This is a genomic window from Janthinobacterium sp. P210005 (assembly GCF_036231865.1).
Taxonomy (GTDB): domain Bacteria; phylum Pseudomonadota; class Gammaproteobacteria; order Burkholderiales; family Burkholderiaceae_D; genus Janthinobacterium; species Janthinobacterium kumbetense.
This window is the reverse complement of sequence record NZ_JAZARC010000001.1, coordinates 343,363-401,033: the sequence shown is the minus strand read 5'-3', so window position 1 is coordinate 401,033 and position 57,671 is coordinate 343,363. Positions and strand designations below refer to the sequence as shown.

At 64.8% G+C, this 57,671-nt stretch carries 46 protein-coding genes (2 of these 46 only partly in view); 15 read left to right on the top strand and 31 right to left on the bottom strand.

The window, feature by feature from the left end:
* The 9 genes in view from mdcH to mdcA are tightly spaced (at most 54 nt apart) and all read right to left on the bottom strand, a layout consistent with a single transcriptional unit that may run on beyond the window.
* Nucleotides 1-376, bottom strand: partial view of a malonate decarboxylase subunit epsilon gene (gene mdcH / locus VPH40_RS01650; RefSeq protein ID WP_328572446.1) — the start only. The gene continues 563 nt to the left of window position 1, outside the view; only the first 376 of its 939 coding nucleotides appear in the window; the start codon lies at nucleotides 374-376; the stop codon falls past the left edge of the window.
* A complete protein-coding gene (locus tag VPH40_RS01645) occupies nucleotides 373-990 on the bottom strand; it encodes a malonate decarboxylase holo-ACP synthase (protein WP_328572445.1) in 618 nt (205 codons plus the stop codon). The genes mdcH and VPH40_RS01645 overlap by 4 nt, the downstream gene beginning before the upstream one ends.
* Nucleotides 990-1,754 carry a malonate transporter subunit MadM gene (gene madM, locus VPH40_RS01640; RefSeq protein ID WP_251348949.1) on the bottom strand — a complete coding sequence of 255 codons (765 nt, stop codon included), beginning with the start codon at nucleotides 1,752-1,754 and terminating at the stop codon, nucleotides 990-992. The genes VPH40_RS01645 and madM overlap by 1 nt, the downstream gene beginning before the upstream one ends.
* Nucleotides 1,747-2,175 (bottom strand): malonate transporter subunit MadL, encoded by a 429-nt coding sequence (madL, locus tag VPH40_RS01635; RefSeq protein WP_070288196.1) that lies wholly within the window; start codon nucleotides 2,173-2,175, stop codon nucleotides 1,747-1,749. The genes madM and madL overlap by 8 nt, the downstream gene beginning before the upstream one ends.
* Before the next feature lie 54 nt (nucleotides 2,176-2,229).
* On the bottom strand, nucleotides 2,230-3,042 hold the full coding sequence (mdcE, locus tag VPH40_RS01630) for a biotin-independent malonate decarboxylase subunit gamma (protein ID WP_328572444.1): 813 nt from the start codon (nucleotides 3,040-3,042) through the stop codon (nucleotides 2,230-2,232).
* Entirely contained in the window at nucleotides 3,039-3,893 is an 855-nt protein-coding gene (locus tag VPH40_RS01625; protein ID WP_305051787.1) for a biotin-independent malonate decarboxylase subunit beta, read from the bottom strand. Before VPH40_RS01625 ends, mdcE begins: the two co-directional genes overlap by 4 nt.
* Nucleotides 3,890-4,198, bottom strand: coding sequence for a malonate decarboxylase subunit delta (locus VPH40_RS01620; RefSeq protein ID WP_305051786.1), 309 nt, complete (start codon nucleotides 4,196-4,198; stop codon nucleotides 3,890-3,892). Before VPH40_RS01620 ends, VPH40_RS01625 begins: the two co-directional genes overlap by 4 nt.
* A complete protein-coding gene (locus VPH40_RS01615; protein WP_442906584.1) occupies nucleotides 4,185-5,066 on the bottom strand; it encodes a triphosphoribosyl-dephospho-CoA synthase in 882 nt (293 codons plus the stop codon). Before VPH40_RS01615 ends, VPH40_RS01620 begins: the two co-directional genes overlap by 14 nt.
* Nucleotides 5,067-5,074: 8 nt before the next feature.
* Nucleotides 5,075-6,748 (bottom strand): malonate decarboxylase subunit alpha, encoded by a 1,674-nt coding sequence (mdcA, locus tag VPH40_RS01610; protein ID WP_099664183.1) that lies wholly within the window; start codon nucleotides 6,746-6,748, stop codon nucleotides 5,075-5,077.
* A 119-nt stretch (nucleotides 6,749-6,867) separates the two neighbouring features.
* Between mdcA and VPH40_RS01605 the strand changes: the two genes are divergently transcribed.
* A complete protein-coding gene (locus VPH40_RS01605) occupies nucleotides 6,868-7,785 on the top strand; it encodes a LysR family transcriptional regulator (protein ID WP_328572443.1) in 918 nt (305 codons plus the stop codon).
* 367 nt (nucleotides 7,786-8,152) lie between these two features.
* On the opposite strand, the gene VPH40_RS01600 is transcribed toward VPH40_RS01605, so the two are convergent.
* The 5 genes from VPH40_RS01600 to VPH40_RS01580 form a co-directional block, all read right to left on the bottom strand.
* Entirely contained in the window at nucleotides 8,153-8,890 is a 738-nt protein-coding gene (locus tag VPH40_RS01600) for an HNH endonuclease (protein ID WP_328572442.1), read from the bottom strand.
* 7 nt (nucleotides 8,891-8,897) lie between these two features.
* Nucleotides 8,898-10,154, bottom strand: a complete 1,257-nt coding sequence (locus tag VPH40_RS01595) for an ATP-binding protein (RefSeq protein WP_328572441.1) — start codon at nucleotides 10,152-10,154, stop codon at nucleotides 8,898-8,900.
* A gap of 552 nt (nucleotides 10,155-10,706) precedes the next feature.
* Nucleotides 10,707-12,536 (bottom strand): glycoside hydrolase family 15 protein, encoded by a 1,830-nt coding sequence (locus VPH40_RS01590; protein ID WP_328572440.1) that lies wholly within the window; start codon nucleotides 12,534-12,536, stop codon nucleotides 10,707-10,709.
* A gap of 3 nt (nucleotides 12,537-12,539) precedes the next feature.
* Entirely contained in the window at nucleotides 12,540-13,301 is a 762-nt protein-coding gene (gene otsB / locus VPH40_RS01585; protein WP_328572439.1) for a trehalose-phosphatase, read from the bottom strand.
* Complete coding sequence (locus VPH40_RS01580; RefSeq protein WP_328572438.1) at nucleotides 13,301-15,568, bottom strand: alpha,alpha-trehalose-phosphate synthase (UDP-forming); 2,268 nt, start codon at nucleotides 15,566-15,568, stop codon at nucleotides 13,301-13,303. The genes otsB and VPH40_RS01580 overlap by 1 nt, the downstream gene beginning before the upstream one ends.
* A 258-nt stretch (nucleotides 15,569-15,826) precedes the next feature.
* On the opposite strand from VPH40_RS01580, the gene VPH40_RS01575 reads away from it, so the two are divergent.
* From VPH40_RS01575 to VPH40_RS01565, 3 genes are all read left to right on the top strand, one after another.
* The gene (locus VPH40_RS01575; protein ID WP_099664189.1) at nucleotides 15,827-16,954 is read left to right on the top strand and encodes a mechanosensitive ion channel family protein; all 1,128 of its coding nucleotides are present in this window, start codon (nucleotides 15,827-15,829) and stop codon (nucleotides 16,952-16,954) included.
* 50 nt (nucleotides 16,955-17,004) lie between these two features.
* Nucleotides 17,005-18,300, top strand: coding sequence for a cation:proton antiporter (locus VPH40_RS01570; protein ID WP_328572437.1), 1,296 nt, complete (start codon nucleotides 17,005-17,007; stop codon nucleotides 18,298-18,300).
* A 109-nt stretch (nucleotides 18,301-18,409) separates the two neighbouring features.
* Nucleotides 18,410-19,600 carry a serine hydrolase domain-containing protein gene (locus VPH40_RS01565; protein WP_305051777.1) on the top strand — a complete coding sequence of 397 codons (1,191 nt, stop codon included), beginning with the start codon at nucleotides 18,410-18,412 and terminating at the stop codon, nucleotides 19,598-19,600.
* Here the strand turns inward: VPH40_RS01565 and VPH40_RS01560 are convergent.
* The gene (locus VPH40_RS01560) at nucleotides 19,597-19,980 is read right to left on the bottom strand and encodes a YkvA family protein (RefSeq protein ID WP_328572436.1); all 384 of its coding nucleotides are present in this window, start codon (nucleotides 19,978-19,980) and stop codon (nucleotides 19,597-19,599) included. The genes VPH40_RS01565 and VPH40_RS01560 overlap by 4 nt on opposite strands.
* 92 nt (nucleotides 19,981-20,072) lie before the next feature.
* On the opposite strand from VPH40_RS01560, the gene VPH40_RS01555 reads away from it, so the two are divergent.
* Nucleotides 20,073-21,122, top strand: a complete 1,050-nt coding sequence (locus tag VPH40_RS01555; protein WP_328572435.1) for a DNA topoisomerase IB — start codon at nucleotides 20,073-20,075, stop codon at nucleotides 21,120-21,122.
* Between the two features lie 5 nt (nucleotides 21,123-21,127).
* Here VPH40_RS01555 and VPH40_RS01550 read toward each other — a convergent pair whose 3' ends face one another.
* A complete protein-coding gene (locus VPH40_RS01550; RefSeq protein WP_305051774.1) occupies nucleotides 21,128-21,358 on the bottom strand; it encodes a hypothetical protein in 231 nt (76 codons plus the stop codon).
* Between the two features lie 264 nt (nucleotides 21,359-21,622).
* On the opposite strand from VPH40_RS01550, the gene VPH40_RS01545 reads away from it, so the two are divergent.
* Nucleotides 21,623-25,045 carry a hypothetical protein gene (locus VPH40_RS01545; protein ID WP_328572434.1) on the top strand — a complete coding sequence of 1,141 codons (3,423 nt, stop codon included), beginning with the start codon at nucleotides 21,623-21,625 and terminating at the stop codon, nucleotides 25,043-25,045.
* Between the two features lie 26 nt (nucleotides 25,046-25,071).
* Here the strand turns inward: VPH40_RS01545 and VPH40_RS01540 are convergent, their stop codons facing one another.
* The 10 genes from VPH40_RS01540 to VPH40_RS01495 form a co-directional block, all read right to left on the bottom strand.
* Complete coding sequence (locus VPH40_RS01540; protein WP_305051772.1) at nucleotides 25,072-25,884, bottom strand: ferritin-like domain-containing protein; 813 nt, start codon at nucleotides 25,882-25,884, stop codon at nucleotides 25,072-25,074.
* 43 nt (nucleotides 25,885-25,927) lie between these two features.
* Nucleotides 25,928-26,863, bottom strand: coding sequence for a DNA-binding transcriptional regulator DsdC (dsdC, locus tag VPH40_RS01535; RefSeq protein ID WP_328572433.1), 936 nt, complete (start codon nucleotides 26,861-26,863; stop codon nucleotides 25,928-25,930).
* Nucleotides 26,863-28,182, bottom strand: a complete 1,320-nt coding sequence (locus VPH40_RS01530; RefSeq protein ID WP_328572432.1) for a D-serine ammonia-lyase — start codon at nucleotides 28,180-28,182, stop codon at nucleotides 26,863-26,865. Before VPH40_RS01530 ends, dsdC begins: the two co-directional genes overlap by 1 nt.
* A 119-nt stretch (nucleotides 28,183-28,301) precedes the next feature.
* Entirely contained in the window at nucleotides 28,302-28,733 is a 432-nt protein-coding gene (locus VPH40_RS01525) for a hypothetical protein (protein ID WP_289909669.1), read from the bottom strand.
* Nucleotides 28,734-29,017: 284 nt separating this feature from the next.
* On the bottom strand, nucleotides 29,018-31,105 hold the full coding sequence (locus VPH40_RS01520; RefSeq protein ID WP_328572431.1) for a TonB-dependent receptor: 2,088 nt from the start codon (nucleotides 31,103-31,105) through the stop codon (nucleotides 29,018-29,020).
* Nucleotides 31,106-31,193: 88 nt separating this feature from the next.
* The gene (locus VPH40_RS01515) at nucleotides 31,194-31,589 is read right to left on the bottom strand and encodes a DUF2946 domain-containing protein (RefSeq protein ID WP_328572430.1); all 396 of its coding nucleotides are present in this window, start codon (nucleotides 31,587-31,589) and stop codon (nucleotides 31,194-31,196) included.
* Nucleotides 31,590-31,644: 55 nt separating this feature from the next.
* Entirely contained in the window at nucleotides 31,645-32,652 is a 1,008-nt protein-coding gene (locus VPH40_RS01510) for a PstS family phosphate ABC transporter substrate-binding protein (RefSeq protein WP_328572429.1), read from the bottom strand.
* Nucleotides 32,649-33,674, bottom strand: a complete 1,026-nt coding sequence (locus tag VPH40_RS01505) for a PstS family phosphate ABC transporter substrate-binding protein (protein WP_328572428.1) — start codon at nucleotides 33,672-33,674, stop codon at nucleotides 32,649-32,651. The genes VPH40_RS01510 and VPH40_RS01505 overlap by 4 nt, the downstream gene beginning before the upstream one ends.
* Nucleotides 33,664-34,359, bottom strand: coding sequence for a hypothetical protein (locus VPH40_RS01500; RefSeq protein ID WP_328572427.1), 696 nt, complete (start codon nucleotides 34,357-34,359; stop codon nucleotides 33,664-33,666). Before VPH40_RS01500 ends, VPH40_RS01505 begins: the two co-directional genes overlap by 11 nt.
* On the bottom strand, nucleotides 34,359-36,503 hold the full coding sequence (locus tag VPH40_RS01495) for a TonB-dependent siderophore receptor (RefSeq protein ID WP_442906582.1): 2,145 nt from the start codon (nucleotides 36,501-36,503) through the stop codon (nucleotides 34,359-34,361). Before VPH40_RS01495 ends, VPH40_RS01500 begins: the two co-directional genes overlap by 1 nt.
* A 255-nt stretch (nucleotides 36,504-36,758) precedes the next feature.
* On the opposite strand from VPH40_RS01495, the gene VPH40_RS01490 reads away from it, so the two are divergent.
* Nucleotides 36,759-40,211: a DUF748 domain-containing protein gene (locus tag VPH40_RS01490; RefSeq protein ID WP_328572425.1), complete on the top strand. Its 3,453-nt coding sequence runs from the start codon at nucleotides 36,759-36,761 to the stop codon at nucleotides 40,209-40,211.
* Nucleotides 40,212-40,232: 21 nt separating this feature from the next.
* Nucleotides 40,233-41,324 carry a hypothetical protein gene (locus VPH40_RS01485; protein ID WP_328572424.1) on the top strand — a complete coding sequence of 364 codons (1,092 nt, stop codon included), beginning with the start codon at nucleotides 40,233-40,235 and terminating at the stop codon, nucleotides 41,322-41,324.
* A gap of 64 nt (nucleotides 41,325-41,388) precedes the next feature.
* On the opposite strand, the gene VPH40_RS01480 is transcribed toward VPH40_RS01485, so the two are convergent.
* Nucleotides 41,389-43,839, bottom strand: coding sequence for a membrane-bound PQQ-dependent dehydrogenase, glucose/quinate/shikimate family (locus VPH40_RS01480; protein WP_328572423.1), 2,451 nt, complete (start codon nucleotides 43,837-43,839; stop codon nucleotides 41,389-41,391).
* A gap of 312 nt (nucleotides 43,840-44,151) precedes the next feature.
* Between VPH40_RS01480 and VPH40_RS01475 the strand changes: the two genes are divergently transcribed.
* The 7 genes from VPH40_RS01475 (at nucleotide 44,152) to VPH40_RS01445 (ending at nucleotide 52,847) form a co-directional block, all read left to right on the top strand.
* The gene (locus tag VPH40_RS01475; protein ID WP_328572422.1) at nucleotides 44,152-45,831 is read left to right on the top strand and encodes a methyl-accepting chemotaxis protein; all 1,680 of its coding nucleotides are present in this window, start codon (nucleotides 44,152-44,154) and stop codon (nucleotides 45,829-45,831) included.
* Nucleotides 45,832-45,879: 48 nt separating this feature from the next.
* A complete protein-coding gene (locus VPH40_RS01470) occupies nucleotides 45,880-46,524 on the top strand; it encodes a hypothetical protein (RefSeq protein ID WP_328572421.1) in 645 nt (214 codons plus the stop codon).
* Nucleotides 46,525-46,663: 139 nt separating this feature from the next.
* Nucleotides 46,664-47,290: a response regulator gene (locus tag VPH40_RS01465; RefSeq protein WP_099664209.1), complete on the top strand. Its 627-nt coding sequence runs from the start codon at nucleotides 46,664-46,666 to the stop codon at nucleotides 47,288-47,290.
* A gap of 34 nt (nucleotides 47,291-47,324) precedes the next feature.
* A complete protein-coding gene (locus tag VPH40_RS01460; RefSeq protein WP_328572420.1) occupies nucleotides 47,325-47,687 on the top strand; it encodes an Hpt domain-containing protein in 363 nt (120 codons plus the stop codon).
* A complete protein-coding gene (locus tag VPH40_RS01455) occupies nucleotides 47,684-49,147 on the top strand; it encodes a response regulator (protein ID WP_328572419.1) in 1,464 nt (487 codons plus the stop codon). The genes VPH40_RS01460 and VPH40_RS01455 overlap by 4 nt, the downstream gene beginning before the upstream one ends.
* 97 nt (nucleotides 49,148-49,244) lie before the next feature.
* A complete protein-coding gene (locus VPH40_RS01450; RefSeq protein WP_328572418.1) occupies nucleotides 49,245-52,688 on the top strand; it encodes a response regulator in 3,444 nt (1,147 codons plus the stop codon).
* 33 nt (nucleotides 52,689-52,721) lie between these two features.
* A complete protein-coding gene (locus tag VPH40_RS01445; protein ID WP_257218626.1) occupies nucleotides 52,722-52,847 on the top strand; it encodes a hypothetical protein in 126 nt (41 codons plus the stop codon).
* Nucleotides 52,848-52,850: 3 nt separating this feature from the next.
* On the opposite strand, the gene VPH40_RS01440 is transcribed toward VPH40_RS01445, so the two are convergent.
* The 4 genes from VPH40_RS01440 to moaA form a co-directional block, all read right to left on the bottom strand.
* Nucleotides 52,851-54,062, bottom strand: coding sequence for an NnrS family protein (locus VPH40_RS01440; RefSeq protein WP_328572417.1), 1,212 nt, complete (start codon nucleotides 54,060-54,062; stop codon nucleotides 52,851-52,853).
* A gap of 110 nt (nucleotides 54,063-54,172) precedes the next feature.
* Nucleotides 54,173-54,835 carry a response regulator gene (locus tag VPH40_RS01435; protein WP_034781594.1) on the bottom strand — a complete coding sequence of 221 codons (663 nt, stop codon included), beginning with the start codon at nucleotides 54,833-54,835 and terminating at the stop codon, nucleotides 54,173-54,175.
* Between the two features lie 24 nt (nucleotides 54,836-54,859).
* Nucleotides 54,860-56,761, bottom strand: coding sequence for a type IV pili methyl-accepting chemotaxis transducer N-terminal domain-containing protein (locus VPH40_RS01430; protein ID WP_328572416.1), 1,902 nt, complete (start codon nucleotides 56,759-56,761; stop codon nucleotides 54,860-54,862).
* Between the two features lie 26 nt (nucleotides 56,762-56,787).
* Nucleotides 56,788-57,671: the 3' portion of a GTP 3',8-cyclase MoaA gene (gene moaA / locus VPH40_RS01425; protein WP_328572415.1), read on the bottom strand. It continues 103 nt past the right edge of the window; only the last 884 of its 987 coding nucleotides appear in the window; its start codon lies beyond the right edge, outside the window; it ends in the stop codon at nucleotides 56,788-56,790.

Genomic DNA, 57,671 nt, shown 5'->3' with positions numbered 1-57,671 from the left:
CCATGCCGTAGCCGGCCGGATACGCCTGTTCCATCAACTCTCCGCGCCGCGCCACCAGGCGCACGGCATCCGCAAAATCGAGCGCGCCGGCGACGACGGCCGCCGCATACTCGCCGATGGAAAAGCCGGCCACCATGTCGGGCAGCGCGCCGCGCGCCGCCAGCGAACGCGCCATCGCCACGCCCGCGATCAGCAAGCACAGTTGCACGGCCCGCGTCGACGCCAGCGCTTCGGCCGTGTCCAGCGCCAGGGAATCTTGGCCCAGCACGTCAGCCGCTTCGGCCAGGGCCGCCGCCACGGCCGCATCGTCGGGCAGCGCATGCAGCATGCCGGGATATTGGGCGCCCTGGCCCGGAAAGGTAAACAATACGCTCATGCCTGCTCCCAGGGCGTGGCCGTCAGCACGGGACCGTGGTCCGTTTTCAGCAAGACCCTGCCCCGCCCCGCCGCCCATTCCGCATACGCAAAGCCGCCATGGCCCGTGTCGATTTGCAGATCCAGCCGGCACGCCGTGACCGTGGCGGCGATGGCGCGCAGGGCCTCGGCTTGCGCGGCGTCCGGCGGCGCGGCGATGCGCAGCAGCAGATCGAGGTCGCTGTCGGCGCGCAGCACGGGCAAGCCGCTGGCCAGGGCGAAGCCCACGCCGCCCGTCGGGCCCCAGGCCCAGCCCGTGGCGTCGAGCAGGGGCGCCACCAGCCGCAGCGCATCGAGCGCAGTACAGTCAAAACCGGACGGCGGGGTGTGCGCCAGCCGCGCCAGCATTTCCGGCGTCACGCGGCGCAGCACGGCGGAAGACTCCACTTCGCACGCATGCCGTTCGCTGCGCAGCCGGCCGCGCAAGCCCACGGGGATGCGTCCGGGCGCCGTGCTGGCGCGCCGCACCACCAGCGGCGCCGCCTGCAGCCAGGCCGCGTCGGCCCAGGCGGGCAAGCATGCACCGTCCGGCAAGCCGGACGCCCATAGCAAATCATGCGCGCGCCAGGCGTCCATCAAGCCACCACCGCCTTGACGGCGAAGAACAGCAGCGATGGCCCCAGCAAGCAGCCCAGGCCCGTATGAAACGTGGCCACCAGCGCGCCATACGGCACCAGCTTGCGGTCGGTGGCGGCCAGGCCGGCCGACACGCCGCTGACGGTGCCGGCCAGGCCGCCAAAGACCATCGCCGAACGGGGCGTCTTCAGGCGCAAAAAGCGCGCCGCCGCGGGCGTGCCCACCATCACCAGGATGGCCTTGATGAGGCCTGCCGCGATGCTCAGGGCCATGACGTCCGAGCTGGCGCCGATGGCCGCGCCCGTGACGGGACCGACGATGTACGTGACGGCGCCGGCGCCGATGGTGGTCATGCTGACGGCGTCCGAATAGCCAAACGCGTAGGCGACGCCGGCGCCGACGAGGAACGGCAGCACCACGCCCAGCATCAGCGCCACGACGCCGATCAGGCCCGCCTTGCGCGCTTCCGTCGCCTGCACCTCGAAGGCCGTGGCGACGATGGCGAAGTCGCGCAGCATGGCGCCGCCCATCAGGCCGATGCCGCCGAACAGCGACAAATCGGCCAGGCCCTTGTGGCCGCCGCTATGCACGCCGCCCCAGTACGCGAGGCCCAGGCCGATGACGATGGCGATGGCCGAGCCGTGCACGCGGCCCAGAGTCAGATATTTCGACAGCGTCACCGAGACAAGCATGATCAGGCCGACGAAGGCGAAGGCCGTCACCAGGCCATTGTGGATGGCGGCTTTTTCAAAGATTTCAAGCATGACGGTGTTCCTTCATCAGCATCGAGTCGGCTTGCACGCGGTCGGCTTCAGCGGCAGCGATGGCGGCAGGGCTTTCCGACCGGTTAATCAACGAAATCACGGCGCCGCAAACGAGCACGGAACCGATGGCGGCCAGCACGGCCACCGGGCCGCCGCGCAGCGCCGCCACCACGTCCTGCTGCGCCGCCATCGCCACCACCACGGGAATATACATGGCGCCCCAGTATTCGACGCCCCGCTCCGTCATCTGCGGCAGCCAGGCGCGGCGCTGCATGTAGAGCCGGGCGCAGATCAAGAGCAGCATGGCGATGCCCACGCCGCCCACGTTGGTCTTGACGCCCATCAGCTGCCCGAGCAGGTCGCCCAGGAAGATGCCGAGCAAATGGCACAGTGCCAGCAATGCGGTTCCGTAAATGATCATGATTGTCTCCGTTATAGGAATAGGAATGACTTGATGTCTTCTCTGTTGTTGCCCCTACCACTGCTGCCCCAGCACCTCCCTGACTCTTGCCGACGCCTGGCGGTGCGGCGCGCCCAGGCGGCTGGCCAGTCCCCGTTCCGGATCGGCGCGGATATCGGCCAGCGCCGCCTGCAGGCTGGCGCGCACTTGCGCCAGATCAAGCTCCGACGGCGCGTCCGGCTGCGCCACCTGCAAGGTTTGCCACAACAGTCCCAGGGTGGCGTAGTTCCTGATGTCGTAGGCCATGGGCGCGATGGTCGCGGCCAGCGCTTCGAGCGCTTCCACCGTGCGCAGGGTGATGCGCGCGGCCGACGCCTTGCCCATGGCATGCACCATCACTTGCGGATCGTCGAGCGCGATCAGCCGGTTGGCCTGGTAGCCGTGGGCGAGGAAGGCGCCCGACATGGCCTTGCCGACGATCAGGCCGATCACGGGATGGCCCGCCAGGCGCGCCTCGGCATAGGCGCCCGCCGCGCCGGCCAGCGCCTGGTGGATGCCATACGCTTCTTCGCGCCGGCCATAGGCCTGGCTGGCCACGTCGATGACGGCCACGATGGGCCGCTTCACCGCCAGGTCGCGGTCCTCGGCAAGCACCTGCTGCACGGCGCGCGCCAGCTGCCACGCCTCGACCAGGCCGATTTCCCCCGTGCGGGCGCGCGTAAAACGGTTGCCAGGGTCGGGCAGCACGGCGAGGTAGCGCGCCGCTTCGCCCGCCAGCGGCGCGTCGACCACTCGCACCGAGGGCGGATAGCCGTCCAGCGGCGCAGCGTTGTTCGTGAGTGCCGCCAGCCAGACGGCGCCGCGGCTCGTGTCGGTAATGGCGTTCATGCTGCTGCTCCTTTGCTGTAGATCAAACGTACGGCTTCCGGCGTGGCTTGCGGGCCGGCGTCGACTTGCGCCAGGCGGGCCAGGTAGCCTTCCGCCTGGTCGCTGCGGTGCTGCGCCGGCACGCCGCGCGCGAACAATGCAGCCACGGTGGCGCGCATCTGCGCCGTGTCGTCTTCCACATAGGCGTCGGCCAGGCCGCTCTTAAAACGCTGCTCGCCGCCCGTCAGGCTCCAGATGAAGGGCTTGTTGCGCGAGTCGAATTCGTCCACGCCCGCCTCCTGCTCGATCACGGCCGGGCCGTTGAGACCCAGGCGCGCCTCGCGCGTGACGACCAGGTAGCTGCACAGGCCCGCCGCGATCGACATGCCGCCGTAGCAGCCCACGGTGCCGGCCGTGATGCCGATCACGGGCTGGTAGCGGCGCAAGTCGACGATGGCCGCATGGATGTCGGCAATCGCTGCCAGACCCAGGTTGGCTTCCTGCAGGCGCACGCCGCCCGTTTCGAACAGGATCACGGCCCGCGTCGGCACGCCGTTGCGGTTGTCGCGCGCCGCCAGTTCCAGCGCGCCGGCGATCTTCGCGCCGCCCACTTCGCCCATGCTGCCGCCCTGGTAGGCGCCTTCGATGGCCAGCACCACGGCCGGCTGGCCGTCGAACAAGCCCTTGGCCACCACCACGCCGTCATCCGCCTGCGCCGTCACGCCTTGTTTCGGCAGCCAGGGCGAAGCGATGCCGCAGAACGGATCGAGCAGTTCGCGCATGCTGCCAGAGTCCAGCAAGGCCTTGGCCCGGCTGCGCGCGCCCCGCTCGATGAAGCTGTCGCGCTCCAGCAATTGTTGCAATGTGCTCATGCCGCCCTCCCCGCTTGCAATTCTTCGTACGCTTGCTCGATGCGCATGCGCACCACGCCCGGCGTGGCGCCGCAATCGTTGATGACGATGGCCGCCGCCGGCAGCGGCTCGCCGCCGAAGACGCGCTGCAACAGCGCATCCCACACGGCGCCCTTGCCATCGACGGAGGTGTTGACGACGATGCGGGTCACGCCATCGTCGCCCGGCTGCAGCAGCACTTCCAGGTCGCCCGAACCGACGACGCCGGCCAGGGCGCGCCCCGCTACCGCTGGCCCGGCCGGGAATGTATAGTCACGCGTTTCCATGCGCTTCTCCTTCTGTCAATCGATCGAGGAACAGGGTGGCCGCCAGCAAGTCCGCCGCGCCGCCCGGCGACACGCCGCGATCCAGCGCCACCGCTTCCAGCGCCAGCAGCGCCTCGGTGCCGGCAGCCGTGGCCGCGCCGCCGGCGGCCAGCACCCGCGCCGCACCCGTTTGCAGTGCCAGCAAGGCCTCCTCGCCGCCGCGCGACAGCACGCAGGTGTCGTCCAGGCAGCGGAGAATGGCCAGCAAGGCGTTCAGGCGCGCCGTCGTCTCGCTGTCGCCGCGCGCCCGCGAGGCGTGCAAAGCGGGCAGTCCCGCACCCGTCACCAGGGGGAAACCGGCGCGGGCCTGGCCCCGTGCACCATCGACCTGATACTGGCGGCACGCCAGCTCGCCCTTGTTGCCGGTGGCGCCAGGCGCGCCACGGTCGTGCAAGCGGGCCAGCGCGCCGGCCCGCGCCGCCACGACGTGCGGCGCCAGCGACGCGCCGCGCGCGCCCTGCTGCGCCGCCGCCGTCACCAGCAGGCCCAGCGCCCAGATGGCGCCCCGGTGCGTGTTCACGCCGCCCGTGGCTGCCAGCATCAGCGCTTCGCCGTCGCGGCCGATGGCGCCGATGCGCTGGCGCAGGTCGTCGTCATCGTCACTTTCCCAGCCTGCCTGCGCCATGGCGGCAAACACGGGCTGCAGCACGCAGGCCGAGTGGCACATCAGGGCCCAGTTCAAGTCGGCGTGGGCGCCACGGCTGCGCAAATCGACGAGGCCCGGTTTCGGCGTCAGGGTCACTTCATCGAGCAGCGCCTGCAGCACTTGGCGCGCCAGGGCCGCAGGGCGTACCTGCACCGGCACTGTCGTCATCATTGTGGTCATCATTGTCATCATTACCAGCTCCTGAATTTGGCGGGTGGTTGATACAGGCCGTCGGACCATTCGACCAGGTCGGCGATGCTTTTCGCAGCCAGCAGCGAGCGGTTCGCGGCGCCGCGCTGCACGCCGATATCCTCGGGCAGCGCGATCAAGCCGTCGGCGCGCAGTTTCGCCGTCGTCTTCGGGTCGTGGCGCAGGCCGATGGGCGTCACGCCAGCCACCGCCGCCAGCATGGCCTTGCGTTCGTCGAGCGAGCGAGCCTTGTACAGGTAGGCGATGCCCTCCTCCGTCAGTACGTGGGTGACGTCGTCGCCATAGATCATCACGGGCGCCAGCGGCATGCCGCTGGCCTGGCCCACGGCCACGGCGTCGAGCGATTCGACGATGGTCGGCTGGCCGCCGTCCTGGAAGGTCTCGACCATCTGCACCACCAGCTTCTTCCCGCGCGCGAGCGGGTCGTCCGTCTCGATCAGGTCCAGCCAGGCGGGCGTCGGATGGCGACGGCCGTGCGGATCGTGGCCCATGTTGGGCGCGCCGCCGAAACCGGCCAGGCGGCCGTTGGTGACGGTGGACGAATTGCCCAGGCCATCCATCTGCAGGGTGGCGCCGATGAACAGGTCGACCGCATACTGGCCCGCCAGCTGGCACAGGGCGCGGTTCGAGCGCATGGAACCGTCGCGGCCCGTGAAGAACACGTCGGGCCGGGCGGCCGCATAGCCTTCCATGCCCAGCTCCGCGCCGAAGCAGTGCACGCTCTCGACCCAGCCCGTCTCGATCGCGGGAATCAGGGTCGGATGGGGGTTGAGCACCCAGTTGCGGCAAATCTTGCCCTTCAAGCCCAGCTGCTCGCCGTAGGTGGGCAAAATCAGTTCGATGGCGGCCGTATTGAAGCCGATGCCGTGATTGAGCGACTGCACCTGGTGTTTTTCATACACGCCGCGGATCGCCATCATGGCCATCAGCACGTGCACGGGCTTGATCACGCGCGGGTCGCGGGTAAACAAGGGCTCGATGAAGAACGGTTTGTCGGACTGCACGACGAAATCGATCCACGAGCCAGGCACGTCGACCCGCGGCAAGTCGCTGACGTCGTCGACGATCTGGTTCACCTGGGCGATGACGATGCCGTCGCGGAAGGCGGCCGATTCCACCAGCGTGGGCGTGTCCTCGGTGCTGGGGCCCGTGTACAGATTGCCCTGGCGGTCGGCCATGTAGCCGGCCACCATGACGACGTTGGGCGTGAGGTCGACGAACAGGCGCGCATACAGCTCGATATACGTGTGGATGGCGCCCACTTCCAGCAAGCCATCCTGCAGGAATTGCGCGATGCGCAGGCTTTGCGTGCCGGCAAACGAGAAATCGAGCTTGCGGGCGATGCCCCGCTCGAACAAGTCGAGGTGCTCGGGCAGGCTGACGCTGGGCATGATCAGGTGCAGATGGTGGATCTTGTCGGGGTTGACCTGGGTCAACATGCGGGCGAGGAAGTCGGCCTGCTTCTGGTTATTGCCTTCAAGAACGACGCGGTCGCCCGGCGCAAGCAGCGCTTCGAGCACGGCGACCATGTCGCCCTGTTGCAGCACGGGGCCGCTCGCGTACTGGCGCACGGCTTCCAGGCGGCGGCGCTTCTCCGTGCGCCGCGTGTCCCATTGTTTTTGCCGCTGCGCTGGCGCTGCTGTGGCGGTTGACATCATGCCTCCGGAATGAGCTATCGAACCCCGACGATAGAACGAAAGCGTCACCGCGACAATCAACCTGCTACCATGTTCATTACCTTGAAGTTAATGAACTGCCATAAAAGAGGCTAGCCATGGCCATCAATGAAGAAATCACCTTGAAAAAGCTGGAAGTGTTTCTCAGCTTTATGGAATTGAACAACCTGGCGCGGGTGGCCGATGCGCTGGGCCAGAGCACCGTCAGCGTGCACCGCGCCCTGCATTCGCTGGAAGACGGCTTGCGCTGCCCCCTGTTCAAGCGAGAGGGCCGCAGCCTGATCCCCCTGCATGCGGCCTACACCTTTGCCGAATCGGCGCGGCGCGCGCTGGCCGAGTGCGAGGAAGGCGTGCGCAAGGTACGGGAAATGTCGGGCATCAACCCCGTGCGCCTGAAGATCGGCTCGCTGTATTCCTTGACCCTGCACTGCATCCCGCAACTGGTGATCGCCCTGAAACTGCGCCGGCCGGGCCTGGACATCGACCTGACTCTGGGCTCGAACCGCGAACTGCTGCAAAGCCTGGCCGACGGCAGGCTGGACGCCATCATCGTCGGCGTGCAGGAAGACGAACACCATGCGGGCCTGGTGGCCGTGCCCCTGTTCCAGGACGACATCTTCCTGGCCGCGCCGCTGGCTTCGCCCTATGCGGGGGCCGCTTCCGTAGACTTGCAGGCGCTGCGCGACGACAAATTCGTCACGCTCAACGAGGGATTCGTCACCTCGCAAAGCTTCAACCACGCATTCGAGCTGGCGGGATTTGTGCCCGACACGGCCATGCGCGTGGGCGACATCTTCTCCCTGATCAACCTGGTGAGCGGCGGCATCGGCTACAGCCTGCTGCCCGGCAGAGTGCGCGCCTTCAGCTCGCGCATCGAACTGCTGCCCCTGGACGCCCGCTACGGCTCGCACCAGCAAATCACCCTGCTGATGCTGAGTAGCCGCGAGCGCGATCCGAATTTGCTGGCACTGGCGGCGGAGTGCAGGTTGTATGGGCGCAGGGAGCCAGCCAAGTAAGTTGCTTAGCTAGGTCAAATCGCTGGTGAAGGGTTTTGGAACGGCATTCACAATAATTTCATCTGAATACTTAGGCGCGCACCTTAGCCCCCAAGCGAAGCAAGCATGGCAGTTGCCGTCCACCCCGAAGCCGGGAGGATCGCGCAGTGAATGAGCAACTTATTCGGTATAGTTACAGCCGAGGTCGTGTCAGAATACCGGAGCTGACGCTGTCGCCAATAGCATTCGCCCCTCCTTATGCGCTATTGTTGCAAGACACACCCTCTATGCAACACCTGTCCGCATGGTTGCTCGACCTCTAAAACGAATCTATTTAACATCACATAAAATTAGTTAAAATTTCAAAAAATAACTTAAAATTTACCAATTACGGTCGACTGTAAATGGCAGACTTAATCTCACCTAGTAGATTTAAGAAATTTTTAGCATCTTTAGCTGCAAGCCCAATGGACATCGCACGTGTCAACCTTTCATGAAGTGCCGATGTTATGGGATCAAGTCTATCTATCGCGTGCGCCATTTCAATTTCTGAAAAACTTAAATTTTTATACGTCGCCATTCCCTCAGCGGATCCAGGATTGGGGATATATTTTGCAAAACTAATATCTTCCGTACCTATTTGAAGGTAACGAAGATGACTGGAATATTTAAATCCAGAATCTAACGGATTTATGATTGATAACTTCTTATTTTTTACATACTTATCAACCCTTACTCCTTTCCATCTATTGCAATCGACACATGCCGGTATAAGATTAGCGAGTTTAAAAGTAAGAGATGGATAAATACTTTTAGGCAATACGTGTTCAATATGCCAGCTGTAGCCATAGTGCCCAACAGGACGTCGGCAGTAAGAACATATTCGCCCATATTTTTCATAGATCTTCTTCTGCGCAACTTCGCGAATGAAATCATATGTTTTTCTTTCTGCCAAGGAAAACTTAAATGTTTGCGATGTACCATCACGCAGCTTCAATATTTTAGAGTTTTCCGGTGATGAGAAGGCCGACCATGCTTGGGTACCATTTATTGAACCCGATCGAATAAGCATCACCAACTTAGCGAGATGTCCAAGTTGGATCGAATCCACACATAAAGATTTCATATTTATCTTAACCTTTTAGAGACATCATAAGTCCATGCTCAATAAGTTCTAATGCCATATCTATTTGCTTTTTGACTTGATCGGATAGACCAACTGCCTCTCGAAGGTCGAGTAAAATTTTCTTGGCTTTTCGCTCATTTCCACCTCCAAAATCTTCTGTGGCGCTAAGAACGGCGTCGGCAATTTCCAAGCTGACCTCGCGTGCGTGATATGGAGCTGTCTGAAAGTAACGAAGTACAAGTTGATCATGACTGGCAACCTCAGCGAATGTATGGAATTCACATGTCACAGGAGCTGCACCAGGGCCTTCTTCACCAGGGACTTTGCCTTCAGCCCTTATATGACGCATGACAGCAACTTTATTAAGCTGACTTTGAGGATCATACCTAGCAGCCTCACTTATTACGATCGGCGCATGTGTTGCAATCACTGCGTGAAAACGTTTAAGTCCGGAAAGCAACGACATCAAAGTGCCGTGAAATCCCATCTGCCAATGAAGATGCAGGCTAATCTCTGGTTCATCGATGAGAAAAACTACACCTTCTTCCATCACGCTTAATATTTTTGCGAATAACAATGTTCGGTTCTGTTCTCCTGTACTGAGAAATCCAAAGAGAAGCAGTTGTTCACTTGGTAGTCGAACATAGAGATCAAAATCAATATTTAGTTCCAGATACCGTAAAAATACTCTTATTTGAGGAACCGTCAGGTGTTCGAATCGCCCCCCACCCTTGGAAATTCGATCAAGCATAGATAAGGATGTGGATGTTAGTAAGTCTGCACGTGCCTTGCCACGCGTAGTTTTTACATCAATACGCTCCTCAACTTCTCTTTTTAAATCTTTCCCAAGCGAGAAGGAGAAATCCATTTTTACAGTATCAGACAGTTTCTTAAGAAGGTTTCGATCACGCAACATAGCCTGAAGAATTAATCGACTTAATTGTCGATCAATCGCAGAATGAAATACTGCATTGGGTGCATTTTTCGCCCCCAGATAACGGACGTTACCAACATTTACAGTTCTGAATTTAAATTTATCATAAATGGAATTAGCGATGCAAGCCACCGGACGTAGAGGACGTGTGTGTTCAAGTTGCTCTGCCAATTTACCTAAGATGCTGCTTTTTCCAGTTCCATTATTACCGATTAGATAAGTTACTTTACCTTCGCGCATATACTTAGTTGCCAATTGAATCCGGCCCAATAAGTCTTGAACTAACTTGTCCGATGCCTCCGTTGCATCCGTCTCGATTTTTCTGGCCATCTTGCTCTCCCTATTTAGCATATTAGTTTTAAATACTATATTTGCTAGATAAGAAATTTGCAATGATTAGTTGAACAAGATAAGATTGATAGCACGAATTGGACACTTTCATAGCAATGGCCTGTTGGACATGTTCATGTCGCTCGGTTAATGTGTAGTGCCAAGACTCGGTCAGAGTAACGCTGCGGCATGGCCTTATAGTTCGATCTCAACTTCGTAATTTAGGTAGTGTGGGAAGGTCTATTGTAATCCTTGTTCGATCAACTGCTTTGGTACAATGCATTTGTTTTTCAATAGTAGCGACATACAGCGCGACGACACGCACCTGTGTAAAACACGACCTTGGCACGGATCTGGGGGACGAGTGGAATCCTTGATGAAAGGATTCGAAACTGCATTCACAACTAATTTCGTCAGACTAGCTAGCAGGCTCTTTTAAATGGAACTTCCTAAAAAAATGCCGTGCAGGCTCACCTGAACGGCACTATCCTTCGGAGGGCTTTCCGTGTTAAGCCGATAAAGAAAACTCTCTCGCTGACATCAGTCACACGATCACACCGCACTATCCCAAGGCGCCGACAACCTCACCGCGCAGTTGATCAAGCCCACCATCGAATACGTCTGCGGGAAATTCCCCCACATCTCCCCCGTCACGGGATGCGTGTCTTCCGACAGCAAGCCCAGGTGGTTGCGCGCCAGCAGCATGGTCTCGAAAATCTTGCGTGCTTCGTCTTTCCTGCCGATGCGCGCCAGGGCGTCGATGCGCCAGAAGGTGCAGATATTGAAGGCTGTTTCCGGTTTGCCGAAGTCGTCGGGCGCTTCGTAGCGGCGCATGTAGGGGCCGTCGCACAAGGATGCCTCCAGCGCGTCGACTGTCGCGATGAAACGCGGGTCCATGGGGTCGATGAAGTTGACTTCCGCCATCAAGAGCACGGAGGCGTCCAGGTCGCGTCCGCCCAGGCTTTCCGCGAAGGCTTGCCGCTCTTCGCTCCACGCTTCGCGCAGTAATCTCTCGCGGATCAGCACGGCGCGGCTGTTCCAGTGATCGGCCCGGTCGTCCAAGCCCAGCTTGTGCGCGACCTTGGCCAGGCGGTCGCAGGCGGCCCAGCTCATCAGCATCGACGAGGTGTGGACCCTCGCCCGCGTGCGCAGCTCCCACATGCCCGCGTCCGGCTCCGCGTGCAGGCGGAAGGCCTGGTCGCCCACGGCTTCCAGCGCGGCAAACTCGGCTTTTCCCGCCCGGTGGAACAATCGGTGGTCGAGGAAGGCCTGCGCCGCGCCTAATACAATGTTGCCGTAGACATCGTGCTGGAAGTGTTCCTGCGCCTGGTTGCCGACGCGCACGGGGCCGTTGCCCCGGTAGCCGGGCAAGTGGTCGAGCATGGATTCGGGCAACTGCTCTTCCAGGCCGATGCCGTACAGGGGCTGGATGTGGCCGCCCTTCGAGCGGGCGACGATATTCGTCAGCCAGCGCAGATATTCCTCCATGGTGCCCACTTCCGACAGGCTGTTCAATGCCCGCACGACAAAGAAGGCGTCGCGCAGCCAGCAATAGCGGTAATCCCAGTTGCGGCTGCTGCCGGGCGCTTCCGGGATGCTGGTGGTCATGGCGGCGATGATGGCGCCCGTGTCTTCATATAAAGACAGTTTTAATGTGATGGCGGCGCGGATCACCACGTCCTGCCATTCCAGGGGCACGGCCAGGCGCCGCGTGTAGGTGCGCCAATAATTGATGGTTTCCTTTTCGAAGATGCGCGCCGTCTCGTCGATGCCGCCGGCCAGGGTTTCATCGGGACCGAGAAGGAAGTTGGCAGTGCCGCCCAGCACGAAATACGTTTCGCTCAGTACATAGTTGAGCGATACATCGGTGTTCAGGCGCAAGGTCTGTTCCGGTCCCACGTAGCGGATGTGGTGGCTGCCCTGCGTGATCTGCGGCGCCAGTTTGCCCCAGTCGTAGCGGGGGCGCAGGCGCACGCGGATGCGCACGGCGTGGTCGAGCGGACGGACCCGGCGTATCAGCATCAGCGGGCGGAACATGCGGTCGCGGCTGAGGAATCGGGGGGCAAAATCCGTGATTTCCACGCCGCGCCCCTGCGTATCGTACAGCCGCGTGCGCAGCACGGCCGTGTTCGGCTCGTAGACTTGCTCGCTGCGCGCGAAGTTTTCGATGTCGATGGCCCACACGCTGCCGTTTTCAGTGTCGTCCAGCAAGCGGTTGAAGACGGGATCGCCGTCGAAACGGGGCAGGCACGACCAGACGACCTGCCCCGCCTGGTCGATCAGGGCGCTGAAGGCGCAATTGCCCACCACGCCGCAGTTGAGGGACGCTTGCGCGGGCGCGCCGCCGGGGGTGTCATCAGCTTGTTCATTGGATATGGTCATCGGCTACTCCTTGAAAGGGGATACGGACGCGGCCAGCAGCGCGGCGCGCAAGGCGCGCGGGCTGGCCAGGCGCAGGGTGGCGGCGCTGGGGCCGCTGCCCACTTTCACGCCCTGCCCGCCTGCTTGTTGAACAAAGACAAAGCCCGCCTCGTCGGTGGTGTCGTCGCCCGCGAACACGGGCCGGCGGCCGGCGAACGGGGTTTCCTGCATGAAGGCGGCGATGGCGCCGCCCTTGTCCGTGGCGGACGGCTTGGCTTCCAGAACCATTTTGCCATGCAATAGCAATACCCCTGGGCACGCTTGCACGACCGCCGTCATTTCTTGCATGCATAATTGTTCGAGTTCGGGCGCCAGCCGGTAATGCAGGGCCACGGCGCCCCGCTTGCGCTCCACCAGCAAGCCGGGGTGCATCGCCGCCAGCGCCTGCGCGCGCGCCAGCACGGGCGACACGTCGGGCGTGGCCGCCACGCTGAACGTGCCATCGGCGCCGCGCCGCTCCACGCCATGCACGCCCGCCACCGGCAACACCAGGGGCGCCAGCATGGCGTCGATCTGCGTCACGGGACGCCCGGAAATGACGGCCAGCGCGCCCCCATGGCGTTCGGCCAGCAGCGCCAGCGCCTCAATGACGCCCGCTTCCAGGCGCACGCCGTCGGGCGTGGGCGCCAGGTCGACCAGGGTGCCGTCGAAGTCGAGGAAAACGGCTGTGCCGGGCGTACCCAGCAACTGCAGCAAGGCCGCGCTATCGTCAGGGGTCTCGACCATCAGATCATCCCCTTGCGCCGCTTGATGCGGCTGTGGGCGTCGATCTTGGTCATGACCTTGTCGCGCTGGCGCAAACGGGCCGCGTCCAGCAGCATGCGCCCGGCCCAGCGGTACACATTGAAATGTTTCACGCGGGCCCGCATGCTCTTCATGCGCTCGCGCTGTTCCACCGGCGGCATCACGAGGGCGCGGTACAGGGCGTCCGCGCCCTGCTCGATGTGATACGGGTTGATGATCAGCGCTTCGTGCAGCTCGCGCGCGGCGCCCGTGAATTGACTTAAAACAAGTACGCCCAGCTCGTCGTCGCGCGCGGCGATGAATTCCTTGGCCACCAGATTCATGCCGTCATGCAAGCTTGTCACCATGCACACTTCCGAGGCGCGGAAATAGCGCTGCAAGTCGTCCTGGCCGTGGTGCTCCGCTTTCAGCAGGATGGGCACGTAATCTCCGCTGCCGAAACGGCGGTTGATGCGCTCGACCATCTTGCGCACCCTGGCGTCAAAACTTTGATATTCATCAAGCGAAGCGCGGCTGGGAGCGGCGATTTGCACAAAGGTAAAATTGCCCACCATGCCAGGCTGCTGTTCCAGCATGCGCTCGACGGCCTGGAAGCGCTCGACGATACCTTTCGTGTAATCGAGGCGATCCACGCCAATGCCCAGCAAGTGGTCTTGGGCCACGCCCAGCTCGCTGCGGATCTGTGCGCGGCAGGTGGCCACGTCGGGCTGCGCCGGGTCGTCCTCGGGCCAGGCGATGGAAATCGGGTAATCCTCGACCTGCGTCATCTCGCCGCCGTAGGAAATGGTCGACGCTTCCGGCTCGATGCGGGTTTCCAGGTAGCGGTCCACCGTTTCGAGGAAATTCTTGCGGTGGAATGGCGTGTGGAAGCCGAGGATGGTGCTGCCCAGCAAGCCATCGAGGATTTCTTCGCGCCATGGGCAAATGCCGAACGATTCGGAATTCGGCCAGGGGATATGCCAGAACGTGATGATCGTCGCCTTCGGCAAGGCTTCGCGCACCATGCGCGGCAGCAAGGCGAAGTGGTAATCCTGCACCAGCACGACGGGGTTGTCCGTCTTCGCTTCGGCGATCACAGCGTCGGCGAAGCGGCGGTTGACCTTCACGTATTGCTCCCAGTCGGACGAGCGGAACACGGGGCGCACGTGGGCAATATGGCACAGCGGCCACATGCCCTCATTGGCGAAACCATAATAATAGCCCTGCTCTTCCTCTTCCGTCAGCCATACGCGGCGCAAGGTATAGCTGGGATTGTCGGGCGGCACGGGAACATGGTCGAGCTTATCCACCGTCTCGCGGTCGGCGGAACCGGCGCCATGCGCGATCCACGTGCCGGAACAGGCGCGCATCACGGCTTCCACGGCCGTCACCAGGCCGCTGGCGGGACGTTGGACGGCGATGCCGGTATCTGTTTTCGTGTGGATGTACGGTTCGCGGTTCGACACCACCAGCACTTGATCTCCCGCAAGATCCGCTTCCAGCAAGCCGCGCAGCTTGTCCGGCGTCCAGTCGGACGACCAGCCGTTATCGCCCTGGCGTTCCAGATGGTATTCCTGCAGCAATTCGCGCAGATCGCCGATCAGCGGCTGCATTTCCGGCGGCGGCGCGGGCGCGGCGGCGGGTGCGGCGGCGGCCACGGCTCCATTACTTTTCGGCAACAACTCGCCCCGCAGAATATCTTTCACGGCCGACAGCCAGCCGCGCCAGCTCAGGTGGGCCACGAACACGGTCATCAGGGAAATCAGCACGGCCAACACGGCCAGGAAGGCAAAGATGAAACGCTTGGTATCCGTATTGCGGCGCTCGACAAAGCTCATGTCCTGCACCAGCACCAGCCGTCCCAGCTGGGACGCATCCTGCATCACGGGCGTTTCGCTGAGGTGGACCTGGCCTTGCGGCAATTGCGCCAGGGATTTGTACAGGCCGCCCGTGGGAGGCGTGCTCCAGCAGCCGATGGAAGTTGGGTATTGCGCGGACTGGTACAGCAAGTGGCCGGCGTTGTCGCAAAAGCCGATGGCGATCAGGCGTTCGTCGCGCGTGGCGCCCTGGAACAGTTCTTTGACGCGCGTGGCGTCCTGCGCGGGCAGGTATTCGGTGAGCGAGGGCCGGAGGGTTCCAGCGAGCAATTCTGCCCGGCTGTCGAGGTCGCGCACGTACCAGCGCAGGGTGATATTGTCGAGCAGGGGTACCACGATATAAGCAAACAATCCCAGCACCAGGGCCAGTGGCAGGATGAAGCGCAAGGACATTCGGAGTGATCGTACTATCATCGTTTTCCTTTGCAAAAACAAAAAGCATGGCAAGTATGACTATGTTTCCACTGCAGCGACGCCCGTTTGCTTTCCGTAGCGAAACGTCAACGTGGCATGGCGCAGCGCAGCAATTTCTTCCAGTATCCACCTTGACGCAGGTCTTATCCGTACGGCAACGCACGCCCCCGTTACGCCATCTGCCCGTAAAATACCGCTTCCGACATCCATTTCACTAAGAACAAGGAGTTTTCGCCTATGGATCTCAGCACGTTCCACTCGCTGATGGGAGGCCCGCTGCGCTCGGCGCTGACCGTGCTCGTTTCCGCCCTGCTCGTCACGGTGGTCGCCATCGGCGTGCACCGGGCCGGCATTGGTTTACTGAAAAGGCTGGCCAATGGCCGCCCGTTCACCACCAACGCCACGCGCGTGGCCTTCCGCGCCAGCCAGCTGTGCGTGATCGTCTTCGGCCTGCGCATGGTGCTGGCCGGCGCGCCCGACGACACGCCGGGCTTGCTGGCCATGTCGCATCTCGCCAGCGTGGCGCTGATCATCGCGCTGACCTGGCTGGCCATGCAATGCATCCAGGCCCTGTCCATCACGATTTCCGAAGTCAACCCCGTCGACGTGGCCGACAACCTGCGCGCGCGCCGCCTGATCACGCAAGCCCGCGTGCTCACGCGCAGCGCGCACGCCATCGTCGTCATCCTGGGCCTGGCCTTCGTGCTGCTGACCTTGCCAGGCGCGCGGCAGATCGGCGCCAGCCTGCTCGCGTCGGCCGGCGTGGCGGGCCTGGTGGCCGGTATCGCCGCCCGTCCCGTGCTGGGCAATTTCATTGCTGGGTTGCAAATTGCGTTTTCGCAACCCATCCGCATCGACGACGTGCTGATCGTCAATGGCGAATGGGGCAAGGTCGAGGAAATCAAGGGCACGTATGTGGTCGTGCGCGTGTGGGACGAGCGCCGCCTGATCGTGCCGCTGCAATGGTTCATTGAGAATCCGTTCGAGAACTGGACGCACAGCTCGTCCACCCTGCTGGGCACGGTATTCCTGTGGCTCGATTTCAGCATCCCGCTCGACCCGCTGCGCGCGGAACTGACGCGCATCTGCGAAGGAGCCGCGCAATGGGATGGCCGCGTCTGCACGGTGCAGGCGACGGATTCGAACGAGCGGGCCGTGCGCGTGCGCTTCCTCGTCAGTGCGGCAGATTCGGGCCTCGCTTTCGAGCTGCGCTGCATCGTGCGCGAGCAGATGCTGGCCTTTATCACGGCTAATTATCCGGACGGCTTGCCCCGCTTGCGCTCCACGCACGACCCCATCGAGCTGCACGCCATGCAGGCGCAGAACGACAGCGTGTCGCTGTACAAGGCGCAGCACAAGGCTTGACCAAACCTGCGGCGCGCTGCCCTCGCCCGCGCGCCGCTAGAATAAGGCGCATGAGCACCACTGCCTGGTTCATCCTGATCGGCTGCCTGATGCTGGCGCGTGGCCTGGGCGCCGACGGCATCGCGCGCCTGCCCTTGACCTCGGCCATGGCTTACCTGGGCGTGGGTCTGCTGCTGGGCCCCATGTTCCTCGGCCTGTTTGCCTTCGACCTGGTGCGGCAGGCGCCCCTGCTGGAAACCCTGACGGAAATCGCCGTCCTCATCTCCCTGTTTTCCGCCGGCGTGAAGATGCCCGTGCCCTTCAGCCTGGCGCGCTGGCTGCCGTCGCTGCGCCTGGCGTGGCTGTCGATGGCCCTGTCCGTGGCCCTGGTGGCGGCCTTCTCCTGCCTGGTGCTGGGCCTGCCCCTGGGCGCGGGCGTGCTGCTGGGCGCCATCCTCGCGCCCACCGATCCCGTGCTGGCCACGGACGTGCAACTGCGCCATGCGGGCGACAGCGAGCAATTGCGCTTCATCCTGACCAGCGAAGCGGGCATGAACGATGGCAGCGGCTTTCCTTTCGTCATGCTGGGCCTCGGATTGCTGGGCTTGCATGAGCTGGGTCCCCATGGCGCCACCTGGCTGTGGCGCGATCTGGTCTGGGCCAGCGCGGGCGCCATCGCCCTGGGCGCGGCCGGCGGCGCGCTGCTGGCGTGGCTGGCCTGGCAGGTGCGCGCCAAGGAACCGAAACACGCGATGCTGGACGACCTGGCGGCCCTGGGCTTGATCGCCTGCGTGTACGGCGTGGCGACCTGGCTGCACGCGTGGGGCTTTTTGGCCGTGTTCTTTGCCGGCGTGGCCCTGCGCCAGACGGAACTGCGGCTGGCCGGCGCGCCGAAAGACCGGCAAGGCTTGCTGCAAGCGGGGGAAACCCACGCCGCGTCCGCCGCCAGACCGCACGACGGCGAGGTGACGCTGACCGTCAGCGGCGAATCGCTCGTCTTCAAGGAACACCTGGAACGCCTGTCCGAACTGACCCTGGTACTGCTGCTGGGCGGCGCCGTCACGGCCGCCGCCTGGCGCTGGCAGGCGTGGAGCGTGGCGCTGTTCCTGCTGCTCGTGGCGCGCCCGGCCAGCGTGATGCTCGGCTTGCTCGCTTCGGGTACCAGCGTGCGCCTGCGCGGGCTGGCCGCCTGGTTCGGCGTGCGCGGCATCGGCTCGCTGTACTACCTCAGCTATGCCATCGCGCATGGCTTGCCGCGCGGGCTGGCGCGCGACCTGGCCGACATCACCCTGGTCGTCGTCATCCTGTCCATCGTCGCGCACGGCTTGACGGTCAAGCCCCTGCTGGAACGCTATTGGCGCAAATAGGCACCAGTCGGCCCACTTTGTCATTGGTTCAAAGCAATGTTTTGTCAATCGCCCCTATGTCGGGCGGAAATGTTGTTAAGATAATTAAAAATGGCAAAAGAGAGAATCAATGAAACGACGAAGCGTGCTGGGACTGGGCGTCTCACTGGCCCTGCTGCAAACGGGCTGCGCCACCGATCCGGCCAGGCTGGCGTGGGAAACGGAATTTGACGGCTTCATGCGCGATGGACTGGCCCGCACGGAAACGCCGGGCATGGGCGTGGCCGTGGTGCGCGGCGAACAGACCCTTTTCGCGCGCGGCTATGGCTGGGCCGACATCCAGGCCGGCAAGAAGGCCGACGCCAACACGGTGTTCCATGTCGCGTCCGTCAGCAAGCTCGTCACGGCCGCGGCCGTCATGATGCTGCTGGAACAGGGCGCCTTCCAGCTGGACGACAAGGTGGCGGCCTACCTGGACTTCCCGCTCATGCACCCGAAGTTTCCCGACGTGCCCATCACCTTTCGCCATCTGCTCAGCCACACCTCGGGCATTTCCGACGCCGTGTACGAAAAAACGACGGCGTTTGCCGTGCAGGGCGACCCGCGATTACCGCTGCGCGACTTCGTCAAGGGCTATCTGTCGCGCGGCGGCGCCTGGTACGACGCGGATGTGTCGTTTGCGGCACGGCCCGGCACGGAATGGCGCTACAGCAATGTCGGCATCGCCCTGCTCGGCTATCTGGTGGGCCGCGTGAACCCCGATGGCCTCGACGCCTTTACGCACGAGCACCTGTTCGAACCGCTGGGCATGGACCATACGGCGTGGAGCCTGGCAGGCTTGCCGCGGCGCGCCGTCGTCGCCCAGCCGTATGTGCACAAGGAGCCGGGCCTGCAAGTGCTGCCGCCCGTCGGCTATCCGGACTGGCCGGCCGGCCTGCTGCGCAGCTCGGCGCATGACTTCGCCCGCTTCCTGGCCATTTTCAGCAATGGCGGCCGGGTCGATGGCCACCGCTACCTGCAGGACGCCACCCTGCAACTGTTTTTCGCCCCGCAAGCGGCTCCCGTCGTGCCCGCCGATTCATCCGTGCGCCAGGCGCTGGTGTGGCTGCTGCGCGACGTCGACGGCAAGCCGCTGGCCACGCACAGCGGCGGCGACCCGGGCGCCGCGTCCGTCGTCTGCGTCGACCGCGCCAGCAAGACGGCCGTGCTGGCCTTTGCCAACGTCAGCGCGGACAAGGAGTTTCGTTCATTCCAGAAAGAAGTCGTGCTGCGCCTGCTGGCCCATGGGGGCAGCGGCGCGCCGGCGGCAAAGAAAGCCTAGGCGCCGAACCAGCCGCGCAGTTTCTCGGCGGCCCGTTCCTTGACGTCGGCCGTGATGTAGGTGGCGACCGTGGCAACGGCCGCCGCCAGCACGGCCAGGTCATCCGCATAGCCGACGACGGGCGTGATGTCGGGAATCGCGTCGATGGGCGAAATGAAATAGCCGAGCGCGCCGTAGATGGCCGTCTTGGCCCATAGCGGGGTGTTCGGCTGCTGCGCCGCGTAGTACAGCCACAGGGCTTTTTCGATGACTTCGCGCCCCGCCGTCTTGGCAAACTTGACGACCTTGTCCCAGAAGCTGTCATCCGTGTATTTCCTTTCATACTGCTTGTCGGCCTGGGGGGCGTGGTCTTCTTCCAGATTCTTTTTTCTGCCAAACATCTGCTGCTCCTGTCTGCCGCGCACGGCGTTACGAATGCGCACCTTAGCATAACGGCGCGCCGGGCGCGCGGCGTGCAAGGTAAGCTAGCGTCATGGAAATATCCGCCACCACCACGGCCCGCGCCGCCGGCCTGCGCTACACGGGCGACCACCAGCGCGGCATCGCCCGCCTGGGCAAGCCCGGCAAATTCCGCTACCGCGACGGGGACGGCCAGTTCCTGCGCGATGCCGCCGCCTTGACGCGCATCAAGGCACTGGCCATACCGCCCGCCTGGACGGACGTGTGGATCTGCCCGCACGCGACGGGACACCTGCAGGCGACGGGGCGCGATGCGCGGGGCCGCAAGCAATACCGCTACCATGCGCGCTGGCGCCAGGTGCGCGATGAAGTGAAGTACGAGCGCATGCTCAGCTTTGGCCGCGCCCTGCCCGCCATCCGCGCCGCCGTCGCGCGCGGTATGCAGCTGCCCGGCTTGCCCCGTGAAAAAGTGCTGGCCACCATCGTGCACTTGCTGGAATTGACGATGATGCGCATCGGCAACGAAGAATATGCGCGCACCAATAAATCGTTCGGCCTGACGACCCTGCGCACGCGCCACGTGCAGCTCGACGGCAACGCCGTGGCCTTCCGCTTCAAGGGCAAGAGCGGCGTGCGCCACGATATCCGCCTCAGCGACCGGCGCCTGGCCAGGGTGCTGCAGCGCATGCGCGAGCTGCCGGGGCAGGAACTGTTTCAATATGTCGATGAGGATGGCGCGCGCCACGGCGTCGATTCGGGCGACGTCAACGATTACCTGCGCGAAGTGACGGGCGAAGACTACACGGCCAAGGATTTCCGCACCTGGTCCGGCACCCTGCTGGCCGCGCTGGCCCTGCAGGCGTTCGAGCAGGTCGATTCCGAGGCGCAAGCGAAGAAAAACATCGTGCAGGCTATCGAGTCGGTGGCAAAAAAACTGGGCAACACGCCGACGATCTGCCGCAAGTGCTATGTGCACCCGGCCGTGCTGGAATCGTATCTGGATGGTAGCCTATGGGAAGGCATGCGCGCGCGGGCGCGGCAGCAATTACAGGAAGACTTGCCGGCGCTGGCGCCGGAAGAAGCGGCCGTGCTGGCCTTGCTGCAGCAGCGCCTGCAGGCTTGACCCCATCAAGCCTGGCGGGCCGGCTGGGGCTGGCACTGGGCCGACAGTGTGAGGGCGTCGCTGCGGCAGACGGGCAAGGCGCCGTGGCCTGCATCGCGCGCCACGGGCGCCGGGGCGGCATCGTCCGTCCGCGCCTCGTCCGTATTCATCAAGGTGGCCGCCAGGGTCGAGAAAGTAAACAGGCAAATCAGCAGGAACGGCTTGTTCACGTGGATGGACTGGACTGGCTTTTGCATCGCATACTCCGTCGGACTGGTTGGCTGTTGCAGCATGAACATCATCATCGCGTGTTTCCGCAAGGCATACAATCAGACAGTTTCGACAAGATAAGTAGGACAGCGCTGACAGGCTCAGCCATAAAGACCCATGTCGGCGGATTTGACACCGGCGCCGGCCCGCCTCAGCCAAGCCCTTGTTTTTACAGCACATTTTGTACGGGAACGCTTCCTGCTTGACCTCTTGCCTGGGCACGCTTGGCGCCAGTCAACGGGGGAACGATCATGGGCTTCATCAAACAGGTGCTGCTGGCGCTGCTGCTGTGCGCCATGTCCGCCGCGCACGCCACCCACATCGGCTACACGGCAACCGCGCTGGGCGGCACGCAGTGGCGCTACGACTATACCGTCAGCAATACCACCCTGGGCGTGCCCATCGGGGAATTCACCCTGTTCTTCGGCGTGGGCCGGTATGCCAGCCTGCACAGCGTTTCCACGGCGCCCGGCTGGGACGTGCTGCTGGTGCAGCCCGATCCCGCCATCCCCGCCAGCGGCTACCTCGACGCGCTGGCGCTGGCCGGCGGCATCAATCCCGGCGCCACGGCCACGGGCTTTTCCGTCACCTTCGACTACCTGGGCGCGGGCAGCCCCGGCGCCCAGCCGTTTTCCATCCTCGACCCCGTTTCCTTCATCGAACTCGACTCCGGCAGCACCCAGCCGGCCGCCATCGCCCTGCCCTCCACACCCTGGCTGCTGCTGGCAGGCGTACTGGCCATGCTGTGCCTGCGCCGCCGGCAGCTGGCCGCCGCCGCGCTGGCCTCATTGCTGGCGCTGAGCCTGTGCGCCTGCGGCGGTTCGAACGATCCCACGCAGCCGCCCACGCCGAAAGTCATGCTGGCGGCGGATGCGGATACGCTGGGGCCGGACACGGCCGTGCCCCTGGCGGCCAGCGCGGACGCCGGCCAGGCTGCCGGCCCCTTCACGGTGACGGCACTGCGCAAGGTGGGCGAGCAGCGCATCAACCGCCGCACCTACGAATACACGTTCCGCATCAGCATCCGCAACAATGGCAGCGAAGCGGCAAGCAACGTGCGCGCCATCCTGGCCAGCGTGCCCGCCGGCGCCGGCATCGTGGACGACAGCGTGCTGGCCGGCGGCATCGACGCGGGCGCGACGGTCACCCCCGACGACACCATCACCCTGCGCATCGACCGCACGCGTCCGTTCGAGCTTGGCGGCCTGGCGTGGAACATCACGTCCGGCGCCAGCGTGGCGCTCGACCCCGTGCGCCCGGCGCAGGTGGTCAGCCTGCCGCTGGCCGAACTGGGCTTTCCCGCCGGCGCCGACAAGGTCGCGGTTAGCGGCGCCGTGACGGACGTGCTGCTGAAAGATGGCAGCCTGCGCTTTTCCACCCCGGGCGACACGGGCGAAGACCAGCACGCGCAGTTTTTTGTCACCAAGAGCAACATCGTCACCACCCTCGAGCTGCTGATCCAGAGCGAGCTGCCGACCGCCCTGCACGTGTATGTCGAACCGCTCGAGAACGGCTCGCTGCCGCCCGCGCCGCCGAAGCTGGCCATCGGCGGCCTGGGGCCGAACAATACGCTGCAGCCTGGCGGCCTCTCCTTCCGCCTCGAGGGCGTGGCGCCGATGAACCTGCGCAACGACAGCGGCGGTTTCCTGGCGGCGCAAGGCGGCGCGACGGTGGCCATCCATTCCTACTGGGTCTTTCATGCGGACACGGGCAGCTTCAGCATCAGCGCCACGGCCATGCAGCAACTGCTGAACGTACTGCCGGCCGGCGCGCTGCAGCTGCACCTGAATTTTGTCACGCAGGATGGCGAATTTGCCGTGTCGTACGCGCTCACCGTCATCAAGGCCGCCACCGTGCTGCAGGGCCAGATGCGCACGCCGGCAGGCGGCAACGCCAGCGGCCTGGCCGGCAAGAAAATCTTGCTCACTGGCTATAACTTCCACCTGCGCCGCGTGGCCGTGATCGACGCGGCGGGCGCCTTCCATTTCGACGGCGTCATTCCCGACACCTACCAGCTGACCCTGAACGATCTCGACCATCCGAATGTCGTCGGCATCAGCACGGCCATCTTCCCCACCAGCACCATCGTCAACGTCAGCATCACCTACCCGTATGCCGCCGGCCCCGGCTTGCAGGCGACGACGGCGCCATGGACCGCCGCAGCCGTGACGCAGGATGGCGCCGCGCCGCCGGCGCGGCAAGCGGCGCAGGCCATGGCCGCGCCGGCGCCGGCCACGCCGCAGGTTGAGGACGAGGACGACACGCAGTCCTTCACCGCCACGGCCGGCCCGCAAAACCAGACCGTCGTGCGTCCCTTCAGCTACACGGTACCGAAAGGCACGCAGGACGTGGGCGTGAAAATCACCGTCAGGACGGCGGAATATCCCACCTACACGACCCAGCAAAGCCAGTACAACGATACCTGGTCCTACGTCGTGGTCGGCTTGCCGGGCGTCGACCTGGCAAGCATGGGCGCCGTCAACCAGTCGCATTTCACGCAAGGCACCACCGTCAGGACGGAATGCGTGGATGTCAGCCAGGCAACCAGGACGGGGCCGCTCCTCATCACGGGCGCCGTCAGCGCCACGAATATCGGCGACAGCCTGCTGGCCACGCTCACCACGGTGGAACTGAGCCTGGCCTGCAAGGGCTTGAAGATCACGCGGGCGCGCTTGTTCCCCATCAATGCGGACCTGCATCCCGTGCTGCAGCCGCGCAATCTCACGCACAACCTCCCCGGCCCCTACGTGTCCGTGCCGCAGAACACGCCCGACCAACACACCATCTCACTGGAAGTGCGCTATTCGCCGGAGCGGGTCAACTTGACCGAGGTCAATATCGGCATGTCGGCCGATGGCGCCAACCCGGCCTTCAGCACGGTCAATCTGCTCGACCAGGCCAACATCCGCGGCAAGGACAGGATCACCTTCCCGCGTCTGAGGCTGCCCGACTTCCCGGGGCCGAAAATCGACAGGAAAGCCGTGCTCACCGTCCGCCTGAAGGGACGCGTCGGCAATGCCAACGCCGTGTCGGACCCCGCGGAAGGGGGACAAGTGGCGCTCAAGGGCGACACGGCGTTTATCCCGCTGTATCTTGCCCACAACGAAGCGGCGCTGGCGAAGCGGCGCTACGGGCCGCGCGATGACGGCGGCGATTCGTGGGCCACGCGCCTGACCATCGCCTGGCTGGCGGGAAAACCCTACCGTTTCAACGATATCAGCGGCCAGCACGTGACACAGGAGGCATCAGGCCGTTCCATCCTCGACCACGACGGCCACAGCGATGGCCAACAGATCGACATGCGCTACGCGGATGGCGCGGGCGGCTATTCGGACGAGCTGGGCGGCCTGGGCAATGGCGCCGCCATTTTGCAGCTGATCAACGATGCGGAAGCGGAAGTGGCGGCCGGCCTGCCGAAAAAGCCGAAACTGGCCAGGCTGGGGGCGTGGATCACGGCCAACCGGGCCATGCTGACCCTGGAAGCGGGCGCCGCCAGCACGCGCGTCGTCTACATCGGCCACCGTTTCATCAAGCTGGCCCTCATCGACGGCTGTTTCGCCAGCCCGCCGCACGCGCGGATACCGGGCGTGCCGGTGTGGACCAAACCCCTCAAGGTGAGCATCGACCCGTCCCACTTGCACCACTGGCATCTGAGCATGACGGCCCATCCTTGAACAGCCGGGCGGCGCCCCGGACGTATTCAGGCAGGCAAGTCGGACAGTTCCAGCTCCGAAAACCCCGCCCGGCGCCGCGCTTCCAGGTTGAACGGGCCGCGCAGGGTGGGCGCTTCGTAGCGCAGCGCCAGCTCGGCATAGGTGGCGCGCAGTTCCAGCCCCCGCTGATCGCACAGGTAGCCGTACCAGCGGTTGCCGATCTCGACGTGCCCCACTTCATCGCGCAAGATGATGTCGAGGATGGCGGCGGCGGCCATGTCTCCCGCCTGCGCCAGCTTGGCCCGCAGCGGCGGAATCGCGTCCAGGCCCCGCGCTTCCAGGGTGCGCGGCACCAGCGCCATGCGCGCCAGCACGTCGCCGCGCGTCTTGTCGACCATTTCCCACAGGCTATCGTGGCCGGGGAAGTCGCCATACGTATGGCCCAGCACCTGCAGGTGCGCCTGCAGCATGGCGAAATGCGTCGCTTCCTCCTTCGCCACGCGCAGCCAGTCCGTGTAGTATTCAGCGGGCAGGTCCGGGAAGCGCCACAGGGCGTCGAGCGCCAGGTTCATCGCATTGAATTCGATGTGCGCCAGCGCGTGGACGAGCATGGCGCGTCCTTCCGGTGTGATCATCGAGCGCCGTCCCACCAGGCGCGGCGGCACCAGTTCCGGACGCGCGGGCCGGCCCGGCACGGCGCCGGACGGCGCCAGCGGCGCCTTGACGTCCAGCGCCAGCCCGGCTGCGGCCATGGCCGCCACCATCGCCACCTTCGTTGCCGGGTCCGGTTCGAGCAGGCAGGCCAGCGCAAACGTGCGCAATTCCGCTGGCGCGGTGGAGGTCAAGGGAGATGGTTGCATGGGGCTGCTTTCTGGCGCGTTGCTTGGTAAGGCGCGCAGTGTATCAAATTGCCTGCCCCACGAGCCAGTCGGACAGCGCCTGCACTCTGGCCGGCAGCGGTGTGCGCGCGGCGTGCACGAGGTAATACGCCTGCGGGCTGGCCAAGTTGAATCCGCCGAACGGCAAGACCAGCTGGCCGCTGACCAGCCACGGCTGCACCAGCTGGCGCCGGCCCATGGCCACGCCCGCGTGGTGGATGGCCGCCTGCGCGCACAGGTCGGCGCGGTCGAAGCGCAGGCTGCGCGCGGGCAAGGTCACCTCCGGCGCCTGCCCGTCCAGCCACAACCGCCACTCGGCATCGGGCGCGCAGGCGGGCCAGGCCAGGGTGTCGTGCAGCAGCGTCGCGCCGGACAAGTTGTGTGGCGCATCGAGCAAGCCGTGGTCGCGCGCATACTGCGGGCTGCAGACGGGCGCCAGCCATTCATCCATCAGCTTGCGCGACACGAGGCCGGGAAAGTGGCCATCGCCATAGTGCAAGGCCAGGTCGACCTGGCCGGCGCGAAAGTCGACGGCGTCATTGCCCACGCGCAAGTCAATCGACACGTCCGGATACTGCGCAGCGAAGCCCGTCAGGCGCGGCACCAGCCAGCATTGCGCGACAGACGGGCGCGCATGCACGGTGACGCTGCCCGCCAGCGCATCGCTGCCGGCAAGGGCCGCATGCAGGCTGTCCCAGCCAGTTTGCAGGGCCGCGAAGATGCGCTCGCCGTCTTGCGTCAGCCTGACTTGCCGCGTCAGGCGCTCGAACAAGCGCAGCCCCAGCCCCGCTTCCAGCCGCGCGATACGGTGACTGACAGCGCTGGGCGTGAGCGCCAGTTCCTGCGCCGCCAGCGCGAAACTGGCATGGCGCGCCGCCACGAGAAAGGTGTGCAGGTTGGCGAACTGGCTGGCCGTGAGCGTGGCCCCAAGCGTGGCCCTGATCGGCGCGCCGGCCGGCATCAAGCGGCTCCGGCCGCCAGCAAGGCGCGGCCGCGCGCCACGTAGGCGGCCATCTCCTGCTCCGGCACCATGCTGCCGCCCGTGCCCCACACCAGATGCGTGGCCGTTTCCAGGTGCTGCTGGTATTGTGGCGCGGCCAGGACGGGCCGGATGCCGGCGAAACCGGCCACGGCGGACGGTTCCAGGCGCAAGCCTTGCGTTTGCTCAAGCGTCGCCAGCAAGCGGTACAGTTCTTCATCCGTCACGGTGGCGTAGCCGTCGATCAGCCGCTGCATGGCGCGTCCGACGAAACCGGACGGGCGTCCCACGGCCAGGCCATCGGCGGCCGTGACATTGTCGATACCGATTTCCTGCACGCTGATTCCCTCGTGCAAGCCCGTGTGCACGCCCAGCAGCATGCATGGCGAGTGGGTCGGCTCGACGAAGACGCAGTGGACGGCGTCGCCAAAGGCCAGCTTCAAGCCGAAGGCCACGCCGCCGGGGCCGCCGCCGACGCCGCACGGCAAGTACACGAACAGGGGGTGGGCCGCATCGACCGCGACGCCGCTTGCGGCGAACTGGGCTTTCAGGCGCTGGCCCGCCACCGCGTAGCCGAGAAACAGGTCGTGCGAGTTTTCATCGTCGACGAAGTGGCAGGTCGGGTCGTTCTCCGCCTGCCTGCGCCCCGCTTCCACGGCCACGCTGTAGTCGGTCGCGTATTCGACGACGGTGACGCCGTGGCTGCGCAGCTTGTCCTTTTTCCATTGCCGCGCGTCGGCGGACATGTGCACGGTGGCGCGAAAGCCCAGGCGCGCGCTCATGATGCCGATCGACAAGCCCAGATTGCCCGTGGAGCCGACGGCGATCGCATACTGGCCAAAGAAGGCGCGCACGGCGTCGCTGGCCAGCACGCCGTAATCATCGCCCTCCTTCAGCAAGCCGGCGTCGAGCGCCAGCGTTTCCGCATGCTTCAGCACTTCATAGATGCCGCCGCGCGCCTTGATGGAACCGGAAATGGGCAAATGGCTGTCCTGCTTGAGCCATAGCTGACCGTTCGTCATGCCAAGCGCCGCCTGCATGGCGGGCAGCGGCACGACGGGCGACTCGATGACGCCGCCGCTGGCTTGCGTTTCCGGAAACGCCTTGGCCAGATATGGCGCAAAGCGCGCCAGGCGCGCGCTGGCCTGCGCCACATCATCCGCCGTCAAGCCCACGTCGTGCAAGGCCTCGGCCGCCGGCGCAATGCGGGGATTGAACCAGCTCAAGGGCTGCAAGGCCATCAGTTCTGTAATCAGGGGAAATTTTTCGCACAGCGCGGCGATGGCGGAAGTGGGCAGCATGGCAACCTCGGAAAGGAACAAGCCATGATTAGACCGCATCCGGACGCGCCTGGCAAAGGATGGTTGATCAGGCAACAGGTGACGGGAGATCACCTGTGATGCCGCAACAGAAAAAAAGGCTATTTGCCAGGAGCAAGCGCCCTGGATTTTCTGCTGCTCAAGAACGATGCGATAAACACGGCTGGAAAACAGGCCAGCCACAGATAGCATCCGGCGCCGAATCCCAGCACCGCGTAAGAACCATTATCACTAGGAATTTCTTTAATGCCAAAGGTGGTCAGTGCCAGCACAAAGCCAAAAAAAACGGCCAGCATCGCGGCACTGGGCTTCTCTTTCGAAAAATACATGGCAAAAATAAGCAGCGGATTGGCAAACCAGGCAAAACTGCCGGCCAGCGGCCCTAGCCAGCCGAGCAATAACACGCCCCCACCCAGCAAGACTTCGTGGGAGTCCACGATTGCCGTTAAAAACAGGGATGCCACATATGCAACAACGCTCAGGGACAGCACGATGGCGGCGGCATCTTCGCCGAGTATTTTTTGATATTTCACAGGTTTCCGATGGCATGAACGGGTGAAACAGGACGACGATGAATTAACCAGGAAAAGTAATCCCCTTACGGCTTTAGCGGCACGGCACCCACTTCAGACCACCCCCGCAAGCCTCGCCATCGCACGCCTGTGCGGCAAACGCCGAAAACAGGACGCCATGCAGCATAACAAATTACCAAGAAGAAACATGCGCACATTGTCACAAGCACCTGGCCAGCGCCGATGCGGTGCATACGGCAAGCGCCTTCCCCTCCTGCGTCGGCAACGGGAAGGCGCCATTGCTGTTAGAACTTCAGCTGCAGCCCCAGATCAATCGACCGGCCCTCGGCCGGCAAGGCTTGCAGCGCGCCGCCATTCGCCTTCAAGCCCGACAGGTACACGCCGCCCAGCGGGTCCGCGTAGGCGCGGTTGAACAGGTTGCTCACGCCCGCGCTCAGGCTCGCCATCTTGCCCAGCGCCACGCTGCTGCGCAGGTTGACGAGGGCATAGCCGCCCGTTTCCGGTTCGAAGCGGCGCGCATCGACCTTGTCCTTGCGGGCCACGATCTTCGTTTCGATGCGGTTGCTCCAGGCGCCCAGCTTGTGCTCGACGGCCAGCAAGGCGTTGAACGGCATCATGCGGTACAGGTCGCCGCCATCGCTGCGCTTGCCCCGCGTATAAGCGGCATTGCCCATCACCATGAAACGGCCCCAGCGGGCACTGCTGGCCAGCGGCAGTTGCCACGCCACATTGGCGCCGTACAGCTTGGCGTCGTGATTGGCAAAGCGCAGCAAGTTGCCATTCGCGCCCATTTTCATGTACGGATGGAAAGACGCCAGCACGTCGACATCGATGTAATTGTCGACCTTGCTGTAATAGGGGTTGACGCGCACGAACCAGCCCTCCTCGCCACCGCCATGCCAGTCGGCCGTCAATGCCGCCGTGTAAGCCGTCTCCGGCTTGAGGTCGATATTGCCCACATAGCCGTTGCCATCGCCAAACCAGTTGGTCATGGTCATCGCCATCGAACCGCGGCCCCAGGAATAACGCTCGTACAGATTGGGCGAGCGCACCTTGCGCGCCAGCGCGAATTCATAGCTGCTGGCCGCATCGGGCGCAAACGTCGCTTGCGCCGAGGCATCGATATTCGTGTCGCGCTGGCTGCGGCTGCGCGCATTGAAAGCCTTGGCGGCCATCAGGTCCGGCATGTTCATCATGTTGGTGCCGTACGATTGCACGTCGCCCGTGTCCATGCGCACGGATTCGCCGCGCAAGCCCAGCACGCTGGTCCAGCGCGCATCGTGGCGCGTTTCCAGTTCGCCAAACAGCACGGTGCGGTCGCGCTTGCCGTCATTGATGTTCAGGTAAGTACGCGGCCCCATCATCATGGAACCGGGCACGGCCGGCCAGTAATCGTCGAGGCGGAAGCCGTGCCACTCCTGGCCCAGGCGCAACTCGCCCGCCGCCGTCGGCAAGCTGGCCATCAGCGCATAGCCCGTGTTGCGCCCATGCGTGAGCATCGGCATCGAGCCCTTGCGCTCGCTGCTGAAGAAGCCCATCTCGTGGTCCGTCTGCTGCCAGTAGGCACGCGCGTCCAGCACGCCCCAGCCGAATTCGCCCTTGTAAGCGAGATTGGCGAACTGGCCATGGTTGTCCGTCATATCCATGTACTGGTTGGAAAAACCCTGGTACGGGATGTGCTGCACGCCGGCGCGCAGGGTCAGCTGCTGGCCCTGGCCTTTCGCCGCCAGCACGATGGACTGGTTGATGCTTTCATACATGCTGGCCAGCACGGTGTTGCCATGGCCGTCTTCATAGCTGTGGCCGCGCGTGTAAGCGCCGCTGTAGCCGACGCTCAGGGTATCGCTGGCGGCCGACGCATTCACGCTGGTCGCCACGCTGTTGTTGACGCTGCGTCCCGAGACGGCAAAGCTGCCTTGCGTCAGCAAGCCTGCGCCGGGCCGGGCGAACACGGGCGCGTTCGACTGCACCTCGATGGTGCCGGCGATGCTGTCGCCGCCCGCGCTGACGGGCGTCACGCCCGCGATCAGGCGGATGCGCTGCACTTGTTGCGGATCAATGTAGGACAGCGGCGCATTCATATGATTGGCACAGGCGGACGTCAGTTCCATGCCGTCGATGCGGATCTTGATACGGTCATCCGCGAAACCATTGACTACCGGCAAGCCGGACACGCCGCCTCCGGCCGCCACGCTGTAGCCGGGCGTGCTCGACAGCATCAACGCCGTGTCGGCGACAGGACGGTAGCCGTCGCCTATGGCCGTGACGATGACTTTCATTTCGGGCAACACGGTGGTGCCGGCTTCGGTACGCGTTTGCGCCACGGCAGGCATGGCGATGGCGAGGGAAATCAATAACGGTAAATGTTTCATGGTGCTGCTTTCAGTTTCTGTATGGGCAAGACGAACAGGCGCCAGCGCACGACAAGTGCGAGGCAAGGCCGTTCAGGGAAAGGACAGATCAGAAAGCGGCGGGCGGGCCACGGGGCTGGACGGGCGTCCAGGCGAACAATGGCGTGGCGGATTGGTAGAACAACTCGGGCAGCAAGCCCTTGATGAGTTCGCCGGAAGCGAGCACGAGGGAGGTGGGCGGTATCGCCAGGGTGTCGGCATGCATGCTGCAGCACGGGCAATCGCCCATGCGCATGCCGCCCTTGGCGGGATCGGGCGTGTCCGTGGACAATTTCACGGGCAGCATGTTCATGCCGCCCGCCACCGAGCAAATCTCGAAGCTGGGCACGGCCTGGCCGCTGGCGACCGTGAACGCGCGCGACAAGGTGGGGGCGAGCGCCGCCATGAGGATGGCGAGGCACGCGATCCACAGGACGACGACGGCGCGGCCTTGGCGAATAAACATGGCGGCATTATAGCGACCGCCCTGCCCTGCAGCCAGCCATGTGGTCAAAGAAACTTTACAAAGCGTCCAGTTTCTTGATCTCGGCCTGCAAGTCCTGTTCGCTGAGCGGCAAGTAGCCCTCTTCGCTATCTTGCTGGGCCAGAATGATGGCTTGTCCCTGCGGCGACAGGGCCAGCTGCAAGTACGCTTTCACCAGCGGATCGAGCCCCTTCCCCGGCGTGCGGTTCACGTACAGCTGCACGGGCATGGTCAATGGATACTTGCCGGCGCGCACGGTGGCCTTGTCAGGACCGTAGTATGGCGTGCCCCGGGCCGCCGCCAGCGGCAGCACGCGCACCTGGTCCGAGATGGGTGCCGCATTGACCCAGCCCAGCACGGCAATGCCGTAGCGGTCGGCGGCCACGGCACGGATCACGGCTTCGCGCGAGGCCAGCGCCTCGTACCTGGCGGCAAACGGACGCTTGCCGAAACGCGCATGGCGCAAGCCCGTGGCGAAGCCGCCATCGTCGCGCAAGCCGTAGGCGTGGATGCGGCGCGGCGCCCAGTCCCCTGTCGCGCCCAGCTGCGACCACAGGTTGGCGTCGCCTCCCGGTGCGCCTGCCGTGAATGCCTGGCCCAGTTGCTCCATCGTCAAGCCCGCCAAGGGGTTGTCGCGGTGCACGTACACGGCGGGCGGCGTCTTCGCCGGCGGACGGGGACCGTGGCCGTTGTAGCCGATGCGCACGGGAGTGGCGTCGTAACCAAAGACTTGCCGGAAGGCAGCCTGATCGCCCGGCCACATGTCGCGCGTCAGCGGCGCAAACGCCGTGGCGCCCGCCGTCAGCGCGGGCATGCCGGCCGACGAGCCTTCCATGTGCAGGCTGAAGCGCACCTGCGGATGCTGGCGCGTAAACAGCGCGTTCAACTGCGTAATCACTTCTTCCAGGCCATCATTGCCGACGATGGCCACCGTGCCGTCACGGTTCACATAGGTTTGCGCGGGATCAACGGCCAGGGGCGCGGCCTGCACGGCGGACGCCAGCACGCAGCAAGCGGCCAGCGCGGTCTTTTTCAACAGCGTCATTCGAGTTTCTCCAGTTCAACCCTGGCTTGCGCGGCCGTCAGGGGCAGATAGCCGCCCGGCTGCGCGGCGATGATGGCCTGTCCTTCGCGCGACAGCACCAGGCGCAGGTATTCCTTTGCCAGCGGATCGACGGCCTGACCCGGCAAGCGGCGCACGTACAGGTACACGTAGCGGCCGTACGGGTAGCGTTGCGCGACCACTTCCTCGTCCGTGCCCGTCGTCGCCCGGCCATCCGCGCCCACGATGGCCAGCTGGCGCAGCTGCGGGTGCTGCACACCGAGCGCGGCCACGCCGATGCCGGCCGGGTCTTGCGCGATGCGGCCCGTGATGGCGGCCGTGTTGCCCAGCTCTTCGTGGCTGGCTGCCAGCGCCCTGCCCTGAAAATGTTCGCGCTGCAAGTAGTCGCCAAAGCCCGTGTACGCGGCCGTGCCGTACGGGTGGATCGCGCGCTCGCGCCATTCGCCGCTCAAGCCCAGCTGTCCCCAGCGGCTGAAGTCGCCGCCTGGATTGCCGACAGATAAAATTTGCGATACTTGCGCCGCCGTCAGCAGCGTCAAGGGATTGGCGCGGTTCACGTACACGGCCAGGGACGTGGCCAGGTGCTCGCCCGGCGTGGATGCCGTGTGCGCGATGCGGATTTCCAGCGCGTCGCGCCCCACGATCTTGCGGTATGGCACCAGCTCGATGGGATTGATGGCGCGGCCCATGGCGCCGAACAGCACCTTGTCGTGCATCAATAGCGGCACGGCGCTGCTGGTACCCTTGCAGTCAAACCCCAGGACGATGCCCGGATGGCTGGCCGAAAACAGGGCATTCCACTGGCCAACGACGGTAGCCACGTGTTCGGCGCCGCCTATCATGGCCGCGCCCGTCTTGCGGTCCAGGTAGCCGGCCGTGGCCGGCACCTTGACGGGCTGCGGCGCGTAGGCGGGCAAGGCGGGGTCGAGTGCGGCTGCGCCCGCTGCCGATGCGGACATGGCCAGCATCAGCGCCGCCAGCGACAAGGATGGGCTATTTGCCATCGCTGGCCCAGTCCACGGCCGCGTCGAACAGGCGCAGACCGGCCGGCGACAGATTCGTGAAGGTTTCATTGTCGAGGAAGAAGCTGACCCGGCGCGCAGGCGCCAGGCTGTCGTAATCCATGGTGGCGCCCTTTTCATAGCCGAAGATGGCAGCTTTTTCCGGTTCGCCATAGATGGTGGCGATGGTCGTCGCGCCCAGGCCAGGCTTGCCCCAGCTCATGGTGGCTTGCTTTTGATAAATATCTACCGTGCCGGCCGGCAAGCCGCCCGCCAGCGCGTGGGGCGCGTTGACCAGCCACACATAGCGCGACTTTTCCACCGTGCCATAGTCCACGCCGGCCCGCTTGCCCGTCATCGACATGTCGTCATACAAATCGTTTTCCCACGTCAGCACGGGCACCGTGACGTTGCGGTAAGCGCCCAGCAGGTCGCGGCCCCGGATGGTGGACGACAGGATCACCAGGTCCTTGCCTTGCGCGCCGGACACGGGCGCGTACTGGCTGTGCAGCGTGACGGCATAGCCGCGCGATTCCAGGTGTTCCTTGATTTTCTGGTCGAAAGGCAGGCTCTTGCCTTCCAGGCGCACCACCAGCAACACCTGCTTGCCAGGTGCAGTCTGCGCCGCCTGCACATGCAAGGTGCCTGCCAGCAGTGCCGCCGCCAGCGCGGCTTTGACGAGACGCATCACAGGTCCACCTTCATGCTCAGCTTGATGGCGCGCGGCGCACCGGACGCCAGACGCGTGCCGGCGCCAGCCCAGTAGCGCTTGTCGGCCGCATTTTCCACGTTCAGCTGCCAGACGACGGCTTTGTGCATGACCGTGCTCGCATAGCGGGCGCCGGCGCTGAACAAGGTCACACCGCCCAGGAATGCCTGGTTCAGGTCGTTGACGGGACGGGCGCTGTAGTAATACGCGCCGCCGTTGACGGACAGGCCAGGCACGGCGTCGAACGCGTAGGCGAGGAAGGCGCTGGCCGTGCGTTTCGACGCGTTTTCCGGCGCCTTGCCGTTGTAGTCGGCGTTGATGTGCTCGAATTTCGGGTCCAGGAACTGGGCCGAGGTTTGCCACGACAGCTGGCGCGTCAGCTTGCCTTGGGTCGACAGTTCCAGGCCACGGTAGCGCTGTTCGCCATCCGAAGTGAACACGTTGCTGCTGTTGGTGTAATAGCCGGGGCGCGTGATGTCGAACAGCGCGGCCGACACCAGGGTGCCGCCCGGCGTCAGCCAGCGCGCGCCCAGTTCCTTCTGTTTGCTCACGCCGGGCGCCATCTTGACGTTCTGGTTGACGGTGCCCGTCGGCCCCGTCTCGCCCTCTTCCAGGCCCCGCGCCGACGAGGCGTAGAACGAAATCGCCGGCGTCAGCTTGTAGACCAGCGACACCATGGGCGTCGTCTTGCTGACGTCATAGTGGCTGGCGCCCTGGTCGCTTTGATAGCTGGTGCGGCGCACGCCGATGACGCTTTGCCACTGCGGGCTGAAGACCATGCGGTCGAGCGCATACAGGCCCGTGTCGCGCGTGTCCAGCGCGGCCGTCGTCGGCGAAGTCGGCTTCGGGCCGAACACGACATTCGTCACGGGCACGGGGCTGTACAGGTTTTGCGATGCGATCGTGTAATTGCTCTGGTAGATAGGGTCTTGCGACTTGTCCGTGCGCGAGGCACCCAGGGTCAGTTCATGGGCAATGAAACCCGTATTGAAAGTGCCGGCCAGTTCCGCGCGCAGCAAGTCCGACGCCGTCACGTGATGCTGCATATTGCCCGTGATGCGGCCTGCTCCCGTGGCCAGTGCCGCCGCATTGTTCAGGCGGAAGATGGCCAGGCGGCGGTCGCGCGCCGTTTCCGAGTGACCCGCCTCGACCGTCAGGGCCCAGCCATCCGTGATGGCGTAGTCGGCGCGCAATTGCGCGTTTTTCGTCTGCGCCTCGAAATTCGACCAGTCGGGGCCGATCAGCTTGCGCGGGTCGACGGCGCGCGGCAAGCTGATCACGCCTTTCACGGCGGCCGGCAAGGCCACGCCCGCCTGCTCCGTCACCCGGCGGCGGTCGTATTCCAGGTCCGCTTTCAGCAGCAGCTTGTTCGTCACGCGCCAGTCCAGCGCAGCGGACACGAAGCTGCGGTTGCCGTTGCCCACATTATCCAGATAAGAACCCAGGGTGCCGCCGGCTGCATTCACGCGCACGCCGAATTCCTGCTCCGCGCCAAAGCGGCGGCCGATGTCCACGTTTGCCACGGCACTGCCCCGGTCGTCGAGACTCAGGCCCATGCTCGTGACGGGCTTGCTGCCGGCCCGCTTGGTGACGAAGTTGACCACGCCAGCCGGCGAGGTGAAGCCGTAATACAGGGCAGAAGCGCCCTTCAGCACTTCCACGCGCTCCTTGTTTTCCATGGGTACTTGCGAAAAGTTCATGATGGGCAGCGAGCCATTGAGGCGGTAATTCGTGCGGTTTTCCACGGCGATGCCGCGCACCACCAGTTGATCCCAGGTATCGCCGCCGTTTTGCTGGCGCGTCACGCCCGCCGTATTGCGCACGGCGTCATACAGGCCGGACACGGCTTGCTGTTCCAGCAATTCGCGCGTGATCACGTTGACTGTCGATGGCACGTCCATGATGTTGGCGCCACGGAAACTGCCCGCCTCGGTGGTGGTCGGCACCAGGCCTTGCGCGCGCGCACCCGTCACCTGCACCGCCTGCATGACTTTCTCATCGCCAGCCGTCAAGTCGTCCTGGCCGTTGGCGCCATTGGCGGCGCAGGCCGTGTGGGAAGCGAAAGCCAGCGACAAGGCGGCTGCCACTGGAAGTAGTTGCAAGGAAGGAAAAGCTGCGCGCATATAAACGGGTCTTTCAACAGAGAACAGTGATAGAAGGAAACTTCAAGTTACCGCGCATAATATCCGTAACGAGAATCATTCGCAATAAATAAGTGACAATTCGTGAGAATCAGAGAATTTCATAAGATAAACAGTCCGCCAGGCCGCCTGTTATCACTTGAACACGTTTGGATTTTGCAGACGCGGCCGCAAAGAGGCATACTGACAGTCACGGCGTGCAAGATGTGCCGCCCAACAAGATCAAAAGGTAAGTTCGTGAATACAATCGACAACAAAAGCGTGCAGACGAAAACATTTCGCTGGAAACGCTGGCAGCGCTGGGCCGTTGGCACAGGCTGCGCCCTGGCCGCCTACAGCGCGGCCGGCTTCTGGCTGGTGCCCTACATCATCAAGCACCAGCTGCCCAAATTTGCCGAGAAAGAACTCGCGCGCCAGGCCAGCATCGCCGACGTGCGCTTCAACCCGTTTACCCTGCGCCTGGAAGCGGACCAGATCGCTTTCAAGGAAGCGGCCAGCGCGGATGGCAAGGGCGGCGCACCGCTGCTGTCCATCGGCGCCCTGGCCGTGCAGCTGGAATGGAAATCCATCGTGCGCCGCGCCTGGAGCCTGGCGGAAATCCGCATCGCGGCGCCGCAAGCCCAGCTGACGATCACGCCGGAAGGCAAGTTCAACCTGGCCGAAGTGCTGGCCACCTGGCAACGCAACCATCCGGAAAAAAGCGAAGGCGGCATGCCGCGCCTCGTCATCGCCCACTTTGCGCTGGGACAAGGCAAAGTGGATTGGCACGACCAGAAGGCGGGCTATGCGGACAACTTCACGCCCATCAACTTTACGCTCGACAATATTTCGACCCTGCCCGACGCCAACGGCAGCTACAGCCTCAGCGCCGACGCGGCGCGCGGCGGCAAGCTGCACTGGCGCGGCACGGCCTCGCTCAGCCCGATCCGGGGTGAAGGCGAACTGATATTGAACGACGCTTCCCTGCCCGGCCTGGCCGCGTATCTGAAAGCCTATACGCGCGCCACGGTGACGAGCGGACAATTGTCGGCGCGCCTGCCCTACGCCTTTTCCTATGCGGACGGCAAGCTGGAAGCGAGCGTCAAAGGCGCGGGCCTGGCCCTGCACGACCTGGCGCTGGTGCGCGACGGCAAGGGAGAAGCATTTACTTCGCTCAATACTTTGGGCGTCGCCGGCGTGAACGTGGACCTGGCGCGCCAGAGCGTCACCGTGGATAAAATCAACTTGTATGGCGGCAAGGTGGCCGTACGCCGCGACAGCAAGGGCGAGATCGACGTGGCGAACCTGATGCTGCCGGGTAATCCCGCGCCCGCCGCCACCGCGCCAGCCGCACCAGCCAAGCCTGGCAAATGGAAGGTGGATTTAAAACAGCTGGCGCTGGCCAATGTGGACGTGTCCGCCATCGATGAAACCGTCTCGCCAGCCTTGCAGCTAAGCGCCAGGCAGCTGCAGCTGAACTTGCAGCTGGCCTTGCAGCAAGGTCCAGCGGGCATGGCTACCGTGATCGACGGCGCGAGCTTCAGCCTGGCCGACCTCGCCATGCAGCGGGGCGCGCAAACGCCGTTCAAGCTGGCCCAATTGGGCTTTACGGAAGGCAAGATCGACCTGGCGGCGCATGCCGTGCACCTGGGTTCCGTGACGGCCAGCGGCGCGCAGATCGACCTGGCGCGCAACCGCCAGGGCGAATTTGCGATTGCGCAAAAGCTGCCCGTGTTTGCCTCCGGCAAAACCGACCCGGCCAAGGATGCGCCATCCGCGCCGTGGTCCACCAAAGTAGACAAGGTAGAGCTGAGCAAGTTCGGCGCCCGTTTCGATGATGCGGGCACGGGTATCAAGGGTAATCTGCAGGATGCCAGATTGTCCCTGCACAACGTCAGCAACGATATGCAGCAGGCGCTGCCGTTCGAGCTGGGCGTGGGCCTGCGCGAAGGCGGCGTGCTCACTGCCAACGGCAAGTTCGTGCCGGGCACGGGCGCCGTCGATGCGCAATTGAATTTGAAACAGCTGACCCTGGCCCCCGTGCAACCCTTGCTGGCGCAACATCTGAAACTGAAGCTGGCGGGCGGCTCGCTCTCCGGCAGCGGCCGCCTGACGACGGGCGGCGGCGCGCCGAAAGCGCCGAAAGTACGCTATGTGGGCGGCGTGGACATCGCCGGCCTCGTGCTCAATGAAACGGATGGCAAGCGCTTTGCCTCGTGGAAAAGCGTGCGCGCCGACAAGCTGACGGCCAGCGTGGGCCCCGATTTTGTCGACATCCCCGAATTGCGCGTGGTGGAACCGAACGCCCAGCTGATCATCGAAAACGACCGCAGCCTGAACGCGCAGCGCCTGCTGGTGAAAGCGCCGGAACCGGCCGCGCCCGCGCCGTCGGCCACTGCCACGCCGGCCGCCGATGCCGCCTTCCCCGTGCGCGTGCGCCGCGTGCGCCTGCAGAATGCCAAGCTGGACTTTGCCGACCTGAGCTTGCGGCCCCAGTTCGCCGCGAAGATATATGAATTGAATGGCGTCGTCACGGGCCTGTCGACGAAGCGCGATGCGCGCAGCCAGATCGAGCTCGACGGCCGCATCGACGAATTCGGCCTGGCCCGCGTGCGTGGTCAATTAAATCCGTTCGCCCCGACCGACAACACGGACTTGAACGTGGTGTTCAAGAATGTCGACATGGTGTCCGCTTCGCCGTACACGATGAAGTTCGCCGGCTACAAGGTGGCTGAAGGCAAGATTTCGCTGGACTTGCAATACAAGGTGCGCAACCGTCAGCTGGACGGCACCAACCAGATCGTGCTCGACAAGCTGACCCTGGGCGAGCGCATCGACAGCCCGGACGCCTTGAAACTGCCGTTGGAACTGGCGCTGGCTATCCTCAAGGATAGCGACGGGCGCATCGACCTGGGCTTGCCCGTGTCGGGCGACATGAACGACCCGCAATTCAGCTATGGCGCCCTGATCTGGAAAGCCGTGGGCAATGTGCTGACGAAAATCGTCACGGCGCCGTTCCGCGCGCTGGGCAACTTGCTGGGCATCAGCGCCGACAAGCTCGAAGCCATCGACTTCGATGCGGGCAGCGCCGTGCTGCTGCCGCCGGAACGGGAAAAGCTCAAGCAGGTGGCGCAAATCCTCGCCAAGCGCGAACAGCTGAAGCTGGCCGTGCCGGGCCAGTACAGCGACACGGATGCGGCCGCCCTGCGCGCCCAGGCCGTGCGCCGCGCCGTCGCCGCCAAGGCCGGCATCAAGCTGGAAGCGGGCGAGGAACCGGGACCGTTGAACCTGGGCGAACGCAAGATACGGGGCGCCCTGCGCGACCTGTACGGCGAACGCTTCGGCAAGGCCGAGCTGGACAAGCAGAAAAAGGCGGCGGAATCGGCCGTACCAGCCACAGCGGCGGCAGCCTCCGCTCCGGCGGCGGCGAAGATTCCCGTCTTCCAACGCCTGGGCAAGCTGATCGAGGGCGAGCCGCAAGTGGCCGACACGGGCGCCTTCTACAACGGCTTGCGCGAGCAGCTGGAAGCCAAACAACCCCTGCCTGCCGACGCCTTGAGCAAGCTGGGCGCCCAGCGCAGCGCGGCCATCCTGGCGGCCCTGCAGCAGGACGGCACGCCGGCAGCCAGGGTCAGCGCGGGCGCGCCCGAAAAAACGGATGCCGCGCCGGGCAAGCTGGTGGGACTGAAGCTGGGACTGGCCACGCAATAAGACACGGAGATAATCTGACGCATGAAAAACCTCGACAAGGTAACGCCCTATGCATCGTCTGTTACACAGGGCGACTTGTGCACCATGACAACGCTCGTCGCTGAAACACAGGTATCGGCAAAAGACAGCATTGCATTTGCTGAAAAGACGCTGCTGGCGAACTATGTATACGGGAAAAATGGCACGTACAAGCTGATTTATACGGTGGTCGGGATTGGTGGCAATATCGACAACTACATCGAGGATGACGGCATCTTGCCGACACTGTTCCTGAGTCCGGATCAGGAAAACTATGTGTCCGTCATCCCCTATCATCCTGACAAGGAACTGGAAATCAGCATCCCCCTCTTTGATCGTGAAGACGTGGAAATGCCGAAGGGCAGCCGTCCATTTACAGGAACCTTCATCGGGACAACGGAAACCTGTTCGATATTCCACGATGTGGATTTCTATGACAGCAAGCCCGACAAGATCCTGGCCATCGAATTTATCAATGGAAAACTAAAAAAGAAAAACAATATCAAGGTCCCATTGCCCGCGAATAACAGAATCAGCATTGCCAACAAGGCGATTCATTTGCTGGCCAATGAAGACAGCCTGCTCCTGCACCGCGAGCTTGATGAAAAAGGCAATGTGACCCGCCATCGTGAAATCGACTCGGATGGCATCTATGTTTTGCAGATATTAGGCGCTTCCTTCGACGGGAATTCTTATCTGCTGGCACAGGAAAAAGACAAGCTCGTTATCCAGAAAATAGATGGGAATGGTGCAAGTGCCGTCATTGAATTGGTGGATTTTGCTGATCCATTGTTCAATACATGGCAGCCGGTCAACATCGGCGACGACACTTTCATCACCCGATTCAATAGCGAGTTTGGAAATGGCTGGCTGACCACGAAAAATGATCAGTTATTGGAAATCTTCTATAGCAAAGGTGAGCAAGGCTACAGGAACTTGCTGACCAACGAGCTTTTGTCCATACCCCGTGACAACCTGATCATTTCCAGCATCAACAAGACGAGCGATCGTGCTTATGCGGTAGTGCTCTACCCGATGGCAGACGACAACGCGGGCAATGCCGAACTGATCGTCTTGAATCGCCGCTTGCAGTAAGGTCGGGCGCCTCAACGGCAGTTCATCCGCGGCATGGCCAGTCCATGCCGCGGATGCGTAGCGCTTATTTCGCTTTCCCCGCTTCCTTCACCGCTTCGTCCGGCAAGGCAAACGCCACCAGGCTGTCGCCCATCTTCGTGCCCAGCGAACCGTGGCCGCCGGCCATCACCACCACATATTGCTTGCCCGTCTTGTCGGAGACATAACTCATCGGCGTGGCCTGGCCGCCGGCAGGCAGGCGGGCTTTCCATACGGTCTTGCCGTTGCGCACGTCGTAGCCGCGGATGTAGTAGTCGAGCGTACTGCTGAGGAAAGCTACGCCGCCGCCCGTGGTGCTGATGCCGCCCAGGCTGGGCACGCCCAGCGGCAAGGCGATGGGCACGGGAGCGCTATCGCGCGTGGTGCCGTTCTTGTGCATCCACACTTTTTTCATGGTGCGCAAGTCGACGGCGGCGATATAGCCCCAAGGCGGCGCCTGGCATGGGAAGCCCAGCGGCGACAGGAAGGGCTTGATTTCCACGGCAAACGGCACGCCCGTCTGCGGCTGCAAGCCCATTTCCGTGCCCGTGCCGCCCGGCGCATTGGCTTGCGCGCGCGGCACCAGGCGTTCCAGGAAGCCCATGTAGTCGGGGTTGACCAGCAGCAACTGACGCACGGGATCGACGGCCGCCCCGCCCCACTCGAAGATGCCGAGCGGACCGGGCGAAATGATGGCGCCCTTGATCTTGCCTTCAGCCACCGTTTGCGGCGTGAACGGCCCTTCATAGCGGTGCTGGCGGAAGATGATGCGGCACGCCAGCTGGTCGAACGGCGTCGTGCCCCACATATCCGTTTCGCTGATGTTTTTCTCGGGCAAGAACGTGAGGGCCGAGAATGGCTGCGTGGGCGACAGCTTGTCGCCGGGGGCCGCGTTAGCGGTCGGCACGGGTTTTTCCGGCGCCGGCACGACCAGGCTGCCGTCGCGCCGGTCGATCACATAGATATCGCCCCGTTTCGTCGTGGCCACCACGGACGGTACCTTGCCTTTCGGCGTGTCGATGTCGACCAGGGTGGGCTGGCCGCCAATATCCATGTCCCAGATGTCGTGGTGCACGGTCTGGTACACCCAGCGCACCTTGCCCGTCGCCAAGTCCAGCGCGACGATGGCGCTATTGTATTTCTCGCCATGGGGGTTGCGGTTGCCGCCCCACGTATCGGGCGTTTCGTTTCCCATAGGAATGTAGACCATGCCCAGCTTTTCATCCACGCTGGAGACGCCCCAGGAATTCGGCGAATTGTTGGTGTACGTCTTGCCATCGGCAATCGGCGCCGTGTCGTCCGGGTTCGAGGCATCCCAGTTCCACATCAGCTTGCCCGTGACGGGATCGTAGCCGCGGATCACGCCAGACGGCTCCTCGGTGGAAAAATTGTCGGTCACGCTGGCGGCCATCACCACCACGTTTTGCGCCACGGCCGGCGGCGACGTCGGCATCAGGAAGCCCCGCTTCTTCATGCCCATGCCGTGGTACAGGCCGATGACGCCATTTTCGCCAAAGCTCTTGCACGCTTCGCCCGTATCGGCGTTGACGGCGATCAAGGTCGCATCCATGGTGGGCGCGAAGATGCGGCGCGGGCATTCCATGCCGGCCGCTTCCGGCGCCGGGCTGTCCTTGGCGCGGCCCGCATTGACGTCCCAGTAGGCAACGCCGCGGCAAATCATGTGCTGGTAGCTGGACGCGTCGCGGTTGATCTTCGGATCGTGGCGCCAGAGCTCCCTGCCCGTGTCCGGGTCCAGCGCGATGACGATGTTATGCGGTGTGCACAGGTACAGCATGCCGTTGACCTTCAGCGGCGTGACTTCGTTGGCGATCTCGCCCGGATCCGTCGGCCCCTTGAAGTCGCCCGTGTTGTAGACCCACGCCTGTTTCAGCTGCGCCGCGTTGGCCGGCGTGATCTGCGCGGCCGGCGCATAGCGGTCGCCATAGCCGGAGCGGCCATATGCGGCCCAGTCGTTGGGCGCCACGCCGGGCGCGAAATCGCCTGCGGGCACGGCGGCCATGTTCTCGGCCGGCACTTCGCCATGCAAGGTGTAATAGTCCTGGAACAGCGAGAACACGCCCACGGCGGCCGTCAGCACCACGGCGGCGGCCAGCGCGCTCTTGCCCGCGTCGCGCGGTTTCGCCCCGGCCGTCAAGGGCGGATCGAGGCGGCGGTCGATGAACGGCAGCAGCAGCCAGACGGCGGCGGCGAACCAGATATCGAGGCGCGGCAGCAATTGCCACCAGTCGAACTTCACTTCGATCACGGACCAGATCAGGGTGCCGAACAGCAGCAGCGCGAGGAAGAGCTGGGCGCTGCGCCGCCTTTTCCACACGAGCGCGCCGGCAACTATCATGCCGATACCCGCCACGACGTAATACCAGGAACCGCCGAGGCTGACGAGCCAGGCGCCGCCGCCAACGAGCGCCAGGCCCAGCAAGATAAAGATGACTGCGGTGATGACAAGCAAGGGTCCAGGCCGGGCAGAGGCAGTCATGATGCTCCTTTACAAGAGTCAGTCGGCGGCACGCGCCTGCGCACCGTATTTGATGGCAATCAATGAAATTGCATTTTTTCACTAATTGACAAAGCGTGCCACACGCCAGAACGCCCGCCGCGTGCCGTGTGGCTTTTTATACACGACATGCGCGTTCAGCCAGCTTCTGCGATGCGATTTTGATGAAAAACATAAATTAAAATAGATAAACAACAAATTTCTCGAATAAAACAAATTTTTGGCGTAAAATGAAAAAACTCATCCAGGCAAAGTATTTTTCTTGAATTTCACTTCATTGGAGCGGCGCCCATCATGACCATCGCTAAACGGCTGTACGTCTTGATCCTTTCCGTCGTCCTGGGACTGGCCGCCCTGGCGGGCTTTGGCATCTACCAGATGGACCGCGTGTACACGGCGGCCAGCTATGCCACCGTCAACACGGTTCCCAGCCTGCTGACCCTGAACCAGGCATTCGTGCCGTTCACGCAGATGCGCACGGCCGTCTGGCAGCACATGGCCAGCAAGGACGCCGCCAGGCGCGACAAGCTGGAAGCGGGCATCAACGAGGCGCGCGCGGCGGTCGGCAAGGCGCTCGACCAGTATGAAAAGGAAAACATTTCAGATGAGCAAGACAAGGCGCTGCTGGCCACGGACCGCGCCGTGCTGCTGCGCTACGACGCCGTGCGCGACAAGGTGCTGGCGCTGTCGAAGGCGGGCGAACTCGACGCCGCACGCGACTTGCTGATGGCAAGCCAGCCCCTGATCAAGGAACTGGTCGACGCCCTCGCCGCTCATCACCGCTACAACGAAACCCTGGCCGCCAGGGGGGCTGCCGACGGCGCCGCGGCCGCGGCCAGCGCGCGCTGGATTTCATGCAGCTTGGCCCTGGCCGTGACGGCCCTGGTGGCCGGCATGGGCCTGCTGCTGGCGCGGCGCATCGCCGCCTCGCTGGCCGATGCCATCGGCGTGGCCCGCACCATCGCAAGCGGCGACCTCAGCGTGCAGGTCAGCGCCGCCTCGCACGACGAGGTGGGCCAGCTGATGACGGCCCTGGCGGAGATGAGCGGCAGCCTGGTGCGCATCGTGGCCGAAGTGCGTGCCGGCACGGACACCATCGGCACGGCGTCAAGCGAGATCGCGGCGGGCAACCTGGACCTGTCGGCGCGCACGGAGCAGCAGGCCGGCTCGCTGGAAGAAACCGCGTCGGCCATGGAAGAATTGACGGCCACCGTGCGGCAGAATGCGGACAACGCCCGCCAGGCCCGGCAAATGGCCGTCAGCGCCTCGGACCAGGCGCAGCGGGGCGGGCAAGTGATGGACGACGTGATCCGCACCATGCAAGCGATCGACAGCTCGTCCGCCAAGATCGCCGACATCATCGGCGTCATCGACGGCATCGCCTTCCAGACCAATATCCTGGCCCTGAACGCGGCGGTGGAAGCGGCGCGCGCCGGGGAACAGGGACGCGGCTTTGCCGTCGTGGCCACCGAAGTGCGCAACCTGGCGCACCGTTCGGCGGCGGCCGCCAAGGAAATCAAGGCACTCATCGGCGACTCCGTGCAACAGGTGCAACAAGGCGGCAAGCTGGTCCAGCAGGCCGGCGCGACCATGACGGAAGTGGTCGACACGGTGCGCAGCGTCACCGGCATCGTCAGCGAAATCTCGGCCGCCAGCGTGGAGCAAAGCACGGGCATCGAGGAAATCAACCGCGCCATCGCGCAGATGGATGAAGTCACGCAGCAGAATGCGGCCCTGGTCGAGGAAGCGGCGGCGGCATCGCAATCGCTGCAGGAGCAGGCGGCCAAGCTGGCCGACGTGGTGGGCACCTTCAAGCTGGCGCAAGGGCAAGCCGGCGCGGCGCCCCGCGCGCCTGCCGCCCGGCGGCCCGCACAGCACAAGGCCACGCTCAGGCTGGTCGCCACGCGCCACGCGGGCCAGGCCAGGAACACGGCGCCGGCCGGCGCCGATGCCGGCGACTGGGAAGTATTTTAGGTCCGCCTCACGCAGGATCACGCGCATCGTCCGCACCGGAGCACCGCCATGAACGCCTTTCTCTCCATCCCCCCCTTCCTGCGCTGCGAAGAGCTGTCGCTGATGCGCCCGGCGCTGGCGCTGGCAGGCCTGCTGTTGCTGCTGGCCGCCCTGCTCTGGCGCCGCACCCGCTGGCGCCAGTCTGGCCGCGCGCCAGCGGCCGGCAGCAGCACGCCGTCCGACCTGCATCAACTGCTGCAGATGCGCAAAGCGGCCCCGCCGGCCAGGGGGGCTGACAGCGCACCGCCGCCGCAAGCGCCCAGGGCGCCGGGCGCGCCGCCATTCGAACTGGCCCGCCTGGACGCCATGTTCGGCCACGACCGGCGCCTGCAGGGCGAGATTCTGGCCCTGTTCGTGGCCGAGACGCGCGACCGCCTCGCCGGCATCGCCCATGCGCTGCGCTGCGAGCGGACCGCCCCGGCGCGCGTGCTGGCGCAGGAAATTCTCGACGGCAGCCTGGCCATGGGCCTGCTCCCCTTGCAAGCGCTGGCGCGCCAGGCCGTGCATGCGGGCTTTGCCAACGATATCGGCGCGCTGCGCCGCCTGCACGCGGAACTGCTGATGGCGCTCGACACGCTGTCGCAAGCCGTCACGGCCCTGCAAACGGGCGCGGTGCTGGCAGAGGAGCGCAGCGGCGCAGGCAGCCGGCCATGAGCGCGCATCCACCTGGCGCGCCTGCCCGGCCCTGAACCAGCCAGGTTTTTATTGAATTCATCTAATTCGTTAAAATTGATTTTTTGAGCGCGATTGCGTATCATCTCCTTCAACTTCATCCGCGACCAGACAGCCCATCATGCACACTGCAGACGTTTGCACTACCCAAAAGGCCGCCGAAATCCTCGGCATCTCGGTGACATCCGTGCAGCAACTGGTCGAGGCCGGCGTGATCGAAGCCTGGAAGACCAAGGGCGGCCACCGGCGCATTCCCCTCGCGGCCGTCGAAGCCTACAAGGGCAATCCCGGCCAGCCGGGCCAGGACCAGCGCGCCGCGCGCGCCGGCCGCCCCGCCCCGTCGGGCCGCCCGCCCTCCATCCTCGTCATCGAAGACAATCCGATCGAACGGGCGCTGTATGAAAAGCAGATCGGTTCCTGGGGCTTGCAGGCGGACTTGCGCTTTTGCGAAAACGGCTACCAGGCGCTGATGGAAATCGCCCGCGACCAGCCCGACATCTTGCTGGCCGACATCATCATGGAAGGCATCGACGGCTACGAGGTGATCCGCACCATCCTGGCCGACCCGCTGCTGGCGGACATGCACATCGCCATGCTGTCGAGCCTGACGCCGGAGGAACTGCAAGAACGGGGCGGCGTGCCGCCCGGCGTGGTATTTTTTGCCAAGCCCGTCAATTACGACGAACTGCGCGGCTATCTGCGCGCCTGCTGCGCCGGCCATGCGCGGCGCAACAGCCTGGCCGCCTAGCCGGCCACCGCCTTCCCCCCGCCACGGAGCCGCCATGCCAGCCTATCGCCACATCGATCCTGCCGTGCTGTTCCAGGCCACCGGGCGCGACCTGGAGATGTTCCGCGCCCTGTCGCAGACCTACCTCGATACGGCGCCGGCCATGTTTGCCCGCGTCGAGCAGGCCGTGCGCGGCGGTGCGGCGCAAGCCATCGTGCACAGCTGCCATACCTTGCGCGGCACCGTCGTCCTGCTGGGCGCCAGCGCCCTGGCGGCGCGCCTGGCGGAATTCGAGCAGCTGGTGCGCCACCAGGGTGTGCCGGCAGCGAACTGGCTCGATGAGACGGCGGCGCTGGTCGGCGCGGTGGAGCAGGAGGTACGCCGCAGCATGCTCGACTACACGGGCGCGCAGGCATGAACGCGCGCCAGGCCGCCCTGCGCCTGGTGCACCGCTATCGGCCGCGCACCACGGCGGCCGTCGTGGGCCTGGTGCTGGTGGGCCTGCTGGCGCTGCGCATCGTCGTCTCCGGCGTGCTGCTGCACCGCGAAGCCGTCGACGACTGGAAACAGGACTTGTCCAAGCTGTCGCTGCTGCTGGCGGAAAACACGGCGCAGAGCATGACGGCGGCCAGGCTGGTGCTCGACGGCGTCAGCCGCGACATCGATGCCGCCGCCCCGGCAGACGCGCAAGCGCTGGCCGCCGCCGTCGGCACCCCGGCCATGCAGCAGATGCTGCGGCACAAGATCGGCGGCGTGCCGCAAGTGGACGGGGTATCCATCGTCGGCGGCGATGCCAAGGTGCTGGCCTTCAGCCGCGCCTTTCCCGCGCCGCCCATCCGCCTCGACGAGCGCGATTACTTCGAGTATCACCGGCGCCACCCGGACGGCGGCATGCATGTCAGCGCGCCCGTGCAAAACAAGGGCGATGGCGCCTGGACCTTCTATATCAGCCGGCGCATCAGCGGCACGGACGGCCGCTTCCTGGGCGTGGTGCTGGTGGGCCTGTCGTGCGACTTCTTCAGCAAATTCTTCCAGAACGCCAGCATCGGCGAACACACGGCCTTTTCCCTGTACCGCAGCGACTACACGCTGCTGGCCCGTTGGCCGGCCGTACCCGCCATGATGGGCAAGCGCAACCTGACGGGCAGCACCTACGGCCTGCTGGAACAGGGCAAGACCGATGGCGTGCTGCAGGTGGACTCGCCGCGCGCGGCCGACCAGGGGCGCGCGGTCGACCGCCTGGCCGCCATACGGCTGGTGCGCGACTATCCGCTGGCCATCAACGTGACCGTGACGGACGACGTCTACCTGGCGGGCTGGCGGCGCATGCTGCTCACCATGGGCGGCGCGGCCGTCGTCAGCCTGCTCGTGCTGGCCGCGGCCGTCGCACTGATCCTGGCCCTGCTGCGGCGCCAGGAGCGCGACGCGGCCACGGTGCTGGCGCTGCAGGAGCGCGCGGCACCAGCGCATGCCGCCAAGCCGCCGGAACAGGAGATAGTGCAGGGCGCGCGCATCCTGCTGGTCGAGGATACGGCGCTGAACCGCCAGCTGGTGTGCCTGCAGCTGGGCACCTGCGGCTACGCCATCGACACGGCGGAGAACGGCGCGCTGGGCCTGCAAGCGCTGGCCGAACAGCAGTACGACCTGGTCCTGATGGATTGCATGATGCCCGTCATGGACGGCTACCAGGCGTGCCAGGCCCTGCGCGCCCGCGAAGCGGCCAGCGGCGCACGGCGCCTGCCCGTCATCGCCCTCACGGCCGGCGTCACCGACGACGACCGGCAGCGCTGCGCGGCGGCCGGCATGGACGATTACCTGTCCAAGCCCTTCACGGCCGCCCAGTTGCGCGCCATGGTGGAACGCTGGCTGGCGCGCTAGCCTCCGCCTGCCGCCTGGCGGCAAATTGGCCACACTATCACCTGCGTAGTCATGCGCAAAAGTTGTTCTCCGTGCATATCGGGTATAGCATCGCCACATGACCTACCACACAGACGCGGCGGCAGTGCACAGGCGATTGATCGAATGGCTGTTTTTGCTCCTCGGGCTGCTGATCGTGGCTGCCGCCCTCGCCTACGCGCACCTGGCCGAAGCGTCGCGGCACGATGCGGCCGAGCGCGAAAGGCTCAGCGTGCTGACGGCGCTGCTGGCAAAAAATATCGAAGTCGACCTGGCATCGACCAACCTGGTGCTCGACGGCGTGATCCGCGACTACCTTGCCGCCGGCGCCGCGCCCGACGCCGGGCAAGCGCTGCCCCGGCGCCTGGCCGCGCTGGTCGACGCCATGCCGGGCGTGCGCACCATGCTGGTCATCGATGCAGGCGGCAAGCCGGTCGCCACCAACATCCCGGAACTGGCCGGCCAGGATTTTTCGCGCCGCGGCTACTTCCAGACGGCGCGCGACGCCCCCGATGCGCACATGCTGTACATCTCGGCGCCTTTCCTGTCCTTCAAGCGGGACCTGGTCATCACGGCGGCGCGCATGGTGCAGGACCGGCAAGGCCGCTTTGCCGGCGTCGTCGTGGCCACCTTCGACCCCGACTATTTCACGGCCAAGTTCCGCACCGCCATGTATGCGCCCGACGTCTGGGCCGTGGTCGTGCATGGCGACGGCCGGCAATTCCTGAACTATCCCCCCAGGAACGCCAATGGCGGCAATGTGGACGCGCCCGGCAGCTTCCTGCGGCGCTTTCGCGACAGCGGCTTTCAGGCGGGCGTGCTGAGCGGCGTCGAGATTGCCGGCGCCGGCGGGTCCGCCTCCCCCCGCGTCATGGCGATGGCAACCATCGCCCCCGCCGCGCTGCACATGGACCGCGCCCTGATCATCGGCCTGAGCCGCGAAGAAGCGGCCATCGCGGCCCCGCTGCGGCGCCAGGCGCTGGGCTACGTGCTCGGTTTTGCCATGCTGGCGCTGGCCGCGGCCAGCCTGCTGTTCTGGAGCCAGCGGCGGCGCCGACAGCAGGCGGCCTGGCAGGTGGAACAGGAAAGGGAACGCCAGGCCATGCAAGCCGTGTCCGACAGCGAAACGCGCTTTCGCACCCTGATCGAAGATGCGCCCCTGGCGATCGCCATCCTGCGCCATGGGCGCTTCGTGTATTCCAATCCGCGCTACCGCCACCTGCATGGCTATGCGCCCGAGGATGACCTGAGCGGCCTGGCCTGGCGCACCATGCTCACGGCCGACTCGCAAGTGGCGCTGGCAAGCAACGAGACGCTGATCGAGGCCGATTCGGCCAGCGAACAGGTGTTTGAAGCCGTCGGCCTCGACAAGCAGGGCCGGCCCGTGCCCACCCTCAAGACCAGCACGCGCGTGATGCTCAAGGATGGGCCGGCCACCTTGATCTTTGCCCAGGATATTTCCGCGCAAAAGCAGGCCGAGGCGGCCATGCTGCTGGCGCGCGACGGGGCCGAAGCGGCCAACCGCAGCAAGGCGGAATTCCTCGCCAACATGAGCCATGAAATCCGCTCGCCGCTGAACGCCATCCTCGGCATGGCCTGGCTGCTGGAAAGGGGCCGCCTGGATGAAGAGGGACTGTTGATGACGCGCAAGATCCGCGCCGCAGGCCAATCCCTGCTGGGCATCATCAACGACGTGCTGGACGTCTCGAAAATCGAGGCCGGCCACATGCGCATCGAACAGGCGCCGTTCCGCCTGGCCGAGGTGATCGAAAAGATTGCCGCCAGCATGGGCGTTGCCGCGCACGACAAGCCGATTGAGGTGTGGATCGGGCCGTTGCCCGACGGTATCGACCACATGCTGGGCGACGCGCTGCGGCTGGAGCAAGTGCTGGTCAACCTGGGCAGCAATGCCATCAAGTTCACGCCGCAGGGCACGGTCGAGCTGCTGAGCACGCTGGACAGCCGCGACGGCGACGCCGCCGTGCTGCGCTTTTGCGTGCGCGACACGGGCATCGGCATCGCCCCCGAGGTGCAGGAAGCGATCTTTTCCGCCTTCGCCCAGGCCGACAGTTCCACCACGCGCCGCTTCGGCGGCACGGGACTGGGCTTGACCATCTGCCGCCAACTGGTCCGCCTGATGGGCGGCACCCTGCAGCTGAAAAGCCGCCTGGGCCAGGGCAGCGAATTCAGTTTCACGGTGCCCCTGCAATTGATGCCCGCCGGCGCCCTGTCCTCGCCCGACATGCAGGGCCTGCATGTCTTGCTGGCCGACGACAACGCCGGCACGCGCGAGGCGGTGGGCGCCGCGGCGCGCGGCCTTGGCTGGAGCGTGCATGCCGTGTCCGGCGGCCAGGCGGCACTCGATTATGCGCTGGCCTGCGCCGAGGGCGAGCGGCCCGGCGTCGTGGTGCTGGCCACGCACATGCCGGACCTGGACGGCGAAGCGACGGCGCGCGCGCTGCGCGAATACCTGCCGCCGCAGGACTGCCCCGTCGTCATCCTGGCCGCCAGCGGCGCGCCGGCGACAGCGCCGGCACGGCGGCGCACCGACCCGGTCTATGCCGCCGATGCCATCCTCAACGAGCCGGTGACCGCTTCCAGCCTGTACAACGCGGTGATGGCTGCGCGCCAGCAGCGCGCCAGGGATGCCGGCCTGGACGCCAGCCTGGTTCCGCTGGAAGAGCGCCAGCTGGCCGGCGTGCGCGTGCTGGTGGTCGACGACAGCGAAATCAACCGCGACGTGGTCAGGCATATCCTGTGCGACCAGGGCGCCGTGCCCTCGTTCGCCTGCGACGGCCGGCAGGCGCTGGACTGGCTGCTGGCCCACCCCGCCGACGTCGACATCGTGCTGATGGATGTGCAGATGCCCGTCATGGACGGCTTGCAGGCGACACGCGCGCTGCGCCAGTTGCCGCAGTTCCAGGACTTGCCCGTGGTGGCGCTGACGGCCGGCGCCTTCCAGACGCAGCGCACGGCGGCACTGGAAGCGGGCGTGAACCATTTCATCAGCAAACCGTTCGACGTGCCGCAGACCATCGCCCTGGTGGCGCGCGCGCACCGGCGTCATGCGCAAGGGCTGCCTGCCCTGCCGCCTGTCATGGCCGAAATGGCAACGACCGAGCCGCCGGCCGGCGCGGCGCCCGCCATCGACCTGGCGCAAGGGATGGCGCAGTGGCTCGATGAAGCGCCCTACCGCCAGCACCTGTTGCGTTTTAGCAACACCTACGGCGACACGGTCGGCGCCATGCGGGCGCTGCTGGCGACCGATGCGCGCGGCGACGCGGCCGCGCTGGCGCACAAGCTGGCCGGCGAGGCGGGCAGCCTGGCCCTGCCCGCCACCCTGCATGCGGCCCGGCATGCCGAACAGCTGCTGCACGCCGGCGACGATGCGGCCGCCGCGCTCGACACACTGGAGCAGGCGCTGGCGCACGCCATCGAGGCCGTCGCGACCTTTACGGCACGGACGCCACCGTCCGACCAGGCGGCCGTACCAGAAACGCAACATGGCCGGGCATGCCAATGATAAACTTGCCAATATGAAAATTTGGGAGACGCCATGATCTGGTGCAGGGATTTACTGCTGAGAGCCTTGATGCTGGGCCTGCTGCTATTCGTCGTGGGCGAATCGCTGTCCTACTGGACGCCGGAAATCAGGAAACTGCTGGCCTGGCGCCCTTTCTGACAGTTAGCCTTCGCGGCCATCCACCCTGGCGCGCCACAGGTACGGCGCATACACGCACGCATACAGGCCAAAGGCCAGCGACCAGCAGGCGCCCGCTGCCAGCAGCAGCGGCATGGCCAGCGTTGCTGGACCGACGGCGGCCAGCAGGCGCACCAGCGCGCCCAGCTGGATCAGCCAATACATCGCCGCTTCCGCCCTGCCGCCTTTCAATGGCCGCCCCGTGTGACCCAGGGTGGTGCGCGTCATCATGCCGATGATCAGGCCCGCCATCGAGCCCACCGTCAGCGCGTGAAACGCGGCGCTGGCCGGCAGCAGACCCAGGCTGGCGGCCGCCAGCAGCGCAAAGCCGATGCCGATCCACGCATACGACAGGTGCAGTATCCACAGCAGCGGCACGCCCAGGGTGCGCTGCGGCTGCCAGGCCAGCAGGTTGGCCAGCGAGACGCCGGCAGCGCAGAAAGCCAGCGGCGCAGAAAGCCAGGCTGGCGCGCCGGCCAGCCACGCGATCGCGGCCGCCGCCATGCAGGCCACGGCGATCAAGGCCCGCCGCGGGCTAGCCACCGGCGTGCTGCCAGGCGCGCCATTGCGGGTAAACATGGGGATCACGCGCGCGCCGATCACCGATTCGATCAGCACGATGATGAAGATGGCCGCCTGCACGGGCAGGAACAGCGACAACGGCAGCCAGCCCAGCACGGCCGCATGGAACAGGCCGTTGGCCAGCGCCAGCAAGGCCAGCAAGCCGACGAGGAACAGGTTGCGCGTATTGCCCGAGCGGCGCAGCACCCGATACAGGGGCCAGGCGGCCAGCGGCAGGAACAGCCAGTCGACCAGCGCCGTCAGCAGGCTTGGCCCGCACAGCATGGCCACGCGCCCCGCCAGCCACAGCGCCGCCAGCGCCATCAACGGCGCGCCGTGCGGCGTGGGCAAGCCCGTCCAGTTGCGTCCCGCCGTGTACAGGAAGCCCACGACGACGGCCAGCGCGAAGCCGAACACCATTTCATGCATATGCCAGCCCAGCCCCACGTGCAGGCCGCCCGCCAGCACGCCGAAGTAGCTGGCCAGCCACAGGGGAATGCTGATGGCCGCAAACACGGCCGCCAGCAGGTAAAACGGGCGGAAACCCAGTTGCCAGACGGCGTGGCTGGCATGCCAGGGCGCCGCGCCGGGGGCGGCGGGAGAAGGAGATGGTTCGCTGATCGGGGTGATGGCCATGATGGGTTCGCATTTAAAGATATATTCAATATACTACTTTAAAAGCGCAGCTGCCGCCATCGGCAAAAGGATTAGACGGCTAGCCCGCAAGGACTAGCCGCCGGCGCAGGCTACTTGCCCTGGCGGTGTTCGACCGCGTACACGGCCGCCTGCACGCGGCTGGTGAGGTTGAGTTTTTTCAGCACGTTCTGCACATGGATCTTGACCGTGCTCTCGGCCAGGTCCAGCGTGCGGGCGATGCCCTTGTTGCTCTCGCCGCGCGACAGGCAGTCGATGATTTCCTTTTCGCGCGGCGTGAGCTTGTCGAGTTCCGACACGGGCTCCTCGCGCCGCGTGCCCGCCTGCAGCTGCGCCACCAGCTTGCCCGTCATGGCTTCGGCGATGACAACTTCGCCGGCGGCGGCGCGGCGGATGGCGCGCACCAGGTAATCGGCGTCGATATTCTTGATCAGGTAGCCGCAGGCGCCCGCGCGCAAGGCCGTCGCCAGGTCTTCCGCGTCTTCGGACACGGTCAGCATGACGATGGCCGTGTCCGGGCAATCGTGCTGCATCAGCTGCAGCGCTTCCACGCCGGACATGCCGGCCATGTTCAGGTCCAGCAGCACCACGTCGGGCTGCAGCTGGATGGCGCGCTTGATGCCTTCCACGCCATCGGCCGCCTCGCCCACGACGGAAAAGTCCGTATGCCGCTGCAGCAGCGAGCGTATGCCGCTGCGGAACAGCGCGTGGTCGTCCACCAGCATGACGGTGATCGGTTTATCGGGTGTCTCCATTTTTTTGTACTTTCAGGTGGTTACTTAGGCGGCGCGGCGCTGCTCGCGCGACAAATGCAGTTCGACGGTGGTGCCGCCGCCAGGACAGGCGTGCACGTCGAACGTGGCGTCGATGCGCTGCGCGCGCTCGCGCATGATGTGGATGCCGACATGGCTGTCGCCCTTTTCCAGCACGGCGCAAGCGTCGAAGCCGACGCCATTGTCGCTGATCGTCAAGGTAAAGTCCTGGTGGTCGGCGAGGCGCACCTCGACGTGGCTGGCCTGGGCGTGCTTGCGGATGTTCGACAGCGCTTCCTGCACGATGAATAATAACTGCAATTGCTGCTCGCGGGGGAATGGCGCGCCGTCGACATCGGCCAGCAGCTCGGCGTCGATGCCCGTCTGGCGGCGGAATTTGTCCACCGCGGCGCGCAGGGAGCCGATCAGGTCATCTTCCATCAGGCGGCTGCGGAAATTGGCCAGCAGTTCGCGCACGTCCTCGTAGCTTTCCTTCACGCCCGCATGCAGGGCCGGCACGATGCCCGCCACCTCGTCGAAACGGGCGTTGCGCACGGAGTCGTCGAGCATCTGCACTTGCAGGTTGAGGAAATTGAGGCTTTGCGCGATGCTGTCGTGCAGCCCCTGCGCCACCAGGTTGCGCTCTTCGGAAATGGCCATTTCGCGTTCGCGCGCGGCCAGGCGCAGGTTTTCCAGCGCGATGCCCAGCAACTGGCCCAGCGTTTCCAGCAAGGCCAGCTCGCGCGCGGAAAACACGCGCGCATGGCGGAAATGCAGGTTGAAAAAGCCCAGGTGCTGTTCGTGCGCGTGGATGTGGAAAACGGAGACGGTGGCAAAGCCCTCGCGGTGGCAGCGCAACTCGTGCGCCTTGTCGATGCGGCGCATGTCGTGCACCTTCGCCACCTTCATCTCGACGGCCGTGCCGCACAGGCAGTCGCCCACCTTCAGGCAATGCTCGGACGCCACCAGTTCTTCGGACAGGCCGTGGTGCACCACCATGTGCAGGTTGCCCCGCTCGGCGTCGAGCACGCGCACGGTGGAGCCGTCGGCCTCGAAATAGTCGACGATGCGCTGCATGAAACCGCCGCAGATGTCTTCCAGCGGCTGCGGGCGCTGCAGGAAGGCGGCGCTTTCGTACAGCAGCGCCAGTTCGCGGTTGCGGTATTCCAGCGTGGCCGTCTTGCTGCGCACGCCCTCTTCCAGGTTGCCGTACAGCGCCTGCAGGCGGTCGGCCATCTGGTTGAAGCCACTGGCCAGCTGGCCGAATTCGTCATTGCTCTCCACTGCCAGGCGCACGCTGAAATCGCGTTCCTTCATGCGCTGCATGCCCAGCCGCAGGCGCGTGACGGGTTCGATGATCAGCATGAACATCAGGTAAATCATGCTGACCGTGCCGATGACGGCCATGCCGACCAGGATCAGTTGCGAGGCGCGCAGCCAGAAGGTGCGCTGTTCGCTATCGTGTTCGATCAGGCGCACCAGCTGGTCGACCTGGCCGACGAAGGTGTCGGCGTCATGCTCGAACTGGCGCGCGCGCGCGCTGGAGTCGGCGGCCAGGGCGGCCGGACGCAGGGCGCCGCGCCAGGCGGTGCCGATGCGCTCGAATTCGGATTTGATGGCGCTGCTGGGAGGCAGGAACAAGGGGCGCTGCGGGTCGCCATGGCCGATCTTGGCCAGGGTCTCGTCGATCAGCAGCACTTGCTGGCGCGCCTGCTCGCCAGCGTCGCTGGCCAGCAAAAGGGTCAGGCGGTAGGTCTGCATGCGCAGCCGGCCCGTCTCGTTGATGGCGGCCGAACTGCCTTCGAGCTGCCACGACAGGAACAGGGTGCAGCCGATGGCACTCAGGGCCAGCACCAGCATGAGCAGCAGCGCGCCGACGATCTTGGTCGACAGCTTCTGCCAGGAGGAAAACATCGCTTTAAATTTCATACACCCTTTACTTGGCACCGCACCGTTCAGCCTCCGGTTTGGGCCATAAAACGGATAATCTTGTCCGGCTGCGTGTTGAAATCGTGCTGCTGCGGCTTGAGTTCGATGGCGGCGCGGATCGCCGCTTCGATCTCCGCATCCGTGGCCCCGCCGCGCAGCATGGGGCCAAAGGCGAATTTCTCTTCCTGGCCCAGGCACAGGTACAGGGTACCATCGACGGACAGGCGCACGCGGTTGCAGGTGGCGCAAAAATGCTGCGACATGGGCGTGATGAAACCGATGCTCGAGCGCCCATCGCGAGTCGCCATGTAGCGCGCCGGCCCGCCACCGAGCTCCATCGCCTGCGGCACTAGGCCAAAGCGGGCCGCCAGGCGCTCGCGCACGGGACCGAGCGGCATGTAGCGGGCATTGCGGCCCGTGCTGCCCATCGGCATGGCTTCGATCAGGCGCAGGATGAACTGCTGCTCGATGCAGAAGGCCGCCATGGCCTCGATCTGGCTGTCATTGACGCCGCGCATGGCCACCATATTGATCTTGATCGGATCGAAACCGGCCCCCTTGCCCGCCATCAGGCCATCGAGAATCGGCTGCAGGCTGTCGCGCCCCGTGATCTGCTGCATGCACGCGCGGTCCAGCGAGTCGAGACTGACATTGATGCGGTCCACGCCCGCCGCGCGCAGGGCCACGGCGTGCTTGCCCAGCTGCGTGGCATTCGTCGACAGCGACAGGTCCTGCAAGCCGGGCAGCGCGGACAGCCGCTGCGCCAGCTCCGGCAGGTTGCGCCGCAACAGGGGCTCGCCGCCCGTCAGGCGCACGCGGCGCGTGCCGAGGCGCACGAAAATACCCAGCAGGCGCTCGATCTCGTCGAACGTCAGCCAGTCCTTCGGCTCTTCGAAACCGCGAAAGCCCT

Coding starts and splice junctions, on each gene's coding strand:
- VPH40_RS01645 (WP_328572445.1), bottom strand. CDS start 990: ATGGACGCCTGGCGCGCGCATGATTTGCTATGGGCGTCCGGCTTGCCG.
- madM (WP_251348949.1), bottom strand. CDS start 1,754: ATGCTTGAAATCTTTGAAAAAGCCGCCATCCACAATGGCCTGGTGACG.
- madL (WP_070288196.1), bottom strand. CDS start 2,175: ATGATCATTTACGGAACCGCATTGCTGGCACTGTGCCATTTGCTCGGC.
- mdcE (WP_328572444.1), bottom strand. CDS start 3,042: ATGAACGCCATTACCGACACGAGCCGCGGCGCCGTCTGGCTGGCGGCA.
- VPH40_RS01625 (WP_305051787.1), bottom strand. CDS start 3,893: ATGAGCACATTGCAACAATTGCTGGAGCGCGACAGCTTCATCGAGCGG.
- VPH40_RS01620 (WP_305051786.1), bottom strand. CDS start 4,198: ATGGAAACGCGTGACTATACATTCCCGGCCGGGCCAGCGGTAGCGGGG.
- VPH40_RS01615 (WP_442906584.1), bottom strand. CDS start 5,066: ATGATGACCACAATGATGACGACAGTGCCGGTGCAGGTACGCCCTGCG.
- mdcA (WP_099664183.1), bottom strand. CDS start 6,748: ATGTCAACCGCCACAGCAGCGCCAGCGCAGCGGCAAAAACAATGGGAC.
- VPH40_RS01605 (WP_328572443.1), top strand. CDS start 6,868: ATGGCCATCAATGAAGAAATCACCTTGAAAAAGCTGGAAGTGTTTCTC.
- VPH40_RS01600 (WP_328572442.1), bottom strand. CDS start 8,890: ATGAAATCTTTATGTGTGGATTCGATCCAACTTGGACATCTCGCTAAG.
- VPH40_RS01595 (WP_328572441.1), bottom strand. CDS start 10,154: ATGGCCAGAAAAATCGAGACGGATGCAACGGAGGCATCGGACAAGTTA.
- VPH40_RS01590 (WP_328572440.1), bottom strand. CDS start 12,536: ATGACCATATCCAATGAACAAGCTGATGACACCCCCGGCGGCGCGCCC.
- otsB (WP_328572439.1), bottom strand. CDS start 13,301: ATGGTCGAGACCCCTGACGATAGCGCGGCCTTGCTGCAGTTGCTGGGT.
- VPH40_RS01580 (WP_328572438.1), bottom strand. CDS start 15,568: ATGTCCTTGCGCTTCATCCTGCCACTGGCCCTGGTGCTGGGATTGTTT.
- VPH40_RS01575 (WP_099664189.1), top strand. CDS start 15,827: ATGGATCTCAGCACGTTCCACTCGCTGATGGGAGGCCCGCTGCGCTCG.
- VPH40_RS01570 (WP_328572437.1), top strand. CDS start 17,005: ATGAGCACCACTGCCTGGTTCATCCTGATCGGCTGCCTGATGCTGGCG.
- VPH40_RS01565 (WP_305051777.1), top strand. CDS start 18,410: ATGAAACGACGAAGCGTGCTGGGACTGGGCGTCTCACTGGCCCTGCTG.
- VPH40_RS01560 (WP_328572436.1), bottom strand. CDS start 19,980: ATGTTTGGCAGAAAAAAGAATCTGGAAGAAGACCACGCCCCCCAGGCC.
- VPH40_RS01555 (WP_328572435.1), top strand. CDS start 20,073: ATGGAAATATCCGCCACCACCACGGCCCGCGCCGCCGGCCTGCGCTAC.
- VPH40_RS01550 (WP_305051774.1), bottom strand. CDS start 21,358: ATGCAAAAGCCAGTCCAGTCCATCCACGTGAACAAGCCGTTCCTGCTG.
- VPH40_RS01545 (WP_328572434.1), top strand. CDS start 21,623: ATGGGCTTCATCAAACAGGTGCTGCTGGCGCTGCTGCTGTGCGCCATG.
- VPH40_RS01540 (WP_305051772.1), bottom strand. CDS start 25,884: ATGCAACCATCTCCCTTGACCTCCACCGCGCCAGCGGAATTGCGCACG.
- dsdC (WP_328572433.1), bottom strand. CDS start 26,863: ATGCCGGCCGGCGCGCCGATCAGGGCCACGCTTGGGGCCACGCTCACG.
- VPH40_RS01530 (WP_328572432.1), bottom strand. CDS start 28,182: ATGCTGCCCACTTCCGCCATCGCCGCGCTGTGCGAAAAATTTCCCCTG.
- VPH40_RS01520 (WP_328572431.1), bottom strand. CDS start 31,105: ATGAAACATTTACCGTTATTGATTTCCCTCGCCATCGCCATGCCTGCC.
- VPH40_RS01515 (WP_328572430.1), bottom strand. CDS start 31,589: ATGTTTATTCGCCAAGGCCGCGCCGTCGTCGTCCTGTGGATCGCGTGC.
- VPH40_RS01510 (WP_328572429.1), bottom strand. CDS start 32,652: ATGACGCTGTTGAAAAAGACCGCGCTGGCCGCTTGCTGCGTGCTGGCG.
- VPH40_RS01505 (WP_328572428.1), bottom strand. CDS start 33,674: ATGGCAAATAGCCCATCCTTGTCGCTGGCGGCGCTGATGCTGGCCATG.
- VPH40_RS01500 (WP_328572427.1), bottom strand. CDS start 34,359: ATGCGTCTCGTCAAAGCCGCGCTGGCGGCGGCACTGCTGGCAGGCACC.
- VPH40_RS01495 (WP_442906582.1), bottom strand. CDS start 36,503: ATGCGCGCAGCTTTTCCTTCCTTGCAACTACTTCCAGTGGCAGCCGCC.
- VPH40_RS01485 (WP_328572424.1), top strand. CDS start 40,233: ATGAAAAACCTCGACAAGGTAACGCCCTATGCATCGTCTGTTACACAG.
- VPH40_RS01480 (WP_328572423.1), bottom strand. CDS start 43,839: ATGACTGCCTCTGCCCGGCCTGGACCCTTGCTTGTCATCACCGCAGTC.
- VPH40_RS01475 (WP_328572422.1), top strand. CDS start 44,152: ATGACCATCGCTAAACGGCTGTACGTCTTGATCCTTTCCGTCGTCCTG.
- VPH40_RS01470 (WP_328572421.1), top strand. CDS start 45,880: ATGAACGCCTTTCTCTCCATCCCCCCCTTCCTGCGCTGCGAAGAGCTG.
- VPH40_RS01465 (WP_099664209.1), top strand. CDS start 46,664: ATGCACACTGCAGACGTTTGCACTACCCAAAAGGCCGCCGAAATCCTC.
- VPH40_RS01460 (WP_328572420.1), top strand. CDS start 47,325: ATGCCAGCCTATCGCCACATCGATCCTGCCGTGCTGTTCCAGGCCACC.
- VPH40_RS01455 (WP_328572419.1), top strand. CDS start 47,684: ATGAACGCGCGCCAGGCCGCCCTGCGCCTGGTGCACCGCTATCGGCCG.
- VPH40_RS01450 (WP_328572418.1), top strand. CDS start 49,245: ATGACCTACCACACAGACGCGGCGGCAGTGCACAGGCGATTGATCGAA.
- VPH40_RS01445 (WP_257218626.1), top strand. CDS start 52,722: ATGATCTGGTGCAGGGATTTACTGCTGAGAGCCTTGATGCTGGGCCTG.
- VPH40_RS01440 (WP_328572417.1), bottom strand. CDS start 54,062: ATGGCCATCACCCCGATCAGCGAACCATCTCCTTCTCCCGCCGCCCCC.
- VPH40_RS01435 (WP_034781594.1), bottom strand. CDS start 54,835: ATGGAGACACCCGATAAACCGATCACCGTCATGCTGGTGGACGACCAC.
- VPH40_RS01430 (WP_328572416.1), bottom strand. CDS start 56,761: ATGAAATTTAAAGCGATGTTTTCCTCCTGGCAGAAGCTGTCGACCAAG.